41 protein-coding genes and 2 tRNA genes (1 of these 43 running past the window's edge) are annotated in these 57,671 nt (G+C 69.9%); 10 read left to right on the top strand and 33 right to left on the bottom strand.

Going from position 1 to position 57,671, the window contains the following annotated elements; genetic code table 11:
* The 3 genes from LR394_RS22810 to leuC form a co-directional block, all read right to left on the bottom strand.
* On the bottom strand, positions 1-520 hold the 5' portion of the coding sequence (locus LR394_RS22810; protein WP_231445250.1) for an HU family DNA-binding protein. The gene continues 227 nt to the left of window position 1, outside the view; 520 of the gene's 747 nt are visible here — the first part of the coding sequence; its start codon is at positions 518-520; its stop codon lies off the left edge, out of view.
* A 259-nt stretch (positions 521-779) separates the two neighbouring features.
* Positions 780-1,376 (bottom strand): 3-isopropylmalate dehydratase small subunit, encoded by a 597-nt coding sequence (gene leuD, locus LR394_RS22805; RefSeq protein WP_231445248.1) that lies wholly within the window; start codon positions 1,374-1,376, stop codon positions 780-782.
* A 56-nt stretch (positions 1,377-1,432) separates the two neighbouring features.
* A complete protein-coding gene (leuC, locus tag LR394_RS22800) occupies positions 1,433-2,884 on the bottom strand; it encodes a 3-isopropylmalate dehydratase large subunit (protein ID WP_231445245.1) in 1,452 nt (483 codons plus the stop codon).
* A gap of 143 nt (positions 2,885-3,027) precedes the next feature.
* On the opposite strand from leuC, the gene LR394_RS22795 reads away from it, so the two are divergent.
* Positions 3,028-3,753: an IclR family transcriptional regulator gene (locus tag LR394_RS22795; RefSeq protein ID WP_231445243.1), complete on the top strand. Its 726-nt coding sequence runs from the start codon at positions 3,028-3,030 to the stop codon at positions 3,751-3,753.
* A 702-nt stretch (positions 3,754-4,455) separates the two neighbouring features.
* Here LR394_RS22795 and LR394_RS22790 read toward each other — a convergent pair.
* From LR394_RS22790 to LR394_RS22780, 3 genes are all read right to left on the bottom strand, one after another.
* Positions 4,456-4,902 carry a hypothetical protein gene (locus LR394_RS22790; protein WP_231445241.1) on the bottom strand — a complete coding sequence of 149 codons (447 nt, stop codon included), beginning with the start codon at positions 4,900-4,902 and terminating at the stop codon, positions 4,456-4,458.
* A 143-nt stretch (positions 4,903-5,045) separates the two neighbouring features.
* Positions 5,046-5,118, bottom strand: a tRNA-Glu gene (locus tag LR394_RS22785).
* 142 nt (positions 5,119-5,260) lie between these two features.
* Positions 5,261-5,332: transfer RNA gene (locus tag LR394_RS22780), tRNA-Gln, on the bottom strand.
* 793 nt (positions 5,333-6,125) lie between these two features.
* On the opposite strand from LR394_RS22780, the gene LR394_RS22775 reads away from it, so the two are divergent.
* Positions 6,126-8,738: a putative bifunctional diguanylate cyclase/phosphodiesterase gene (locus LR394_RS22775; RefSeq protein ID WP_231445239.1), complete on the top strand. Its 2,613-nt coding sequence runs from the start codon at positions 6,126-6,128 to the stop codon at positions 8,736-8,738.
* A 200-nt stretch (positions 8,739-8,938) separates the two neighbouring features.
* Here LR394_RS22775 and LR394_RS22770 read toward each other — a convergent pair whose 3' ends face one another.
* The gene (locus LR394_RS22770; protein ID WP_231445237.1) at positions 8,939-9,733 is read right to left on the bottom strand and encodes a fumarylacetoacetate hydrolase family protein; all 795 of its coding nucleotides are present in this window, start codon (positions 9,731-9,733) and stop codon (positions 8,939-8,941) included.
* 67 nt (positions 9,734-9,800) lie between these two features.
* Here LR394_RS22770 and LR394_RS22765 point away from each other — a divergent pair, with 67 nt between their 5' ends.
* The 3 genes from LR394_RS22765 to cimA all read left to right on the top strand — a co-directional run bounded on the left by LR394_RS22765 (position 9,801) and on the right by cimA (position 13,738).
* Positions 9,801-10,676, top strand: a complete 876-nt coding sequence (locus LR394_RS22765; protein WP_269329637.1) for a 3-methyladenine DNA glycosylase — start codon at positions 9,801-9,803, stop codon at positions 10,674-10,676.
* A 106-nt stretch (positions 10,677-10,782) separates the two neighbouring features.
* Entirely contained in the window at positions 10,783-11,871 is a 1,089-nt protein-coding gene (locus LR394_RS22760; protein ID WP_231445232.1) for an NHL repeat-containing protein, read from the top strand.
* 268 nt (positions 11,872-12,139) lie between these two features.
* The gene (cimA, locus tag LR394_RS22755; protein ID WP_231445230.1) at positions 12,140-13,738 is read left to right on the top strand and encodes a citramalate synthase; all 1,599 of its coding nucleotides are present in this window, start codon (positions 12,140-12,142) and stop codon (positions 13,736-13,738) included.
* A 71-nt stretch (positions 13,739-13,809) separates the two neighbouring features.
* Here the strand turns inward: cimA and LR394_RS22750 are convergent, their stop codons facing one another.
* Together LR394_RS22750 and LR394_RS22745 are read right to left on the bottom strand one after the other, a co-directional pair.
* Positions 13,810-14,901, bottom strand: a complete 1,092-nt coding sequence (locus LR394_RS22750; RefSeq protein WP_231445227.1) for a branched-chain amino acid aminotransferase — start codon at positions 14,899-14,901, stop codon at positions 13,810-13,812.
* Between the two features lie 476 nt (positions 14,902-15,377).
* Positions 15,378-16,439 (bottom strand): 3-isopropylmalate dehydrogenase, encoded by a 1,062-nt coding sequence (locus LR394_RS22745; protein ID WP_231445225.1) that lies wholly within the window; start codon positions 16,437-16,439, stop codon positions 15,378-15,380.
* A 40-nt stretch (positions 16,440-16,479) separates the two neighbouring features.
* On the opposite strand from LR394_RS22745, the gene LR394_RS22740 reads away from it, so the two are divergent.
* Positions 16,480-16,938 carry a VOC family protein gene (locus LR394_RS22740; RefSeq protein WP_231445223.1) on the top strand — a complete coding sequence of 153 codons (459 nt, stop codon included), beginning with the start codon at positions 16,480-16,482 and terminating at the stop codon, positions 16,936-16,938.
* 217 nt (positions 16,939-17,155) lie between these two features.
* Here the strand turns inward: LR394_RS22740 and ilvC are convergent, their stop codons facing one another.
* The 8 genes from ilvC to LR394_RS22700 all read right to left on the bottom strand — a co-directional run bounded on the left by ilvC (position 17,156) and on the right by LR394_RS22700 (position 30,274).
* Entirely contained in the window at positions 17,156-18,187 is a 1,032-nt protein-coding gene (gene ilvC, locus LR394_RS22735; protein ID WP_231445221.1) for a ketol-acid reductoisomerase, read from the bottom strand.
* Between the two features lie 44 nt (positions 18,188-18,231).
* Positions 18,232-18,747, bottom strand: coding sequence for an acetolactate synthase small subunit (gene ilvN / locus LR394_RS22730; RefSeq protein WP_231445219.1), 516 nt, complete (start codon positions 18,745-18,747; stop codon positions 18,232-18,234).
* Between the two features lie 12 nt (positions 18,748-18,759).
* Entirely contained in the window at positions 18,760-20,583 is a 1,824-nt protein-coding gene (locus LR394_RS22725) for an acetolactate synthase large subunit (protein WP_231445217.1), read from the bottom strand.
* 247 nt (positions 20,584-20,830) lie between these two features.
* The gene (locus tag LR394_RS22720; protein WP_231445215.1) at positions 20,831-23,563 is read right to left on the bottom strand and encodes a putative bifunctional diguanylate cyclase/phosphodiesterase; all 2,733 of its coding nucleotides are present in this window, start codon (positions 23,561-23,563) and stop codon (positions 20,831-20,833) included.
* 87 nt (positions 23,564-23,650) lie between these two features.
* On the bottom strand, positions 23,651-26,215 hold the full coding sequence (locus LR394_RS22715) for a putative bifunctional diguanylate cyclase/phosphodiesterase (RefSeq protein WP_231445213.1): 2,565 nt from the start codon (positions 26,213-26,215) through the stop codon (positions 23,651-23,653).
* Positions 26,216-26,311: 96 nt separating this feature from the next.
* A complete protein-coding gene (gene ilvD, locus LR394_RS22710; protein WP_231445211.1) occupies positions 26,312-28,015 on the bottom strand; it encodes a dihydroxy-acid dehydratase in 1,704 nt (567 codons plus the stop codon).
* Between the two features lie 94 nt (positions 28,016-28,109).
* Positions 28,110-29,633: a hypothetical protein gene (locus tag LR394_RS22705; protein ID WP_231445209.1), complete on the bottom strand. Its 1,524-nt coding sequence runs from the start codon at positions 29,631-29,633 to the stop codon at positions 28,110-28,112.
* Positions 29,630-30,274 carry a SigE family RNA polymerase sigma factor gene (locus LR394_RS22700; RefSeq protein ID WP_231445207.1) on the bottom strand — a complete coding sequence of 215 codons (645 nt, stop codon included), beginning with the start codon at positions 30,272-30,274 and terminating at the stop codon, positions 29,630-29,632. Before LR394_RS22700 ends, LR394_RS22705 begins: the two co-directional genes overlap by 4 nt.
* A gap of 124 nt (positions 30,275-30,398) precedes the next feature.
* Between LR394_RS22700 and LR394_RS22695 the strand changes: the two genes are divergently transcribed.
* Entirely contained in the window at positions 30,399-31,082 is a 684-nt protein-coding gene (locus LR394_RS22695) for a sirohydrochlorin chelatase (RefSeq protein WP_231445205.1), read from the top strand.
* Here the strand turns inward: LR394_RS22695 and LR394_RS22690 are convergent.
* Positions 31,012-32,118, bottom strand: a complete 1,107-nt coding sequence (locus tag LR394_RS22690; RefSeq protein WP_231445204.1) for an acyltransferase family protein — start codon at positions 32,116-32,118, stop codon at positions 31,012-31,014. The genes LR394_RS22695 and LR394_RS22690 overlap by 71 nt on opposite strands.
* Before the next feature lie 180 nt (positions 32,119-32,298).
* On the opposite strand from LR394_RS22690, the gene LR394_RS22685 reads away from it, so the two are divergent.
* Complete coding sequence (locus LR394_RS22685; RefSeq protein WP_231445201.1) at positions 32,299-33,411, top strand: PQQ-dependent sugar dehydrogenase; 1,113 nt, start codon at positions 32,299-32,301, stop codon at positions 33,409-33,411.
* 51 nt (positions 33,412-33,462) lie between these two features.
* On the opposite strand, the gene LR394_RS22680 is transcribed toward LR394_RS22685, so the two are convergent.
* The 5 genes from LR394_RS22680 to gatC all read right to left on the bottom strand — a co-directional run bounded on the left by LR394_RS22680 (position 33,463) and on the right by gatC (position 42,936).
* Positions 33,463-36,849, bottom strand: a complete 3,387-nt coding sequence (locus tag LR394_RS22680; protein ID WP_231445199.1) for an acyltransferase family protein — start codon at positions 36,847-36,849, stop codon at positions 33,463-33,465.
* Positions 36,850-37,253: 404 nt separating this feature from the next.
* Positions 37,254-39,503 (bottom strand): putative bifunctional diguanylate cyclase/phosphodiesterase, encoded by a 2,250-nt coding sequence (locus LR394_RS43120; RefSeq protein WP_231445197.1) that lies wholly within the window; start codon positions 39,501-39,503, stop codon positions 37,254-37,256.
* 78 nt (positions 39,504-39,581) lie between these two features.
* Positions 39,582-41,120 carry an Asp-tRNA(Asn)/Glu-tRNA(Gln) amidotransferase subunit GatB gene (gene gatB, locus LR394_RS22670; RefSeq protein WP_231445195.1) on the bottom strand — a complete coding sequence of 513 codons (1,539 nt, stop codon included), beginning with the start codon at positions 41,118-41,120 and terminating at the stop codon, positions 39,582-39,584.
* Positions 41,117-42,640, bottom strand: coding sequence for an Asp-tRNA(Asn)/Glu-tRNA(Gln) amidotransferase subunit GatA (gene gatA / locus LR394_RS22665; RefSeq protein WP_231445193.1), 1,524 nt, complete (start codon positions 42,638-42,640; stop codon positions 41,117-41,119). The genes gatB and gatA overlap by 4 nt, the downstream gene beginning before the upstream one ends.
* Positions 42,640-42,936, bottom strand: a complete 297-nt coding sequence (gene gatC, locus LR394_RS22660) for an Asp-tRNA(Asn)/Glu-tRNA(Gln) amidotransferase subunit GatC (protein WP_231445191.1) — start codon at positions 42,934-42,936, stop codon at positions 42,640-42,642. The genes gatA and gatC overlap by 1 nt, the downstream gene beginning before the upstream one ends.
* Positions 42,937-43,105: 169 nt before the next feature.
* Between gatC and LR394_RS22655 the strand changes: the two genes are divergently transcribed.
* Positions 43,106-43,780, top strand: coding sequence for a DsbA family protein (locus LR394_RS22655; RefSeq protein ID WP_231445189.1), 675 nt, complete (start codon positions 43,106-43,108; stop codon positions 43,778-43,780).
* A gap of 204 nt (positions 43,781-43,984) precedes the next feature.
* Here LR394_RS22655 and nhaA read toward each other — a convergent pair whose 3' ends face one another.
* From nhaA to LR394_RS22620, 7 genes are all read right to left on the bottom strand, one after another.
* A complete protein-coding gene (gene nhaA, locus LR394_RS22650) occupies positions 43,985-45,388 on the bottom strand; it encodes a Na+/H+ antiporter NhaA (protein WP_231445187.1) in 1,404 nt (467 codons plus the stop codon).
* 68 nt (positions 45,389-45,456) lie between these two features.
* The gene (locus tag LR394_RS22645) at positions 45,457-47,103 is read right to left on the bottom strand and encodes an FAD-binding dehydrogenase (RefSeq protein WP_231445185.1); all 1,647 of its coding nucleotides are present in this window, start codon (positions 47,101-47,103) and stop codon (positions 45,457-45,459) included.
* A gap of 72 nt (positions 47,104-47,175) precedes the next feature.
* Entirely contained in the window at positions 47,176-48,171 is a 996-nt protein-coding gene (locus LR394_RS22640; RefSeq protein WP_231445183.1) for a hypothetical protein, read from the bottom strand.
* Positions 48,172-48,235: 64 nt separating this feature from the next.
* Entirely contained in the window at positions 48,236-48,694 is a 459-nt protein-coding gene (locus LR394_RS22635) for a hypothetical protein (RefSeq protein ID WP_231445181.1), read from the bottom strand.
* 94 nt (positions 48,695-48,788) lie between these two features.
* Positions 48,789-50,963, bottom strand: coding sequence for an NAD-dependent DNA ligase LigA (gene ligA / locus LR394_RS22630; RefSeq protein ID WP_231445179.1), 2,175 nt, complete (start codon positions 50,961-50,963; stop codon positions 48,789-48,791).
* Between the two features lie 54 nt (positions 50,964-51,017).
* Positions 51,018-52,100: a methionine synthase gene (locus LR394_RS22625; protein ID WP_231445177.1), complete on the bottom strand. Its 1,083-nt coding sequence runs from the start codon at positions 52,098-52,100 to the stop codon at positions 51,018-51,020.
* Between the two features lie 98 nt (positions 52,101-52,198).
* Positions 52,199-52,717, bottom strand: coding sequence for a hypothetical protein (locus LR394_RS22620; RefSeq protein ID WP_231445175.1), 519 nt, complete (start codon positions 52,715-52,717; stop codon positions 52,199-52,201).
* 469 nt (positions 52,718-53,186) lie between these two features.
* Here LR394_RS22620 and LR394_RS22615 point away from each other — a divergent pair, with 469 nt between their 5' ends.
* Positions 53,187-53,990 (top strand): VOC family protein, encoded by an 804-nt coding sequence (locus tag LR394_RS22615; RefSeq protein ID WP_231445173.1) that lies wholly within the window; start codon positions 53,187-53,189, stop codon positions 53,988-53,990.
* A 33-nt stretch (positions 53,991-54,023) separates the two neighbouring features.
* Here LR394_RS22615 and LR394_RS22610 read toward each other — a convergent pair whose 3' ends face one another.
* Genes LR394_RS22610 through LR394_RS22600 form a run of 3 tightly spaced genes read right to left on the bottom strand, consistent with a single transcriptional unit; the run spans position 54,024 to position 57,583 of the window.
* Positions 54,024-55,172, bottom strand: a complete 1,149-nt coding sequence (locus tag LR394_RS22610; protein ID WP_231445171.1) for a sensor histidine kinase — start codon at positions 55,170-55,172, stop codon at positions 54,024-54,026.
* Positions 55,173-55,223: 51 nt separating this feature from the next.
* Positions 55,224-56,330, bottom strand: coding sequence for a tRNA 2-thiouridine(34) synthase MnmA (gene mnmA, locus LR394_RS22605; RefSeq protein WP_231445169.1), 1,107 nt, complete (start codon positions 56,328-56,330; stop codon positions 55,224-55,226).
* On the bottom strand, positions 56,327-57,583 hold the full coding sequence (locus LR394_RS22600) for a cysteine desulfurase family protein (protein ID WP_231445166.1): 1,257 nt from the start codon (positions 57,581-57,583) through the stop codon (positions 56,327-56,329). The genes mnmA and LR394_RS22600 overlap by 4 nt, the downstream gene beginning before the upstream one ends.
* Positions 57,584-57,671: the final 88 nt, after the last annotated feature.

Here is a 57,671-nt window from a genome sequence, read left to right as displayed (position 1 = left end):
CCGTGGTGGTCTTCGCCGGGGCAGCCTTGGTGGCGGTGGTCTTCTTCGCCGCCGTGGTCTTGGTGGCCGTGGTCTTGGCCGGAGTCGCCTTGGTGGCGGTCTTCTTCGCGGCCGTGGTCTTGGCGGCGGTGGCCTTGGTGGCGGCGCTCTTGGTGGCCCGGCTCGGCGCAGCAGCCTTGGCGGCGGCGGCGACACCACGGGTGGTGGCGGCGCGGTTGGAACCGGCAACCGGCTTCGGCAGGGTGCGCGGCTCGGCGACGTACGCCTTGAAGGACGTGCCGGCCCGGAAACGCGGGACGGACGTCTTCTTGATGCGGACCTTCTCGCCGGTACGCGGGTTACGGCCGGTACGGGCGTTGCGGACGGCCTTCTCGAAAGAACCGAAACCGCTGATGGTCACCTTCTCGCCGCGGACCACGGCGCGGGTGATGGTGTCGATGACGGCGTCCAGGGCGTCGGCCGCAGCCTGACGGCCACCCAGTCGCTCCTGAAGAAGTTCGACGATATCTGCCTTGTTCACTTTCCATCCTCCGGTACATGGGATCAGGCTCGAAGCCTGATGTCGAAGATGAAGGTAAACGCAATCCGGCCTATAAATCCAATACAGAGTGAGGTTTTGTCGTTGTGTCTCAACGCAAAACCGCCCCCCAAACCGCCCTCGGCGGCCCTCGCACGGCCCCTTCCGAGGGCCGGCGCGGACCGCCGAGTTTCGCGAAACTCATTCTCTTTCAATTAATTCCGAGAATGAATGGTGATTCCGGTTGGGACTGAGGGGGTCCTCAGCGGGCCGGCAGAGTGGTCGGCAGAAAGTGTGGCCGATTCGACTCGAAAGCAGTCACGTCCTCGACGTGCCGGAGGGTCAGGCCGATGTCGTCCAGACCCTCCAGAAGCCGCCAGCGGGTGTAGTCGTCGACGTCGAACGGCACCGTCAGGTCGCCGCAGACGGCCCTCCGGGCGGTCAGATCGACCGTCACCTCAGTGCCCGGGCGGCTTTCCAGCGCGGTCCACAGCTTCTCCACGTCGGCCTGCTCGACGATCCCGGTGAGCAGTCCCGCCTTTCCCGAGTTCCCCCGGAAGATGTCGGCGAAGCGGGAGGACAGGACGACCCGGAAGCCGTAGTCGTTGAGCGCCCAGACGGCGTGCTCGCGGGAGGAACCGGTGCCGAAGTCGGGGCCGGCCACCAGGACCGAACCGGCCTTGTAGGCCTCCTGGTTCAGGACGAACTCCGGGTCCTGGCGCCAGGCGGAGAACAGGCCGTCCTCGAACCCGGTGCGCGTCACCCGCTTGAGGTACACCGCCGGGATGATCTGGTCGGTGTCCACGTTCGAGCGGCGCAGCGGGACCCCGATACCGGTGTGGGTACTGAACTTCTCCATGATTTCGCTGTTCCTTAGCTGTGAGGTCTGAAGTGGCGGGCGAGGGCTGCCGAGGTTTACTTGGCGGTGGAAGCGCCCTGCTGCGAAGCGACCTCGAGCCCCGGGGAAGCCAGGTCGGCGGGTGAGGAGAGAGTTCCGCGGACCGCGGTCGCGGCGGCCACGGCGGGCGAGACCAGGTGCGTGCGCCCGCCCTTGCCCTGCCGGCCCTCGAAGTTCCGGTTGGAGGTGGAGGCGCTGCGCTCGCCCGGCGCCAGCTGGTCCGGGTTCATGCCCAGGCACATCGAGCAGCCGGCCTGGCGCCACTCGGCCCCGAACTCGGTGAACACCTTGTCCAGACCTTCGGACTCGGCCTGGATCCGGACCCGGGCCGATCCGGGGACCACCAGAACCCGCACCGAGTCGGCCTTCTTCCGGCCCTCGAAGACCGCCGCGGCGGTGCGCAGGTCCTCGATCCGGCCGTTGGTGCAGGAGCCGATGAACACCGTGTCCACGGCGATCTGGCGCAGCGGGGTGCCCGCGGTCAGGTCCATGTAGGTGAGCGCCCGCTCGGCGGCGCTGCGCTCGTCCGGGTCGGCGATGCTCGCCGGGTCCGGCACGGCCGCCGAGAGCGGAGCACCCTGACCGGGATTCGTGCCCCAGGTGACAAACGGTTCCAGGTCGGGTGCGGACAGGTACACCTCGGTGTCGAAGGTGGCGTCCTCGTCGGTCCGCAGGGTGCTCCAGTACTGCACCGCCGCGTCCCACTGCTCGCCCTCCGGCGCGTGCCGGCGGCCCTTCACGTACTCGAAGGTGGTCTCGTCCGGGGCGATCATCCCGGCCCGGGCGCCGGCCTCGATCGACATGTTGCAGATCGTCATCCGGGCCTCCATGGACAGCGCCCGGATGGCCGAACCGCGGTACTCCAGGACGTAGCCCTGGCCACCGCCGGTACCGATCTTCGCGATCACCGCGAGAATGATGTCCTTGGCACTGGTTCCGGCCGGCAGGTCGCCGTCGACGTTGATCGCCATCGTCCGGAACGGCTTCAGCGGCAGCGTCTGGGTGGCCAGCACGTGCTCGACCTCGCTGGTGCCGATCCCGAAAGCCAGGGCCCCGAAGGCGCCGTGGGTGGAGGTGTGCGAATCGCCGCAGACCACGGTCATACCCGGCTGGGTCAGGCCGAGCTGCGGGCCGACCACGTGCACGATGCCCTGGTCCAGGTCACCCAGCGGGTGCAGCCGGACCCCGAACTCGGCGCAGTTCTTGCGCAGCGTCTCGATCTGGGTGCGGCTGACCGGGTCGGCGATCGGCTGGTCGATGTTGAGGGTCGGGGTGTTGTGATCCTCGGTGGCGATGGTGAGGTCGGTGCGACGCACCTGACGCCCGGCCATCCGCAGGCCGTCGAACGCCTGCGGGCTGGTCACCTCGTGCAGCAGGTGGAGGTCGATGTAGAGCAGGTCGGGCTCACCGTTCTCGCCGGTGCGCACCGTGTGCGCCTGCCAAACCTTTTCCGCCAGCGTGCGGCCCACGTTGATCAGCCTCCATCCGGGGTCAGCCCGTTCGTGTTTCACCGGGCACCTCGCGGTGCCCAACCGGTCGCGATCGGCGGTGGTGCCGGAGTCCGGTGCTGGCCGGACTTGCGTCTCGCTTCGTGAGACGACAGTATCGCTCCATGGACAAGAGTAGCGGAGTCGGCGTCCTGGACAAGGCAGCCGTGCTGCTCGACGCCCTGGAGGCGGGGCCCGCCACCCTGGCCCAGCTGGTCACCGCGACCGGGCTGGCCCGGCCCACCGCGCACCGGCTGGCGGTCGCCCTGGAGCACCACCGGCTGGTCAGCCGCGACCTGCAGGGGCGTTTCGTGCTCGGGCCGCGACTGGGCGAACTGGCCGCCGCGGCCGGCGAGGACCGGTTGCTGGCCGCCGCCGGGCCGGTTCTGGCGGCGCTGCGCGACCACACCGGCGAGAGCGCCCAGCTGTTCCGCCGTCAGGGTGATCAGCGGATCTGCGTGGCCGCGGCGGAAAGGCCGGTCGGGCTGCGGGATTCGATCCCGGTCGGCTCGGCCCTGTCGATGCACGCCGGTTCGGCCGCCCAGACCCTGCTGGCCTGGGAAGAACCGGATCGGCTGCACCGTGGGCTGAACGGCGCCAAGTTCACCGCGAGCACGTTGTCGGCGGTGCGGCGCCGGGGCTGGGCGCAGAGCATCGCGGAGCGGGAGCCGGGGGTCGCCTCGGTGTCCGCGCCGGTGCGGGGACCGTCCGGCCGGGTGGTCGCGGCGGTCTCGATCTCCGGCCCGGTCGAGCGTTTCACCCGTCAGCCGGGCCGCCAGCACGCGGCTGCGGTGGTGGCTGCGGCCGGGCGGCTCACCGAGGTCCTGCGCCGCAGCCAGCCCCAGGGCTGAACCACTTTGACCGCTGGGGCGCCGGGATGCGCCCGGTGGTCGGCGGATTGAGCCGGACGGTCGGATCAGCCCGCAGCACGGCTGGGGCCTGTCCTGTGGATCAGGGCCGTAGCGAGGAGGTGCCCGGACGTCGGCTGACGTGGCCGGTGGGGCCCCTCGCAATGGTTTTGCGTGGGGCCACACCGGACGCGGTCAGACGGCGTCCCGGGTGCCCTGCAGTAGGCAAAGATCCGCAGGACAGGCCCCAGGTCACGCGACCGGTGCGGTGACCCACCAACGAACGTTCGTGGTCACCAAACCAACTCACGCACCAGAGTGGCCGGCTGTGCCCCTCCCGATCGGCCCTGAGAAGCCGGCCAGATCACGGACGCCGGTGGCCGATCACCAGCCGATCGGGCCACGAAGTGGCCGGGATGGCTGAGCCGGCGGAGATTTCACGCCGACGAGGCCAGAGCCAGCGGGTGTTCTCGTCATCGGTGAGAGCCACCTCTCACCAGTCAGTGCGATTGCACTGTGATGCCGATCGCGTCTCCCGCACGGCTTTCCGCAGTTCCCGGTACTCCAGTACAACTTCACCCCGCCCGGCGCGCGTTGGTCAGGTCACAGGTGATCCGCCGAACATCACCAGGCGCACGCCCCAAAACGGAACCGAGCCCGTCACCCCGGCGGGGGCGAACGGGCTCGGACAGCGGCGAGAAGACGTCAGGAGACGCCGGCCTCACCGCTGAACTCGGCGGCCTCGTCCTGGGCGGAGTCGACCAGGGCGTCCACCTTGATCGCGCCGTTGCCGTCCTCGATCAGCCGGCGCAGCAGGACCAGCTCGATCCGGGCCAGGTCGGGCTCGTCGAGCTGCTCGAGCACCTGGCCCACGGTGGCGTCGTCACCGAGCACCGAGCGGACCAGAGCCTCGGCCGCGGACGGGTCGATCGCCACGGGGGTCTGGGCGTACGGGGCGGCCGCAGCGGCCACGAAGGCGGCCACGTCGGCCTGCGGGGTGAGCATCTGGGCGACGGCCCGGTAGAAAGCAGCACCGACGATCTCGCCGAAGGCGTTCCAGCCCTGCTCGTCCAGAGCCTTGGTGCGCTCCGGATACGCGTTCAGGTCGCCCGCGAGCAACTCCCGGACCATCTGTCCGATCTGGGCCGTCATGAGCTTTCCCTCCATTGATTCCACTGGTGCCCCCGCGGTGGCGCCCTACCCCCGGGCAGCCACATGTTCTCGCAGGTCGGCGAGAGATTACCGGACACGACGACGGCCCCCGACCAGAAGAGGTCGAGGGCCGTGTCTCGGTGTAGCCCCGACGGGATTCGAACCCGCGCTACCGCCTTGAGAGGGCGACGTGCTAGGCCACTACACAACGGGGCCATATTCTTGCTGTCTTGCCTTGCTGGCCTGCGCCTTTCGGCCTTGCCAGCTGTTCGATCCTAGCCGATCTCTCGGCTATTTCCGAATCGGCCTGATTGTCGTTCCGGCGGGCATGAGCCTGCCTTGTAACAATCTCACCGAGCTGGGGTACCAGGACTCGAACCTAGAACAACTGAACCAGAATCAGCCGTGTTGCCAATTACACCATACCCCAATCAGGTAACCATCCCGCCGTAAGATCATCTCCGAGGAGGCGATCTTTCCGCTTGGGCGGCTGCCTGAAGAGAACATTACCGGTACGCGACCGTGGACCCAAATCGGCCTGCCGTCCGGCCGGGACCCCGCCCGAGCTGCCGGAGCCGCCGGACCGGCGGATACACCGGCCGATCGCGGCCAGGCCCACCGAAGCAGCCCGCCCCGACAGCACCTTCACCCCACGAACACCCGCCCACCGCCCGGTGCAGACCACTCGGATGCAGGCCCACCTTCCTGCGATCCAGCGCGGTACAGGCCACCTCCTCCTACAACCCATCCGCACGCATCCCCAGCACCGGCGAATCCCTCCCCACCAGCCCCGCCGCAGCGCCGCCGGCCGCAACGGCCAACCGTGCACGAAGCAGACGTAGGCACCCCCAGCCTCAGAACTTTCCACTACTTTGCGTGATGGATGCGCCCCTCCACCCGCACGCCGCCCGCTCGCACCGTGAGCTGTCGCCACGCAACGTGTCCAACACCCGTCGGTGTCAATATGACTATGGGTAAGGTGTCGACCACGAGATCGTCCGGACTTCCGCTCTTGGCGCATCGGCGGTTCAGCTACGCTCCAGCACACAGGGGCGTGACCACCGGGGGACGGGGATGTTCACAGTTCAAGCACTGTTTTTCGGGTCCGGCGGCATGCCGGTGGCGGGCTGATGGGGCGCGCTCTCGCGGCCCGGTCCGGCCCGCTCCTGGAGCCGAATCGCGCTCGGGTCTGCGTCCCCGTCCCTGATCGCAGGGGGTGACGGATGGCAGTTCTGGGCTTCCGCCTCACCGAACTGTCCCCGCTGGCCCTGCTGACCCGACCGGGTCGCTCCGTGTCACGCCGGACACCAACCCCGCTGCGCCCGGACCTCACCTCGCTGCGGATCATCGGGGTCAGCCTGCTGCTGGTCGCGTTCGGCGCCGGGTTGTGGTTCCTGCCGCTCACCCAGGAGCTGGGCGGGCGCGGCGAGCTGCTGCAGCTGGACTGGTACACGGTGGCCGCGCTGGCCGCCGCCTGCGAGATCGTCGTGCAGATGGTGCAGGTCAACGGGCACCGCCAGGTCCGCGCCATCTCGATGAACGAGATCGCCACCGTGCTCGGCCTGTTCTTCGCCTCCCCCGGTGCGTTCGTGGCCGGGCGGCTGATCGGGGTGCTGGCCGCGCTGGTGCTGTGGCGCCGCCAGGGCCCGGTCAAGGTGTTCTTCAACGGCTCCATGCTGTTCGCCGAGTCGGTGCTCGCCCTGCTGCTGTTCAACCTGATCCGGGGCGAGGGCGCGGTGATCGACCAGCAGGCCTGGGCCGCCGCCCTGGTCGCCACCGTCTGCGGCGGCCTGCTCTCGGCGGTCGCGGTCACCGTGGTGCTGGCCGTGGTGGACGGCGAGACCAAGCGCCGGGACTTCTTTCTCGAGGCCGGCCGGGGCGCCGCCACCTCGGCCTGGGTCACCTGCATCGCCCTGGTCGCGGTGCACGCCCTGGCCGCCACCAGCCGGGCCGCGATCCCCCTGCTGATCTCGATGGTGCTGCTGCTGGCCGCCTACCGGCGCTACTCCAGCCTGTTCGAGCGGCATCTCAGCCTGGAGCGGCTCTACCGGTTCAGTCACGCGGTCAGCAGCACGCCCGAGGTCAACGAGATCCTCACCGGGGTACTGCAGCACGCCCGCGAGGTGCTGCGGGCCGACTACGCCGAGATCGTCTTCGTCTCCCCCGAGTCCGGCCACCAGCCGCTGCGGATCGACAGCCGGGGCTCGGGCAGCAAGCTGCGCCGGGCCCGGCTCACCGAACCGGCCGCCAGCGACCCGAGCTGGTCCGGGGTGGTCACCAGCGGCGGCCCGCTGCTGATCCCCCGGGGCGATCGCGGCCACCGCCCGCTGCTCGCCGAGCGCGGCCTGCGCGACGCGATCCTGGTGCCGCTCAAGGGTGAGGCCGGCATCGTCGGCACCATCCTGGTCGGCGACCGGATCAGCGACGTGCGCTCGTTCGACTCCGACGACGTGCAGTTGCTGATGACGGTGGCCAACCACGCCAGCATGGCCCTGCAGAACGGCCGGCTGGTGGACCGGCTGCGGCACGACGCGCTGCACGACAAGCTCACCGGCCTGCCCAACCGCAACCGGCTGCAGCAGGAGATGGTCAGCGCGCTGAGCGAGCTGCGCGCCGACCGCTCCCCCGGGTTCACCGTGATGAACCTCGACCTGGTCAACTTCAAGCAGGTCAACGACACCTTCGGGCTCCCGCTGGGCGACCGGCTGCTGCAGGAGGTCGGGCAGCGGCTGCACAAGTCGCTGGGCGGGCACGGCACCCTGGCCCGCACCGGCGGCGACGAGTTCACCGTGCTGCTGCCCGGTCTGGACACCATCACCCAGGCTCTGGACGTGGCCACCCGGCTGCGCTGCGGGCTGGAGAAACCGGTCAGCATCCAGGGCGTCGACGTGGAGGTCGGGGCCGCGATCGGGATCGCCGTGGCCCCGCTGCACGGCTCGGACGGGCACACCCTGCTGAAACGGGCCGACGCGGCGATGTACTACGCCAAGAACTCCGGCTCCGGCCTGCACGTGTACGAAAAGGGCCTGGACGCCAACGAGACCCCGGAACGGCTGGCCCTCACCGCCGAGCTGCGCCAGGGCATCTCGGCCGGTCAGCTCGAGGTGTACGTGCAGCCCCAGGCCGATCTGCGCACCGGCCTGGTGCTCGGGGTGGAGGCGCTGGTGCGCTGGCGCCACCCCCGCCACGGCCTGCTCTTCCCCGACACGTTCATCCCGCTGGCCGAACGCAACGGCCTGATCCCGCAGCTCACCGACGCCGTGCTGGAACAGGCGGTGGCGGCCTGCGGGCGCTGGCGGCGGGCCGGGCACCGGCTGACGGTCAGCGTGAACCTCTCGGCCCGCAGCAATCTCAACGACAACCTGATCGCCAGCGTCCAGCGGCTGCTGAACCGGCACGCCGTCCCGGCCGACTCGCTCACCCTGGAGATCACCGAGAGCTCGGTGATCCGCGACCCGGGCCGCACCCGGATGGTGCTGGACCGGCTGCACGACCTCGGAGTGGGCCTGTCCATCGACGATTTCGGCACCGGGTACTCCTCGCTGTCCTACCTGCGCCAGCTGCCGGTGCAGGAGGTCAAGATCGACAAGAGCTTCGTGATGAGCATGCTCACCGAGCCGGGTGACGCCGCGATCGTGCGCTCCATCGTGGATCTGGGCACCAACCTCGACCTCGCGGTGGTGGCCGAGGGCGTGGAGGACGCGGCCACCTGGGCCGAGCTGGAACGCCTGGGCTGCACCAACATGCAGGGTTTCTACCTGGCCCCGCCGATGCCGCTGGCCGGATTCATCGACTGGCTGGCCGCCCGCGAAGGGCATCTGGCCGAGGCCCGTTGAGGAACTGCAGAGCAGAACCAGAAGGATGAACGGTTGCGGTCGCCTCTCAAGGGACCGCGGACGTCCCCGGTTTGGTCACCGACATTCAAGCTCGGTGGGTACCGCTCGGCGCACCTCGAAGCGCACCAGAGGCCAGCCAGAACGAAACGTCCGCGGTCCCCTCCCAGGGGCCGCGGACGTCTCACATCTGGTTGCGCAGATCAGTCGCGCGAGACCACCGGGTTGCTCAGCACACCCATGCCCTCGATCTCCACCTCGACCCGGTCGCCCGCGTTCAGCGGCCCGACCCCGGCCGGGGTACCGGTCAGGATCACGTCGCCGGGCAGCAGGGTGAACGCGGCCGAGATGTAGGCCACGATCTCCGGGATCTTGTGGATCAGCGAGGAGGTCCGGCCGTCCTGCTTGGTCTCGCCGTTCACCCGGGTCGTCACCCGCACGTCGGTGGCGTCGGCGTCCAGCACCAGGTAGGGCCCCAGCGGGCAGAAGGTGTCGAAACCCTTGGCCCGGGCCCACTGCCGGTCGGACTTCTGCAGGTCCCGCGCGGTGACGTCGTTGGCGATCGTGTAACCGAGCACCACCTCGTTCACCCGCTCGGCGGGAACGTCCTTGCAGAGCTTGCCGATCACGATCGCCAGCTCGCCCTCGTAGTGCACGTTGCTGGACTGGCGGGGCAGCACGATCGGGTCGCCCGGGCCGATCACCGAGGTGTTCGGCTTGAAGAAGAGCAGCGGCTCCTCGGGCGGGGCCTCGCCCGGGGTGGTGGCCATCTCGGCCACGTGGTCGGCGTAGTTCTTGCCGACGGCAACCACCTTGCTGCGCGGGATGACCGGGGCCAGCAGCCGCACGGCGTCGTCGAACCGGACCTTCTCACCGGTCATCTGGACCGTCTGGAAGAGCGGGTCGCCGCTGATGACGTGCAGGAACCCGGATCCCTGCTCGCCCTCGACGACCGCGTACCGAGGGTCTTCGCCGGTGGTGAATCTCGCGATGAGCATGCTGAGACTTTATGCCCCGGGCCGGCCCTCCCCCAGCCCGGGACATACTGGTGCGGTGTGTGAGGTGATGCAGGCGGAGCAGTGGCAGCCCTTGGCCCGGGAGCACGAACGCCGGGCCGACGAGCTGACCGCCGGGCATCGCGAGCGCAAGGCCCGGCGGGAACGGCACGCGATCGACGACTTCCTGTTCGAGTACTACAACACCCGGCCCTCGGTGATGCGCCGCTGGCACCCGGGGGCCGGCACCCGGCTGGAGCCCACGCCCGGCGGCATCCCGCACCAGAACTGGCGCTGGTACAGCACCGCCGAAGACGGCACGGTGGGTTTCGACGCGGCGCAGTTCATGGCGGAGCGCGGCGATTCGGTCCGGTTCATCCATCGCCTGCTCACCGCCATCTCCACCCGGCCGGCCTTCACCGGCTGTTTCGGCCTGCACGAGTGGGCGATGGTCTACCGGCAGGACGAGCACCGCCACCCGCTCCCCCTGAGGCTGGGACAGGCCGGTACCGACGCGGTGGTCGAGGCGCACCCGATCCGCTGCAGCCACTTCGACGCGTTCCGGTTCTTCACCCCGAAGGCGGTGGGCCGCAATCGCCTGCAGCCCACCCGTGAGACCCAGGTCGAGCTGGACCAGCCGGGCTGCCTGCACGCCTCGATGGACGGGCACAAGTGGGCCACCAAGCTGGGCCCGGCGATTCCGGGCGACCTGGCCCTGGACTGCTTCGAGCTGGCCCGCGACATCCGGCTGCTCGACATGCAGGCCTCGCCGTACGACCTTTCGTCCTACCAGCAGCCGGCTGTGGCGATCGAGACGGCCGAGGGCAAAGCGGAGTATGTGAGCCGGCAGCGGGCTTTCGCCGAACGCTCGCAGCTGTTGCGCACCAGGATGATCACGGTGCTGGAGTTGCTGATCAGCCCTGCTGGGACTGAAGTTTCGGCGTGATTAGCCCGTTCGGGTCTGGCCCTTGGAAGTGGATGACGAGGGGGTAGGCCGAACTCGCGGCGTGTTTCCGGCCCCGCGAATCCTGTGCGTTCGCTGAACTTTGCGCATGACAACGAGAAGGTTCAGGTACCTCGGGCACGTCCGCACGGCCGCCGGCGCGGCGGTGCTCGGACTGGCCCTCATCGCTTCCCCAGCGCTCGCCGGGGAGTACTCCGCCGCGACCCCGGCTGCCTCCCCGGCGGGCTCGAAGGCCACGGTGGCGCTGGAGAGCACCCCGATCGCGGCGACGGCCAAGAAGTTCCCCGATTCGATCAACCTGCCCAACGGGTTCCGGCCCGAGGGGATCGCCTCCGGTCCCAAGCGCCAGTTCTTCGCCGGCTCACTGGCCGACGGCCGGATCTGGACCGGCAGCCTGAAGACCGGTGAGGGCCGGGTGCTCACGCCCGGCGTCCCCGGCCGTTCGCTGCGCGGGATGGAGTGGGACCCGCGCTCGAACCTGCTCTGGGCCGCCGGTCAGGACGGCGACCAGGGCATCGTGCTCGGCGTGGACATCGCCACCGGATCGATCAAGCACCGGGTCAAGGTCCCCGGCGCGATCTTCCTGAACGACCTGACGGTGGAGCCGAACGCGGTCTGGGTCACCGACTCCCGGGTGGACCGGCTCACCCGGATCGCGTTGCGGGACGCCACCGGGGCCAAGGCCGGCCAGATCAACTTCATCAACCTGAAGGGGGCCTGGCCGCTCACCCCGGCCGGCAAGAACGGCGCCAACGGCCTCGAGACCCTCTGGGACGGTTCGCTGATCCTGAACAACAGCACGTTCGGCGGCATCTACCGGGTCAGCTACCACACCGGCGAGGCCAAGGTCCTGCCGATCCGCCGGGGCCCGGGCATCACCGGCGGCGACGGGCTGGAGCGCAAGGGCCACACCCTGTTCGTGATCCGCGGCAACAGCCAGAACGCGGTGGAGAAGCTGAAGCTGCACCACAGCCGGGGCAAGGGCTGGCGGGCCACCTGGCGCAAGACCCTGACCTCGCCGAAGCTGGACGTGCCGAGCACCGCCACCTTCGTGCACCACACGCTGTGGACGGTGAACGCCCGCTTCGGGGTGCAGAACCCGGACAGCGCGAACTACACCGTGGTCCCGCTGGGCAAGAAGGTGAAGGGCGAGACGGTCACGCCGTACTGGCGCTGAGTCTCCACAACCTGAGGACGGGGTGGGCACCAAAGGTGCCCACCCCGTCTTCCATTGTGGTCATCGAAGGCCATGCCTACCCAGCGTGTGGCAGAATCACCGGCAGCATGTTCAACCACGGCGTCATTATTCGCAGGCGCGTCGGCACCGCCCAGGGCTAGGGCACCGTCGACGCGCAGACCTTCCGCACCCGCGGGGGGTCTTTTTTCATGCGCCGGGCCGTGACGAACCGGCGAAAACCAGCATCCACGACCGAAGGCGAACCACGATGGAGAGCACCGGCAGCACCTTCCAGGTGTACGACACCACCCTGCGCGACGGCGCCCAGCAGGAGGGGCTCAGCCTCTCGGTGCCGGACAAGCTGGCGATCGCCGGCCATCTGGACGAACTGGGGGTCGGCTTCATCGAGGGCGGCTGGCCGGGGGCGATTCCCAAGGACACGGAGTTCTTCCGCCGGGCCGCCACCGATCTGAACCTGAAGCAGGCCGTGCTCACCGCGTTCGGCGCCACCCGCAAGGCCGGCGTCGCGGTGGATCAGGACCCGCAGGTGCAGGCCCTGATCGACTCGCTGGCCCCGGCCGTGACCCTGGTCGCCAAGAGCGATATCCGGCACGTGGAGCGGGCTCTGCGCACCACCGCCGAGGAGAACCTGGCGATGATCACCGAGACCGTGCGCCACCTGCGCGATCACGGCCGCCGGGTGTTCCTGGACGCCGAGCACTTCTTCGACGGCTACCGCTTCAACCCGGACTACGCGCTACGGGTGGTGCGCTCGGCTGCCGAGGCCGGGGCCGAGGTCGTGGTGCTGTGCGACACCAACGGCGGGATGCTTCCCGGCTGGGTCACCGAGGTGGTGCAGGAGGTGAGCGCGCAAACCGGTGCGCTTCTGGGGATCCACGCCCACAACGACACCGGTTGTGCGGTCGCCAACTCGCTGGCCGCGGTCGAGGCCGGGGCGATCCAGGTGCAGGGCACGCTGAACGGGTACGGCGAGCGCACCGGGAACGCCGACCTGATCACGGTTCTGGCCGACCTGGAGCTGAAACTGGGCCGTCCGGTGCTGCCGGAGGGCAAGCTGGCCGAGATCACCCGGATCGCGCACGCGGTGAACGAGATCGCCAACGTGCTGCCGTACCAGCGTCAGCCCTACGTCGGGGCCTCTGCCTTCGCCCACAAGGCCGGGCTGCACGCCAGCGCGATCAAGGTGGATCCGGACCTGTACCAGCACATCGATCCGGCTCAGGTGGGCAACGACATGCGGATGCTGGTGTCGGACATGGCAGGCCGGGCCTCGATCGAGCTGAAGGGCAAGGAGCTCGGTTTCGATCTGTCCGGCGACCGGGAACTGCTGAGCCGGGTGACCGATCGGGTGAAGCAGCTGGAGGCCCGGGGTTACACGTTCGAGGCTGCCGACGCCTCGTTCTCGCTGCTGCTGCAGGAGGAGGTGCACGGCGCCCAGCCGCAGTTCTGCGCGGTCGAGAGCTGGCGAGTGATCACCGAATTCCGGGACGGCACGGCCGAGGCGGTCTGCGAGGCGACGGTGAAGCTGACCGCCGGGGGTACGCGCTCGGTGGCTACCGCGGAGGGCAACGGTCCGGTGAGCGCACTGGACCATGCGCTGCGGCAGGCGCTGCTGCCGGTCTACCCCGAGCTGGACGCGATGAAGCTGACCGACTTCAAGGTGCGCATCCTGGACGGGGAATCGGCCACCGACGCGATCACCCGGGTGCTGGTCGAGACCACGGGTTCCGGTGCTGTCTGGCGGACCGTGGGGGTCGGGCCGAACGTGGTGGAGGCGAGCTGGCAGGCCCTCCTGGAGAGCTTTGTCTTCGGGCTCCAGGCGATGGGGGCTGCTCCTCGTCTGTAAAAGGGCTTCGAACTAAGGACGGGGTGGGCACCTTTGGTGACCACCCCGTCCATAGTTTGGTTGGGAACCTTTTAGACCAGGCGGTGCATCCAGCCGTGGGTGTCCTCGGCGCGGCCGTACTGGATGTCGAGCAGCGTCTGGCGGATCTTCATGCTGACCTCGCCGGTGGGGATCTCCAGCTCGCCGCCCTCCCAGCTGAGCCGGCCCAGGGGGGTGATCACCGCCGCGGTGCCGCAGGCGAAGACCTCGGTGATCTCGCCCGAGGCCACGTCTGCGCGCCACTCGTCGATGCTGATCGGGCGCTCCTCGACCTTCAGGCCCATCTCGCCGGCCAGAGCGAGGATGGAGGCACGGGTGATGCCCTCCAGGATGGTGCCGGAAACCGGCGGCGTGACCAGCGTTCCGTCCTTACGGACGAAGTAGATGTTCATCCCGCCGAGCTCTTCGACCCACTTGTGCTTGGCCGAGTCCAGGAAACAGACCTGCTCGCAGCCGTGCGCCTGGGCCTCCAGCTGAGCGGCCAGGCTGGCGGCGTAGTTGCCCCCGCACTTGGCCGCGCCGGTGCCGCCCGCCGCCGCCCGGGTGTAGGTGGAGGACAGCCAGATCGAGACCGGCTTGACCCCGCCGGCGAAGTAGCCCCCGACCGGCGAGGCGATCAGCAGGTAACGCACCTGCTTGGCCGGGCGGACACCGAGGAAGACCTCGGAGGCGTACATGAACGGCCGCAGGTACAGGCTGCTCTCGCCGCCCTCGTGGCTGGGCACCCACTCCTGGTCGGTGCTGACCAGCAGCTCCAGGGACTTCAGGAAGTCGGCCTCGGACAGCTCGGGCAGCGCCAGCCGGCGGGCGGACTGGGCCAGCCGGGCGGCGTTGGCCTCCGGGCGGAACGTCCAGATCGAGCCGTCGGCGTGCCGGTAGGCCTTCAGCCCTTCGAAGATCTCCTGGGCGTAGTGCAGCACTGCGGCGGCCGGGTCGAGCTGGATCGGGCCGTAGGGCACCAGGCCGGCGTCGTGCCAGCCCTGGCCGTCGGTCCAGTCGATCGAGACCATGTGGTCGGTGAAGAACTTCCCGAAACCGGGGGCGGCGTGGATCTCGGCCCGGCGCTCCGGCGTGACCGGTGACGGGTTGAGTGTGGTGCTGAAAGACAGTGGTGCGGCGCTCATCGCGATACTCCCTCGCAACCCGGCCCGGACGTGGCGGAACCGGTTAAAGAAATCTATTGACGACGGTAGCAGCGGGGATGCTGGGCGACCGGGCGGTGGTGGTGGCCGGACGCCGGCTCGCTGGTACCGGATGCGGTGCTTCGTTGTTCCTGGCGGCGGTGCCTTGCCGTTTCTGGCGGTGGCGCCTGCTTGTTCCTGAGCGAAGCGTGCCCCGGGGTTCCGGGGACGGGGCCCCTGAGGTAGCGCCTTGTGGCTCACGAACCTCGACCGCTCCGCCGGGAAGAACCTTCGTTGTGTACACACGGGGCACCTGGTACCGGATGTACCGCTACCACCCGCCGACGACGGGCCGAGAGGCTTCGGTGCCCACGGACGTCCTCAGGCAGTTGGTGCTACCCGCCGGAGGCAAACGCGACGGCGGCCGGTCGGGGATCACCCGACCGGCCGCCGTCTTCAGTACTGGGACGGGCCCCTGGTCAGGCGAGCCGGGCGGCGATCGAGTCGCCGATCTCGGCCGTGGTGCGTACTCGGTCCGCGCGCTCGATCAGGTCGGCGGATACCGCCTGCTCGACCTTCTGGGCGGCCTTGTCCAGGCCGAGGTGCTCCAGCAGCATGCCCACCGACAGGATGGTGGCGGTCGGGTCGGCCTTCTGCTGACCGGCGATGTCCGGCGCGGAGCCGTGGACCGGCTCGAACATGCTCGGCGCGGTGCGGTCGGGGTTGACGTTGCCGGAGGCGGCCAGGCCGATGCCCCCGGCGATCGCGCCGGCGATGTCGGTGATGATGTCGCCGAACAGGTTGTCGGTGACGATCACGTCGAAGCGGCCCGGGTTCTGGACCATGAAGATGGTGGCCGCGTCGACGTGCAGGTAGTCGGTGGTGACCTCGGGGAACTCGGCGTTGACCTGCTCGAGGGTGCGGCGCCAGAGGTGACCGGCGTGGACCAGCACGTTGTGCTTGTGCACCAGGGTGAGGTGCTTGCGCGGGCGGGCGGCGGCCCGGCGGAACGCGTCGCGCACCACCCGCTCGATACCGAAGGCCGTGTTGATGCTGACCTCGGTGGCGATCTCGTGCGGCGTACCCGTGCGCACCGCGCCGCCGTTGCCGACGTACGGCCCCTCGGTGCCCTCACGGACCACGACGAAGTCGAGCCCGTTCTCCAGGACGGCCGGGGACAGGGGCGAGGTGACGCCCGGGTACAGCCGCGCCGGCCGCAGGTTCACGTAGTGGTCCAGCTCGAACCGCAGGCGCAGCAGGAGGCCCCGCTCCAGAACACCGCTGGGCACGGCGGGGTCGCCGATCGCGCCGAGCAGGATGGCGTCGTGCTGCCGGATCTCGGCCAGCGCGGCGTCGGGCAGTGTCTCGCCGCTGGCGTGCCAGCGACGGGCACCGAGGTCGTACTCGGTGGTCTCGAAGGACACCTCCGAACCGACCGCCGCCCGCAGGACCTTCAGGCCCTCGGTGACGACCTCAGGGCCGATGCCGTCGCCGGGGATGACGGCCAGACGGACGGACGAGGGGGTCCTCGGGGTGCTCATGCTCCGCATCCTACCGGCTCGGGTCCGGATCCTGGTCACGATGTCTCATCATGTGGACGGCGGTTCCGGCGCGTTTCACCTGGCCGCAGCCCCGGGCGTGTCTAGAGTTGTCCGCATGGGATTCCGGATGGATGCCGTCACCGTGGTCGTCGCCGACCTGGGCAAGTCGACCGCCTTCTACCAGCGGCTGGGCTGTACGTTCGAGCCCGGCGGGCACCCGGGCGCGGCGATCGCCGACCTGGGCGGCCTGCGGCTGCTGCTGTACACCGAGGATCTGCTGCGCGAGCTGGACTGGGACATCGACCAGGACGCGCCGCGCACCGGGGTCACCCTGGGGATCCGCTGCGACACCGCCGCCGAGCTGGACGAGCTGTACGCCTGGCTGGACGAGGACGGCTACGGCTTCCGTGAGCCGCTGGACGCCCCCTGGGCCCGCCGCCACGCCACCGTGCAGGACCCGGACGGCACCCACATCGACCTCTACGCCCCGCTCCCCTAACCCGCTCCGCCCCGCCCCGCTCCCCTAACCCGCTCCGCCCCGCTCCCCTAACCCGCTCCGCCCCGCTCCCCAGCTTCACCAGCCCCAGTCGCATTTGCCAGCTCTGGTTGCCTTGGAAGCGTTGGAAAGCTGCTTCTACGGCAACTACCGCTGGTGAAGCTGGGACGGCAGAAGGCCCCCGCCACCGGATCGCGGTGGCGGGGGCCTTCGGCGTGGCTCAGCGGCCGGCGGAGCCTTCGACGTAGTCCGAGTCGGTGGTCTTGACCCAGCTCATCAGCTTGCGCAGCTCGCGGCCGGTGGCCTCGATCGGGTGGGTCTCACCCTTGGCGCGCAGCTCCTTGAACTCCGGCGCGCCGGCGTCCTGGTCGTTGATGAAGCGCTCGGCGAAGGCGCCCGACTTGATGTCGGCGAGAACGGCCTGCATGTTCTCCTTGACCTTCTCGTCGATCACCCGCGGGCCGGAGACGTAGTCGCCGTACTCCGCCGTGTCCGAGACGCTCCAGCGCTGCTTGGCGATGCCGCCCTCGTACATCAGGTCGACGATCAGCTTCAGCTCGTGCAGGCACTCGAAGTAGGCCACCTCGGGCTGGTAGCCCGCCTCGGTCAGGGTCTCGAAGCCGTACTGGACCAGCTGCGACATGCCGCCGCAGAGCACCGCCTGCTCACCGAACAGGTCGGTCTCGGTCTCCTCGGTGAAGGTGGTCTTGATGCCACCCGCGCGCAGGCCACCGATCGCCTTGGCGTACGAGAGGGCCAGGTCCCAGGCCTTACCGGTGGCGTCGGTCTCGACCGCCACGATCACCGGCACGCCCCGGCCGTCGACGTACTCACGCCGCACCAGGTGACCCGGGCCCTTCGGGGCGACCATGCAGACGTCCACACCGGCCGGGGGCTTGATGTAGCCGAAGCGGATGTTGAAGCCGTGGCCGAAGAACAGCGCGTCGCCCTCGGCCAGGTGCGGCTCGATCGACTCGGTGTACACGTGACGCTGCACGTGATCGGGCGTGAGCAGCATGACCACGTTGGCCTCCTGCACCGCCTCGGCGACGCTGACCACGCGCAGGCCCTCGGCCTCGGCCTTGGCCCGGCTCTTGCTGCCCTCGGCCAGGCCGACGCGCACGTCGACACCGGAGTCACGCAGGCTCAGCGCGTGGGCGTGGCCCTGGCTGCCGTAGCCGATCACGGCGACGGCCTTGCCGGCGATCAGCGAGAGGTCGGCGTCGGCGTCGTAGTACATCTGTGCTGCCACGGTGCAAGTTCTCCTTGGGGTTTCGGTTACGGGTAAGAGGCTACTCAGGCCGAGCGCAGGGCCCGGTCGGTGATCGAGCGATTGCCGCGGCCGATCCCGATCAGGCCGGACTGGGCCAGCTCACGGATCCCGAAGGGCTCCAGCACCTTCAGGAACGCGGCCAGCTTGTCCGGGCTGCCGGTGGCCTCGATGGTGACCGCGTCCGGGGCCACGTCCACGACGTGACCACGGAACAGCTCGACCGTCTCCAGCACGTGGCTGCGGGTCTGCACGTCGGCGCGGACCTTGACCAGCAGCATCTGGCGCTGGACCGAGGCGCCCGGCTCCAGCTCGACGATCTTGATCACGTTGATCAGCTTGTTCAGCTGCTTGGTCACCTGCTCCAGCGGCAGCTCGTCGACGTCCACCACCACCGTCATCCGGGACACGCCCGGGTGCTCGGTGGGGCCGACCGCCAGCGAGTGGATGTTGAAGCCGCGCCGGGCGAACAGGCCGGCGGCCCGGGTCAGGACGCCGGGCCGGTCCTCGACCAGGACGGAAAGGGTGTGCTTGTGCGTCACGGGTCTCAGCTCTCAGTTCTCGCGCTCGAAGTCCGGGGCGGTGTCCCGGGCGATCTGGATCAGGTCGTTGCTGACCCCGGCCGGGACCATCGGCCAGACCATCGCGTCGCGGTGCACCACGAAGTCGATGACGACCGGCACGTCGTTGATCTCCATCGCCTTCTTGATCGTGGCGTCCACGTCGTCCGGGCTCTCGCAGCGCAGGCCCACGCAGCCGTAGGCCTCCGCCAGCTTGACGAAGTCGGGGATCCGGCTGCCCACCGAGGTGTGCAGGTCGGTGTTGGAGAACCGGCCGTTGTAGAACAGGTTCTGCCACTGCCGGACCATGCCCAGGCTGGAGTTGTTGATCACGGCGACCTTGATCGGGATCTGGTTGATCACACAGGTGGCCAGCTCCTGATTGGTCATCTGGAAGCAGCCGTCGCCGTCGATCGCCCAGACCACGCTGTCCGGGGAACCGGCCTTGGCGCCCATCGCGGCCGGGACCGCGTAGCCCATCGTGCCCAGGCCGCCGGAGTTGATCCAGGTGCGCGGGTTCTCGTAGTCGATGAACTGGGCGGCCCACATCTGGTGCTGGCCCACGCCGGCCACGTAGATCGACTCCGGGCCGGAGATCGCGCTGATCCGGGCCAGCACGTCCTGCGGGGAGACCTCACCCTCAGGGGCCGGGGTGTGGCCCAGCGGGTAGGCCTGGCGCCAGCCGTCCAGCTGGGTCCACCAGGCGCTGAGGTCGGCCTGGCGGCCGGCCGCATGCTCGGCCTCGACGGCCAGCAGCAGCTCGGCGATGACCTCCTTGGCGTCGCCCACGATCGGCACGTCGGCGGCCCGGTTCTTGCCGATCTCGGCCGGGTCGATGTCGGCGTGCACGACCTTGGCGTGCGGGGCGAACGAGTCCAGGTTCCCGGTCACCCGGTCGTCGAACCGGGCGGCCAGGCTGATCAGCAGGTCGGCCTTCTGCAGGGCGGTGACCGCCGCCACGGTGCCGTGCATGCCCGGCATCCCCAGGTTCTGGGGGTGGGAGTCGGGCAGCGCGCCCAGCGCCATCAGGGTGGGGACCACCGGGGCGCCGGTCAACTCGGCCAGGCGCAGCAGTTCCGCGCTGGCCCCGGCCTTGATCACGCCGCCGCCGACGTACAGCACCGGGCGCTCGGCCGTGGTCAGCAGCCGGGCGGCCTCCCGGATCTGCTTGTTGTGCGGCCGGGTGACGGCGCGGTAACCGGGCAGGTCCAGCTTCGGCGGCCAGGAGAACGTGGTCTGCGCCTGCAGGGCGTCCTTGCTGACGTCGACCAGCACCGGGCCGGGGCGGCCGGTACCGGCGATGTGGAACGCCTCGGCCACCGCTCGCGGGATCTCCGCCGGGTCGGTGACCAGCATGTTGTGCTTGGTGATGGGCATGGTGATGCCGACGATGTCGGACTCCTGGAAGGCGTCCGTGCCGATCACCTTGCTGCTCACCTGGCCGGTGATCGCGACGATCGGCACCGAGTCCATGTAGGCGTCGGCGATCGCGGTGACCAGGTTGGTGGCCCCCGGGCCGGAGGTCGCCATGCAGACCCCGATCCGGCCGGTGGCCTGGGCGTAGCCCTCGGCCGCGTGACCGGCGCCCTGCTCGTGCCGGACCAGGATGTGCCGGATCTTCTCGGAGTCCATCAGCGGGTCGTAGAGCGGGAGGATCGCCCCGCCCGGAATCCCGAAAACCGTCTCTACACCGACCGACTCGAGCGAGCGGACGAGGCTCTGCGCACCGGTCATCGGCTCACCGGTGACCTGGGGGGCGCTCGGGGTGCTCGGGGCGGCGGCGCGGGCGCCGGGGGACTCGGTGTGCTGGCCGGGCATCAGGGGGTTCCTTCGCTCGTCGGATCAATGCTGAACATCGGGTGGACCGGTTCGTCCGAGCCGGGGCGATGATCAGCGTGCAACCGTCGGCAGGGACGAAAAGACCCCTCGGCCCATAGGGCACAAGGGGTCGCGCGCTCGCGGGTCATCATGACCTCAGCGGGCGCGCCGTCCAAGTACGAGAGTCTTACGCACGCTCACACGTTGCCCCCGGATCACGGGGATGTCAATCGCGACGCCCTCTGTCTCACGGATTGAGACGCGGCGCCCGCCCCTCGGTCAGATCGACGGACGACTGCGCCCGGACGTCCCTCTGGTCACCGATTTCCGCTGCTTGCGGCGCTTTTTCGCCCTCCTGGGCGATGTCGACGAATTGTTGCTCATCGATCTGAATCGGCCCACGCTGCAGCAACTGCCGCAGCTCGGAGGCGGGCAGTGCCTTGGAGAGCGCGAATCCCTGCCCGGCCTGCACCCCTAGGTCACGCAGGGCGCGCGCCGTGGCCAAATCCTCCATACCCTCGGCCACCACGCTCAGGTCCAGCCCTCGGGCCATCGCCACCACCGCCGACAGCAACGCGGCGGCGCGGGGATCGGTACCCAGGCCGGCCAGCAGCGAGCGGTCGATCTTGACCAGACTCACCGGCATCCGGCGTAGGTAGGAGAGCGAGGAGTACCCGGTGCCGAAGTCGTCGATGGCCAGCCGGATACCGGCGTCCCGCAGCGCCTGCAGGGCCACCGGAGCCGGACCGCTGTGCTCCACCAGCTGACTCTCGGTCAGTTCCAGCACCAGCCGCGACGGCGGTAACCCGGTGGCCTCCAGCATTCCCGTGACCAACTCGACAAAAGCGGGCGAGACCAGCTGGGCCACCGACATGTTCACGCTCACCGACACCCCGAGGCCGCGCCGGTGCCAGCCCGCCGCCTGAGTCACCGCCTGGCGTAACACCCACTCCCCCAGCTCGGTGATCGCCCCGGTGTCCTCCGCCACTTCGACCAGCTCGGCCGGGCTCACCACGTCGTCCAGGCCGGGCATCCGCTCTACCCCGGTGGGCAGACGCAACAGTGCCTCGACGCCCTGCACGTGCCCGTCGGTCAACCGCACGATGGGCTGGTAGGCCACCGACAGGCGGCCGCGCTCCAGTGCATCGCGCAGACCGATCGCCAGGTCCACCCGGCGCCGTACCTTCTCCTCGAGCTCGGGCTGCCAGCGTTCGTAGCGCGAGCGCCCGTCCGATTTGGCCCTGTACATCGCCAGATCGGCCCGGTGCACCAAAGTCGCCGCGGTGTCCGCGTCGTCGGCACTGTGCGCGACACCGACGCTTACCCCCAGCTGGACCGTGCGACCTCCGACCCGGAACGGAGGGGCAACCGCCTCGACCAGACGCTGAGCCGCTGTGGCCGCCGCCACCGGGCCGATTCCGTCCAGCGCCAGGATGAACTCGTCGCCCCCGACACGAGAAATGATCCGGCGCCGGGCGTCCACTCCCCCGGCCACCGCGTCCAGCCGCGCCGCCACGTCCACCAGTACCCGGTCTCCGGCAGCGTGCCCGAACCGGTCGTTGACCGCCTTGAACCCGTCCAGGTCGGCGTAGAGCACCGCGATCTCCGGGTTACCCCCGCTCATCCAGGTACCCACCTCGTCGAGCAGATGGGTGCGGTTGGCCAGGCCGGTCATCTGGTCGAACCGGGCCAGGCGTTCCAGCCGCTGGCGCAGCTCCACCGAGTCGGTGACGTCGTTCAGGTTCGCCACCGCGCCGCCGTCCACCCCGCGTAGGCGCAGCTGAGCGGTGCCGGCGGCGGGCGGGGCCAGGCGGACCTCGATCTCGGCCTCGTCTCGGTGGCCGCGGGTTACCTCCAGCACGGCCTCGCGTACCTTGCGCTGATCTTCTACCCGGGCCAGTTCCTCGAACGGGCGCTGGAGGACGGCCCCGGGCGCGCGGTGCAGCAGACGTGGGGCGGCGGCGTTGACGGCGAGCACGCGGCCGTTGGTGTCAAGCCGCAGCAGTAGGTCGCTGGTGTTCTCGACCAGGGCGCTGAGCCGCTTGCGGGCCTCGACCTGGCGGCGCAGCAGTTCGTCCTGTTCCAGGAGCAGCAGGGTCAGCCAGACCGCGAAGGCCAGCGCCAGGCAGCCCAGGCCGAACAAGGGGATCTCGCCCGTACGCCCGGCCATCGCTTGTAGACCTACGGCGAGCGCGGCGGTCAGGGTTACGCCGTAGGGCACAACTCGGCCTCGGCGGCGGGGTAAATGATGGACGTCGTCGGCGGGTTCGGCGATTCGCTCCGGTCGAGCTTGGGGCTGGGTGGGCAAGCGCGCCAGGCGCAGGCTGTAGGCCGCGAGCAGGGCGCAGGAAGCGAGTACCACCGGCACGAGCACCGCGTCGGAGGCGTTGGGCCACTCGGGGATGCCGGCCCCGGCGATGCGGGTGCCGCGCAGCAGGTCGGCGGCGAACACGGCGGTCAGGGCCATCACCAGTACGCCCCAGGACCGGCCCGGGGAGGCATTGCCCTCGGGCCCGACGTAGCCGTGCTGGCCGGAGGTGCGGGTCGGCAGGCGCAGCACCACCAGCAGCGCGATCAGGTCGAGCACGGCCGGCAGCAGGGCGAAGGCCGCGCTGGCCGGAAGCTCGACCGGGGCGTCGGCCACCACCCAGACGATGCTGGCCGCGCCGAACGCCAGTACCGCGGCCTCGGCGACCCCGATGCCCGGCCTTCGGCCCGGGACGATCCGGTCGCCCGAGCCGGCGATGGCGGTGAGCAGGCCACCCGCGGCCAGGACCATCAGGAAGTCGGCGAGCTGACCGGACAGCAGCGTTCCGGCCGGCTCGACCAGGCGGGCCGAGGCACTGGCAACCGCCCAGCACACCCCGCCGGCGGCCACGGTGGCGGTGATCACGACCCGGCTGCGCGAGCGCAGCGCTGCGTGCAGCCACGCCAGCCCGGCCAGGATCGCCGCAGCAGCCATCCCGATAGCGGTCAGCACGCGACGACAGTAACCGCCGGGTGGGCACTCGACGTTGCCAAATGCCGGTTCTGCGCAACTCTCAACTGTTCGTGATCGGGCGGTATTTCAGCGTGAGGGCTGGCGGTCGTCCACGGCTCGGCGCGGTTGCGGGATCCGGGGCGCCGGGGCCGGGCTGACGAACGGGTCGCTGGCCCGCAGCTCCTCGATCGGGCGGGGTGGGGAGAACAGGAAGCCCTGGGCCAGCCGGCAGCCGTACTCCAGCAGCAGCTCGGCCTGCCGGCGGGTCTCCACCCCCTCGGCGATCACCTCCAGGCCGAGTTCGGCGGCCAGCCCGAGCATCGAGCGCACCAGCACGTCGTCCTCGGCCTGCTGGCCCAGTCCCCAGACGAACTTCCGGTCGATCTTCAGGATGTCCACCGGCAGCCGGGACAGGTACTGCAGCGAGGAGAAGCCGGTGCCGAAGTCGTCGATCGCCACGTGCACGCCCTCGGAGCGCAGCAGTTCCAGCCGGGAGGCGGTGCGGCCCAGGTCCTGGATCGCGGCCTGCTCGGTGATCTCCAGGGTCAGCCGGCTGGGGGCGATCCCGCTCTCGGTCAGCGCCTGCATGGTGATGTCGAAGAAGTCGGTGCCGACCAGCTGCTGGGCCGAGACGTTCACCGCCATGCCCAGCCGCTCGTCCCGCCAGCCGGCCAGCTGCCGCAGGGACTCCCGCAGCACCCAGGCGCCCATCGGCACGATCAGCCCGCTCTCCTCGGCCACCGGCAGGAACTGCGCCGGGGACCAGGTCTCGGCGCCGACCGGCCAGCGCACCAGCGCCTCGAAACCCTCCCACTGCCGGGTGTGCAGATCCACCACCGGCTGCAGGTACAGGGTCAGGCTCTCGTCCCGCACCGCGGTCTCCAGGTCGCCGCGCAACCGGTGGTGCTCCATCACCCGCTCGGACATCCAGGGTTCGAAGTCCACCACCCCGGCGCCGCCGCGCTGCTTGGCCCGGTACATCGCCAGGTCGGCGTCCCGCAGCACTTCCCGCGCGGTCCGGGTGACCGCCGGATCCGCGAGCACCAGCCCGAGACTGGCCGACACCGAAGGACGTCCGTGTGCGGTCTCGTCGAAACCGTTGAACGCCGTGACCACCGCGTCGGCGGCGATCCGGGCCGCCTCAGGGTCGGCCGCGGCCGGCATCACCGCGAACTCGTCGCCGCCGAGCCGGGCCACTGCATCCCCCGGCCCGGCTGCCTGCCGCAGGCATTCGGCCGCCTTGTGCAGCAGCCGGTCGCCCTCGGCGTGGCCCATCGTGTCGTTGACTTCCTTGAAGTTGTCCAGGTCGATGAACATCACGGCCACCGTCTGCCCGTCGGCCAGCCGGGCGTTCACCGCCTCCAGGAACGCGGTGCGGTTGAGCAGCCCGGTCAGCGGGTCGGTCTGGGCGGCGTCCAGAAGTTCGCTCTGCATCCGCACCCGGTCCGAGACGTCCCGGCCGACCAGCACCGCGCCGCCGTCGTCGCGCGGGGTGATCCCCCACTCGATCACCCGCCAGCGGGACTTCTCGGCCGGCCACATGTTCCCGACCAGCCCGATGGTGCCGGGCGGATCCACCGGGCCCGAATCGTCCTCAATTCCCGAGAAGGCAGGCCGGAAACGGGTCTCGACCCGTTGCTCGCCCCGCCGCGAGACCGCGACCCCGGCCGTCAGCTGCTGGTCGTCCGGGTGCAGGTAGTCGGTCAGGGTGGTGCCGACCAGCTGCTCGGAGGTCATCGCCAGCACCCGGGTGGAGGCCGGGTTGGCGAACTCGATCACCCCGAAGTCGTCCACCTGCAGGATCACGTCCTGGGTGTTCTCCAGCAGGTCCTCGTAGAGCCGGCTGCGCGCGGTCAGGTCGTTCCAGAGCTGCTCGGTGCGGTACGACTGCGCGGTCAGCGCGATGCAGGCCGCGGCCGAGGTACCCAGCAGCAGCATGGCGACCACCGGGTCGGTGGCGCCGGGCACCACGATCAGGGCCAGCGCCAGCGGGACCGGCAGCTGCCACAACCGCAGCGTGCGGGGCCGGGGGTCCAGGTGCGGACGCCCGTAGACGCCACCGTTGTCGAGCCGGGTGGTGTACGCCATCAGGCACCAGGCCAGCGCCCAGAACGGCACCGCCAGCTCGGTCCGGGTGGCCAGGCCGATCGCGTCCCCCACCAGCGAGAGACTGCTGGAGGCGATGGCCAGCAGCGAGGCGGTCCGGAACATCGGCATGGTGCGCAGCGCCAGGCCGATCCCGGCACTGGTCAGCAGCATCACCGGGACGAACCAGAGCAGGGCCGGGGCGATCTCGGGCCGGACCGCGACCAGGTTCTGCTGCACCGCGACGATCCAGGTCACGCCGACCAGGTTGGCCAGGAACAGCCAGCCGTCGGCCACGATCGCCAGGTTCTCGCGGGCGGGCAGGCCCGAGGCCGGGTTGTTGGTGGCCACGATGAACAGGATCGGGATCAGTGGGCGCAGCACGCCCCAGAACCAGACGTCCGGCAACCCGGCCAGGGCGGCGATCGAGATCGCGCCCCAGAGCAGGAAAGCCACGCCGGAGCACAGCGTTCCGCGCCGGTAGGCAGGCTCGCGCCGGGCCGCGTCGAAGGCTACGCAGGCCGCCCCCACCGCCATCGCAGCAGTCGCGATGATCGCGATCAGCATGTGTCCACCCGGAAACCAGCTCTCCCCCGTCGGCCCGCCGCGGATGTGGACGGTCCTGCGCGAGTCATCGGCGGCTGAGGGAGAAAGGTTGAACGGCTACCCCAGAACCGCCCCTTGCGAGGCGGATCCGACCAGCTTGGTGTACTTCGCCAGGACTCCCCGGCGGTAGGCGTGCGGAACCGGAGTCCAGTCCCGCAGCCGGTTCTCGACCTCGGCCGGCTCCACCAGCAGGTCCAGGGTGCCGTCCGCGACGTTCAGCCGGATCCGGTCGCCGTCGCGGACCGCCGCGATCGGCCCGCGGTCCACCGCCTCCGGCGTCACGTGCCCCACGCACAGCCCGGTGGTGCCGCCGGAGAAGCGGCCGTCGGTCAGCAGCAGCACGTCCTTGCCCAGGCCGGCGCCCTTGATCGCCCCGGTGATGGCCAGCATCTCGCGCATCCCCGGGCCACCCTTGGGCCCTTCGTGCCGGATCACCACCACGTCCCCGGCCGTGATCGTCCCGTCCTCCAGCGCGTCCAGCGCCGCGCGCTCGCGCTCGAACACCCGGGCGGTGCCCTCGAACACGTCCTCGTCGAACCCGGCGCTCTTCACCACCGCACCCTCGGGTGCCAGCGAGCCGTGCAGCACGGTGATCCCGCCGGTGCGGTGGATCGGCTCGGAAAGTGCGCGGACCACCTTGCCGTCCAGGTCCGGCGGGTTGATCCCGGCCAGGTTCTCGGCCATCGTCGCGCCGGTCACGGTCAGCACGTCGCCGTGCATCAGCCCGGCGTCCAGCAGCGCCTTCATCACCACCGGCACCCCGCCGACCCGGTCCACGTCGAACATCACGTAACGCCCGAACGGCTTCACATCGGCCAGGTGCGGCACCCGGGCGCCGACCCGGGCGAAATCGTCCAGCGTCAGCGAGACCTCGGCCTCGTGCGCGATCGCCAGCAGGTGCAGCACCGCGTTGGTCGAGCCGCCGAACGCCATCACCACGGCGATCGCGTTCTCGAAGGCCTCCTTGGTCAGGATGTCCCGGGCGGTGATCCCGCGGCGCAGCAGGTTGATCACGGCCTCGCCGCTACGCCGGGCGAAGCCGTCGCGGCGGCGGTCGGTGGCCGGGGGTGCGGCCGACCCGGGCAGCGACATGCCCAGGGCCTCGGCCGCGCTGGCCATGGTGTTGGCCGTGTACATACCCCCGCAGGCGCCTTCGCCCGGGCAGATCGCCCGCTCCAGGATGTCCAGGTCCTCGCGGCTCATCAAACCCCGGGCGCAGGCGCCGACCCCCTCGAAGGCGTCGATCAGCGTGACGTCCTTCTCGCTGCCGTCGGTGAAGGTGGCCTTGCCCGGCAGAATCGAACCGGCGTACAGAAAGACCGAAGCCAGGTCCAGGCGGGCGGCGGCCATCAGCATGCCCGGCAGCGACTTGTCGCACCCGGCCAGCAGAACGCTGCCGTCCAGCCGCTCGGCCTGCATCACCGTCTCGACGCTGTCGGCGATCACCTCGCGGGAGACCAGCGAGAAGTGCATGCCCTCGTGGCCCATCGAGATGCCGTCGCTGACACTGATCGTGCCGAACTCCAGCGGGTAGCCGCCGCCGGCGTGCACCCCGTCCTTCACCGCCTTGGCCAGCCGGTCCAGGCTGAGGTTGCACGGGGTGATCTCGTTCCACGAACTGGCCACCCCGATCTGCGGTTTCACCCAGTCCTCGTCGCCCATCCCGACCGCGCGCAGCATGCCGCGCGAGGCGGTGGCCTCGATCCCGTCGGTGACCTGCCGGCTGCGCGGCTTGATGTCGTGCTCGCTCGTCTGGCTCACACCGGGTGACCCTACGCCGACCCGCAGTACCAGCCCGGAAAACACTCTGACGCGGACGGGCTCCCCTCCGCACCGGCCCGTCCGCGCCGGTGCCTCAGAAACCGGCCAGCTTGTCCTTCACCTGCGGCAACAACCAGCCCGGCATGGTCTCGAACCGTTCCCCGACGTGCTGGTCGTCGATCGGCGAGTACTCCGCCGCCACCGGCCGTTCCACCGCACCGATCGCCAGTTCCGCGCCCGAGGAGTCCAGGAACCGCACCGACTTCACATCGGTGCGGGAAGTACTGGCCAGCGTGTTCGTGGCCGACGAACGGGTGGCTCCGCCCGGGCCGTCCCATTCCACCGAAACGGTCCCCTCAGGTCCCAGCGCCGCAGTCTGGATGACTTCGTCGCTACGGCCCTTTTTGGTGTCTTTGTAGCTCTGCCAGACCACCCCGGTCTCCGCCTCCGGGTGCCCGCTGGGCAGCAGCCTTGCGTAGTCCAGGTGGGAGTGCGGTCCACCCTCGCGCTTACCGTACGGAGCGGAAATGTGGCCGGCGGCCAGCACCCGGGCACCGCTGGGCAAGGCCAGTACCCCGACCAGAGGACGATTCGGATCAGCTTTCGTGATCGGTTCCGGATCCGCAGCCAGCAGTTCCCAAATTCCGTCGGAGAACGGCTGGCGGGCGGCGCCCCAGGTCTGGGCGGCGATCTGCTCCAGTTGGGAAGCCTGCTCCGCCGGCCCGCCACGCTTCGGGACCAGGTTCACGGCACCGATCCCTCCGTCGAACGGCTGGGTGGAGAAGTCTCGGTAGGGCCCCCGATCCCCGTCGACCACCAGGGCGTACTCGCCGGGCTCAGCCGGGGGCACCACCGCCTCCTGCACCCCCGCCTCGGCCTCGATCTCCTTCGTTCGCTCGAACACCATGCCCGAGGCATCGATCTCCGGGGGCATCTGCAGCTGGACGTCTTTCGGCTCCCGGGAGACCACATAGGCGGCAGCGCCCAGATCCCTGCGCTCAGCCAGGTTCAGGTCGTGGAACATCTGGTCGGAGGTAACCACTCCGCCGAAGTTGTCCCCCGGTTCCTCGAATCCGTTCGCCCGCATCCGATCGGCCGCTGCCCCAGCCCGTCCGTAGAACTGGATCAGGCGCGGTCCGTCGGTGCTGGGCCAGGTGCCTACGGCAGCGGCCACCCGGTAATCACCGATGTCCGAGGCGTAGACCACCTTGACGTCGTCAATCGGGGCCTCCAACTCACTCCCCTCAAGGTTGTCGGCCGCAGCGTTGGGGTCCGTCAGATCGCGACTGGCCGCCCACGTCCGGAATTCGTCGAGCCACTGACTGTCGTTGGCAAGGTTTCCCCTTACCTCGACCAGGTATTCGGGGGTATGGCGATCAGCCGGGGCCGTCTTGTCCAGCCCTCCCCCGAGCAATCCCTGCTGCACCACCAGCAGCCCAGCCACAGCGGCGGCAACCGCGGCAATTGCGAGCCCCACCCGGCGACGACGGCTGGCCCGGGAAGCCTGGATGAATCCCTGAATCTCGGCCCACGGCGGCATCGGAGCCGGTTCGGCCGCCAGCGCCTTGTCGACATCGTCGAGCACGGACCGGATCTCTGCTACGAACCTCTCGCTCATCGCGAGGCCTCCGTCCAGTCCGACCCCAGCAGGGCTCCCAGTACCTGAGGATGCTTGCGCAGGGCGGCGATCGCCTTGGACAGCTGCGACTTCACCGCACCGGCGCTGATCCCGAGAACCCGCGCGGTCTCCTCCACCGAGCGGTCTTCCCACAACCGCAGCACCACGATCGTGCGCTGGCGGGGTGGCAGATCGTTCAGCCCGGCCCAGAGGCCGGAGCGCAGGGCCTGAGTTTCGGCGTGGTCGTAGAGTTGCGCGGGTGGCCGGACGATCTCTTCCAGCGACAGTTCGGGCAGCCGGCGCCGACGATGCCGGGACGCCGCGGTGTTGGCCACCGCCGTCCGCACGTAGCTTTCCGGCGAGTCGGCACGGATCTTGTCCCAGCGCCGCCAGCACCTCTCCAGCGCCACCTGCACCACGTCCTCGGCGATCTGGTGGTCGCCGGTCAGCAGGAACGCATACCGCTGAAGGGCGCCCCAGCGCGCGGCGACGAACCGGCGGAAACTGACCTCGGCCGACTCCTGATCCAGTTCCCGTGCCTGCGAACCGCTCTCGGTGAGCAGGTCGTAGCGCGCGGGCGGGGCCGGCCGGGCCGGTTCGCTGAGCAGGCGCAGCGCACGCAGCGCCGGCAGCAAGGCCATCACGAGGATCTCCGTGGCTCGATGGACAAGGACATCATCTACAGACGCCGCCGACCCATCGAGAGGTTTCCACCGATTCGGAACTTTTCGCCACGACTTCGGGGACGTGACAGACTCCCCCGGCATGACCGACCCCGTGCTTGTCGCCTGTTCCCACGGCACCCGATCCCCGGCCGGCCGCGCCGTGATCGAGCAGTTCCGCGCCGAGATCGCCGCCGCCCGGCCAGGCCTGCGGATCGAGGCCGCGCACGTCGACGTGGAGGAGCCGTTCGTGGGTGACGTGGTGAACCGGCTGCGGGACGAAGGTGCGTCGCTGGTGGTCGTGCCACTGCTGCTCTCCACCGGTTTCCACGTCAAGACCGACATCGGCCGCGCCGTGGCCTCGGCCCCCGGCCAGGCCCGGGCCGCCGCCCCGCTCGGCCCGGACCCCCTGCTGATCCAGGCGCTGCAGGACCGTCTGACAGACGCTGCCCCGGATGACGTGATCGTGCTGGCGGCGGCCGGTTCCAGCGACCCGGCGGCGAGCGAGGCTGTGCAGCAGACCGCCGCCGCGCTGTCCGCCGCCCGAAACGGCGCCGACGTGAGTGTCGGTTACGCGGCAGCCGGCGCTCCTACGGTGGCCGATGCAGTGGCCGCCGCCCGAAAGGCCCACCCGGGAAGGCAAGTCACCGTTGCTTGTTACCTGCTGGCACCCGGCCAGTTCGTCACCCGGCTGAACGAGGCCGGGGCCGATCGGGTCACCGCTCCCCTGGCACCGCATCCGGCGCTGGTCGAACTGGCCCTGCGCCGGTACGACGAGGCCCGCTGATCCGCTCCATCAGGGCGCGCGGCGGACCGTAGAGAACCCGCAGCCCGCCGCGGAGCGCCAGCCAGTGCAGGGCCAGCGACAGGGCGACGGCCAGCACGGAGAACACCAGCGGGATGCTCAACAGCACCGTGTGGTCGGCGCCGGTACCCCCGGCCTGGTCGAAAAGGAACACCATGAGCACCACGAGCGGGGTGTGGGCCAGGTAGATCGCCAGTGTGCGCGAGCCCAGGTGCCCGAACACCTTCAGGGGTTGCAGCAGCAGACCCAAGGCGACCCCGGCCAGGACCGCCACCAGCCGCGCCGCCAGGCCTACCCCGGGCCAGCCCAGCACACCGAACTGCAGGGCCAGGCCGGTGGTGAGCAGCCAGGCGGCCACTGCGGCCCAGGCCCGGATCCGGGTCATTCCAGCGCCCAGGGCCAGCAGCAGAGGCCGGTGGTAGCAACCGATCAGGAAGAACACGTAGTAGCGCGGCACCCCGGCCCAGCCCTCGTTCAGCCCGGCCGGGACCAGGCTGGAGAAGGCCAGCGCCGCGACCACCAGGCCGAGCCCGATCTGCCGGCCGGGTGAGCGGCCCGAGCCCAGGCGGGCGAGCACGAAGATCACCGCCAGGGCCCAGATGAACCACAGCTCGAAGCGCGGGCGCAGCGGGCTGGCCAGCAGCGAGGCCAGCATCCGCAGCGGGGTGAGCTGGTCGCCGGTGATCTGGGCGGCGACCAGCGCCTGGCCACTGCCGATCACCTGCCAGAGCAGGTACACCCAGCCCAGCACCAGCACCCGCCGGCCGAACAGCTCCCGCCAGGGCCCGTGCAGCCACTTGGCCGCCAGGATGCCGGAGCAGAGGAAGAACATCGGCATCCGCAGGGTTTCGGCGAGCTCGTTCACCGGATCCCAGGCGCTGATCCGGACGCCGGTCTCCTGCACCCACTCGGTCGCGTGCAGGAGCACCACCAGAGCGATCGTCAGCCCCCGGACGGTGTCGATCCAGACCACCCGGCCGGAGCCACGCAGGTCGACGACTGCAGGATTCTGTGCCATGGATTCCTACCCGTTCCCCCGGATGAGCAGACCACGTCCCCGGGCAGGATGACACGCGAAAACCCCCGGCGCAGAGGCTTTCGCGGCGGTTCGGGCCGGGAATTGCTTACCGAACAGTTCTACTCGTCGTTACGTCGCGGCGAAGCGTTCCCGGATCGTCCACGTGGCAGGATCGACCGGGTGAAGACTTCCCGCACGATCGCAGCCGGTTCACTGCTCGTGGTCGCCCTGACCGGGTGCTCGGGCCGTCCCTCCGCCGCCGAACCCGCGATGACGCAGATCTCGAGTGAGGTCGCCGCCGCGGCAGTCCCCAAGGTCAGCCTGGGCAAGACGCTGGCCAACGGGCTCAGCGTGCCCTGGGGTGTGGCGTTCCTGGCCAACGGCTCGGCACTGGTGGCTCAGCGGCCCAGCGGGGCGATCACCAGGGTCAACCCCAGGGGCACGCGGAACCGGGTCGGCAAGGTACCCGGTGTGTTCAACGACGGGGAGGGCGGCCTGCTCGGCCTGGCACTGCGGCCCGGGGCCCGGCCCACCGCGAAGAAGCCGGTCCAGCTCTACGCCTATCTGACCACCAAGACCGACAACCGGGTCGTCCGGATGAGTTTCGACGGCAGCAAGCTCGGCAAGCCGAAGAACGTGCTCACCGGCATCCCGAGCGCCGGGAACCACAACGGCGGCGTGATCACCTTCGGCCCGGACGGCAAGCTCTGGATCGGCACCGGCGACGCCGCGGTCACCGACAACGCCCAGGACAAGAGCAGCCTCGGCGGCAAGATCCTGCGGCTCGACCCGGACGGCTCGATCTCGGCCGACAACCCGTTCAAGGGTTCGGCGGTGTACTCGCTCGGCCACCGCAACGTGCAAGGTCTGGCTTTCGACTCCAAGGGCCGGCCCTGGGCCACCGAGTTCGGCCAGGACACCTGGGACGAGTTCAACCGCATCCTGCCCGGGCGCAACTACGGCTGGCCGCTGGTCGAGGGCAAGAAGAAGCGCAAGGGTTTCGTCGCCCCGAAGGTGCAGTGGCGCACCGATGTCGCGTCCCCCAGCGGGCTGGCGATTGTGGACGATGTGGCCTACTTGGGTGCGCTACGTGGGGAACGGCTGTGGGCGGTCCCCCTGAAGGGCAAGGGCGTGGGTAAGGCGAAGAGCCTGTTCCACGGACGTTTCGGTCGCCTTCGCGCGGTGGCCGCCACTCCCAAGGGCAAGCACCTTTGGGTCACCACTTCCAACACCGACGGACGCGGGGAGCCCAGTCGCCGGGACGACCGCGTCCTGCGTCTGGACCTGGGTTAGAACCATGGACCGTGGGTTTCGGCCCACGGTCCATGGCCCAGCAGGTGGCTCTCAGCGCAGGATGCGTTCGAGTTGCCGGTCGAACGGCCGCTCGTGCAGGCCGGGCACCATCGACTTGGGCATCTTGTCCCGGCCGGCCGGGTGGCGGGCCACGGTGTCGTGGGCCAGCTGCGTCGCCTTGGCCGGCGGTTCGTAGAACACCTTGGCCGGGGTCTTCATCACCAGGTCGTGGATCAGCAGGGCCAGGGCCACCGCCGGCAGGGTCAGCAGGATCGGCAGGAACCACTTGATCCCCTGCACCGCGCCGGTCTCGGCCACCTGGTCCAGGACGAAGACCATGACCACCAGCAGCGGGGTGTGGGCCAGGTAGATCGGCAGGGTCCGGGAACCGAGGTAGCCCAGCAGCTTGACGTTCTGCAGCAGCAGGGCCACGCCGATCCCGGCGACCAGGCCGATGATCCGCACCACCACACCGACTCCCGGCAGGTAGATCACCCCGGTGAGGTAGGTCAGGGTGGCGATCGCCAGCCAGCCCGCCACCGCGGCCAGGGCCAGCGGTTTGGTCAGCCGGTTGGACAGGGCCAGCAGCACCGGCCGGTAGTAGATGCCGATCAGGAAGAACAGGTAGTACTTCGGCACGCCGTTCCAGCCCAGGTTGACCTCGGGCACCAGGCTGGAGAAGGCGAAGGCGCCGAGCAGCGCGCCCACGGCCAGCTGGGGGGCCAGCGGGAAACGTGAGCAGAGCCGGGCCACCACGAAGAAGATCGCCAGGGCCCAGATGAACCAGAGCTCGAACCGCGGCCGGGCCGGGGTCATCGCCAGCGAGACCAGCATCCGGAACGGGCTCAGCTGGTCGCCGGTGATCTGTGCGGCCACCAGGGCCTGGCCGGTGCCGACGAGCTGCCAGAGCAGATAGACCCAGGCCAGGAAGAACACCTTCTTGGCGAACAGGTCGGCCCAGGCGGCGTAGAGCCACTTGGTCGCGAGAATGCCCGCGCACATGAAGAAGAGCGGCATCCGCAGCGTGCTGACGACCTCGTTGACGTCGTCCCACACGCCGATGCTGATCGCCGATTCCTGGATCCACTGGGTGGCGTGGATGAACACGACCAGGACGATGGCCAGGCCGCGGGCGGTGTCGATCCAGGCCAGACGCGGTTTGCTGCCCTGCTCGCCGGGTTTCGCGTCACCGGGTCCGGCGGGCGGGCGGCCGGTGGACGGGTACCGGCCGTCGCGGGAGTCCGGGCGCCCGTACCGGTCCTGGTGGCCGTACTGATCCTGTTGACCGCGCTGGTCCGGGATCCCGTAACGGTCGTGCGGGCTGTACTGGTCCGGCTGACCGTACTCATCCGGCCGGCCGTAGCGGTCCTGCGTGCCGGGGTGGTTCCGTGTGCCGGAGTGGCCGGACCGGGCGTACTGCTCTTCCTCGCTGTACTGCTCCGGGCGGCCGTACTCACCTGGCTGACCGTGCTCATCCAGTTGGCCGGGGTAGTTCTGCGAGCCGGAGTGGCCCGACCGGGCGTACTGCTCTTCCTCGCCGTACTGCTCCGACCGACCGTACTCATCCGGGTTTCCGTGCCAGTCCCGCTGATCCGGGCCCCCGTACTCGTCCTGCCGAGCGTAATCGTCCGGAGGACCGTAGAGATCACGCTGGTCCGCACCACCGCGCCCACCCGGCCGACCGTACTCATCCGGCTGACCGTGGAGGTCCCGCTCGTCCGGTCTCGCATAGCTGTTCGACCGGGCGTACTGATCCGGGCCGTCGTATTGCTCCTGACGATCCGCGCGCCTGTACGGGTCCCCCTGATCCGTCTTGCCGTAAGCGTTCTGGCGGCCATTTGCGCCCCCACGCCCCTGGTCCCCGTACTCCCCCGGGTGACCGAACTCAGCTAGACGACCATCAGCGTCCCCACGCCCTGAACTCCCGTACGCCTCCTGGCGAGCAAGCTCATCGGCGCGGCTGTACGCGTCCCCACGCCCCAGACTTCCGTGCGCGTCCTCGCGACCGTCCCCGCCTACGCGACCGTACGCGTCCCCACGGTCCAGCTCCCCGTAAGCGTTTTGGCCAGCGAGACCACTCGTGTCCCCACGCCCCGAGCTTCCGTGCGCGTCCTGGCGACCGAAACCGTCCGGGCTGCTGTACTCGCTGTGCTGCTCCGGGGCGTCCGGCTGACCGTACTGGGCTTTACGGCCGTTACTGTCCCGACGCCCGTACCGCTCCAACTGGCTGTCCGGACCCGCCTGTCCAGCCTCGAGTTCCCGGGGGGAGAAGGCCTGACGGAAGTCCGCGATCTGGCGACCGTACTCGTCCTGGCTCTCGTCCTGGCCGTTTCGACTGCCTTGACCAGACCGGCTGCCCTCCAGGGCGTTCTGGCGGGCCTGGCCGATCGGCGCGGCGTCCGTCGGGCCGTGAGTACCCCGCTGACCGAAGTGGTCCTGCGGATCCGGCCAGACCGGGGCCTGTACCGAGTGTCCCGAGAAAGCGCCCGGCGCGTCGGCCTGGCCGTGCGTGCCGTTCTCTTCCGGGCGACCTGATCGGTCGTACGCCTCAGGCCCTCGAAGCTCTGCGGGCGTCTGCGCTGCCCGGGGGGGTTCGGGTTGCCCCGGAAGGTTCTGGCCGCGACCGGCGTTCCCGGACCGCGGGTCCGGCCCGGCGGAGCCATACCCCGAAACGCGCGGCTCGAAGAGGTTGTCGGAGGTAGCGGGCTGCGAGAGGTGCTGCAGCCACAGGGCATCCGAGGCGTCACGGGCCCGCTCCACGCGCTGGCGCTCCTGCCGGGGCGCGGCCTGACGCGCCTCCACGGAACGGAACTCGTGCTGGTGCTGGGTCGGCTGGTAACGATCGTCCGGCCGGTAGACCCCCCGCGACGGCTCACCCCACGAACTGTCGGCCGAGACGCCGTGGGTAGAACCCTGACTCGCGGGAACGTTGTCCTGAGGGACGTCAGCAACTGGAGCGGCGGGAGTGTCCGGAGCATCCGGCGCGTCCCACGGAGCAACGGTCCGCCGCGACCGACTCGGCTGCGGCACAGGCTCTTCCTGCGGCGCCGGATGCCGGGTCGGGGTGTTCAGACCGTCGACGGGCGTAGAGGCGGCAACCTCACCCCGCGGCGATCGACCGCCACCGCGAGCCGGGCTGACGAAACCCTCGTCCCACGGAGCCGGCGTTCCCGTACCCCGCCGGTTGCCACGTCCCCCATCGGGCTCTTCGCCAGGGACATCCCACGGCGCCTCGTAAGCACGCGGGGACTCGTACCCCCGGGTTTCAGCCGGGCTCGAATCCACATACCCCTGGGCGTCGGCGCGTCGTCGCTGCGAGCGGTACTGGGGAGCCGAATCGTCCCCCTGCGAATATCCGGCCTGCCCGTAGGGCGACCGGGCATAGTCGGCGGAGGCCGGGTTTCCCCGACGGCTGCGGATCGCATCGACGATCGGCACACCATTGGGTGTGGTGATCGGCGGAGCAGCCCGAAAAGCACCTGGCTGAGCAGGCGTTTCAGCTTCTGGCAGCCGACCCGGACCCGATCCGGCGGGAGTCTGAGGATCTTGCGGAGCTGCGCGACGCCGGGCCCGACGGCTACCTGAGACAGACCGGGGATCGTGAAGATCCGCCATCCGATGGCTCCTCGCCTTCCGTCACGCATGAAGGGGCCAGCCGTCCTGGTGCTGGACCCTGTGAGACGGTACAGGGCGTTTTGCGGCCTCACGCGGAATCTGTGCGTCTTTTACCGATTACTTTGCGCTGGAAACACATTGTGTCCGTTTTGAGACATTACGCGCCGAACGGTTCAGCATTTCCGTTGGTCGTCAACGGGTCTCGGTGGCGTCCAGATCCACCGAACTCAGTGGCCCGGACCGCTCAGCCGGTCGGCCATCGCGGCCAGGTCCCCGGCGCTCATCGCGTGCCCGTAGTGCAGGCCCTGGCCGAAACCGACCCCCATCCGCCGGACCAGATCGTCCACCTGGCTGGTCTCCACCCCCTCGACCACCACGCTCACCCCGACCGTGCGGCTCAGGTCGAGCACCGCCCGGGTGATCGCCCGCGAGCGCGGTTCGGAGACCAGGCTGCTGGTCAGGGCGCGGTCGATCTTCAGGATGTCGGCCGGCAGGCGCTGCAGGTAGCCCAGGGCCGAGTAGCCGGTGCCGAAGTCGTCGATCGCGATGGTGAAGCCGAGGGCGGCCAGCCGGTGCAGGGTCTGGGCCGCCTGCCCCTCCTCCACCAGGACCTGCTCGGTCACCTCGATGACGAACTGCTCGCGGGGAGCGCCGTGGGCGGTCACCGCCTCCTGCACCACCTGGTGGAAGCCGGGCACCCGCAGCTGGACCGGGCTGACGTTGCAGTTGATCCGGAGCCCGCGGTCGAACAGGCCTTCCTTCACGGCGCTGCTGAGCGTGGCTTCCATGATCTGCTCGCCGATGTCGACCACCATGCCGGTCTGCTCGGCCACGGTGATGAACTCGTCCGGGCCCACCCGGCCCAGCTGCGGATCGGTCCAGCGGGCCAGGGCCTCGGCGCCGGTGACCACGCCACGGCGCAGGTCGACGATCGGCTGGAACTGCACGGTGATCGCGCCGTCCTCCACGGCGGTGCGCAGTCGCTCCTCCACGCGCAGGCGGCGCTGGCGGATCTGGGCCACCGTGGCGTCGTACACCTCCACGCGGTTGCGGCCGGTGGCCTTGGCCACGCGCAACGCGGCGCCGGAGGCGGAGAGCGCACCCAGGGGGTCGACAACCGTGGGGGCCTCGTCGGAGTCGGACTGCTTGGCGGCAAGCTCCAGGGTGGCGTTCGCGTCTACCGCGGCGACGCCGATGCTGGCCGAAACCTCGATTCGGGTAACTCCCTCTACGTCGGCCGCCGACTGCCGCACGGCGGTGACCACGGTCTGGCCCACCGCGGTACCTACCTGCAGGGTGCCCGGCAGGAGCACCGCGAACTCGTCCCCACCGATCCGGCTGACCAGGGCGTTGGCCGGAACCGCAGCGCTGAGCCGGTGCGCGACCGCAGCCAGCAGCTTGTCGCCGGTGGCGTGGCCGAGCAGGTCGTTCACGTCTTTGAAGCCGTCCAGGTCGACGGTCAGCAGGCACCAGGGCTCGCCCTGCTGCAACCGGGCCATCTGGGCCTGCAGCACCCGGCGGTTGGCCAGGCCGGTCAGCGGGTCGGCGGTGGCCTCCTCGTTGAGCCGCTGCAGCAGGGCGGCCCGGATCCGGGTGTTCAGCAGCTCCCGGCCGCCGAACACGATCACCGCGATCATCACCAGGACCAGCGCGACCTTGTCGATGTCGTCGGCGGCCAGCAGCGCGGCCAGGGAGACCATCAGCAGGACCAGGCTGGTGGTGGTCGTGATGATCACGCCGCGCGCGTCCGGGTCGACCGGGGCGTTGCGCTCGTCCGCCGGCCCGGGCTCGTAGTGCAGCAGGCCGTAGGCGATCACCGGCCAGGCCAGGCACCACAGCAGGGCGGCCCACCACGGCCAGGTGTCCTGCTGCTGCTCGCTGGTCAGCGCGGCGCGCAGGGTGATCAGGTCGCCGACCGTGTACAGGCCGGCCCCGACCGCGGTGATCAGCAGATTGCGGTCCAGGTCGCGGACGAAGGCGAGGGTGGCGAAGCAGATCACCGTCAGATCGGCGATCAGCACCAGCACGGCCATCACCACGTCGGCGTCGAACGGCCGGTCGCTCAGCGCCGCGGAGAAGACGAAGTGCCAGGCCGGAAGGGCCACGGTGACGCCGAGCAGGACGGAGTCCAGGCCCAGGCGCCAGGCCGGATTGCGGCCGGGGACGATCCGGGGCACCAGCAGCAGGCCCCACACCCCCAGCGGGGCGGCGACCAGCGCGATCGCGTCACCGAACGACGGAAAGGTGTGGTCGGTGAGCGAATTGACGATCTGACCGGTGCCCCAGAACACCAGCGCGCCGCCGAGCACCTGGCGATAGCGCCGGGGTTCGTCGGTGGTCCCGAGCCAGGCCAGCACCGCGCCGCAGGCCAGGGCCACCGAACCGGTCAGCCCGGTGGCCAGGTTCCGGGCCTCGGGGCCCCGGTCGAGGCCGACGAAGGTCAGGACCACCGCGCAGGCGACGGCGAGTGCCGCCACCGCCCACAGCGCGGTGTCCCTGACTCTTCGTCGAGGGTGCGGTGAAGCGGGAGGCTTCACCGCGTCACGAAACATCAATCAGGCTTCGGCGTCCGGGGCGAGCCGCTCGATCACGAGCTCGCGGACCCGGGCCGCGTCGGCCTTGCCCTTCATCTCCTTCATCACCGCGCCGATCAGCGCGCCGGCGGCCTGCACCTTGCCGGCCCGGATCTTGTCGGCGATGCCCGGGTTGGCCGCGATCGCCCGGTCGACGGCCTCGCCCAGCGCGCCCTCGTCCGAGACCACGACCAGGCCGCGCTTCTCGACGACCTGCTCCGGGTCGCCCTCACCGGCCAGCACACCCTCGAGCGCCTGGCGGGCCAGGCTGTCGGTGAGCTGGCCGCCGTCCACCAGGGCCTGCAGCTGCGCGATCTGGGCCGGCGTCACCGGCATCTCGGCCAGCGTCTTCTCCTGCTGGTTGGCCAGCCGGGCCAGCTCACCGGTCCACCACTTGCGGGCCGCCGCGGACGAGGCACCGGCCGCGACCGTGGCCTCGACCAGCTCGACCGCACCGCCGTTGTAGAGGTCGCGCATCTCCTTGTCGGAGAAGCCCCACTCGCTCTGCAGCCGGCGCCGACGCAGGGCCGGCGGCTCGGGCAGGGTGGCGCGCAGCTCCTCGACCCACTGCGCCGCAGGCGCGATCGGGACCAGGTCGGGCTCGGGGAAGTAGCGGTAGTCGTCGGCGTCGGACTTCGGGCGGCCGGAGGTGGTGATCCCGGTGTCCTCGTGCCAGTGCCGGGTCTCCTGGAAGATGCTGCCGCCCTCGACCAGAACGGCCGCCTGGCGGGAGATCTCGTACTTCACCGCACGCTCGACACTGCGCAGCGAGTTGACGTTCTTGGTCTCCGTGCGGGTGCCCAGGGGAACCGCGTCCTGGTCCTCGGCGCGGGGACGCAGCGAGGCGTTGACGTCGCAGCGCATCGAGCCCTGCTCCATCTTCACGTCGCTGACCTTGAGCGCCCGCAGCAGCTCGCGCAGTGCGGAGACGTAGGCCTTGGCCACCTCCGGAGCCCGGTCCCCGGCCCCGCGGATCGGCTTGGTGACGATCTCGATCAGCGGGATGCCGGCCCGGTTGTAGTCGACCAGCGAGTACTCCGCGCCCTGGATCCGGCCGGTGGAGCCACCGATGTGCAGCGACTTACCGGTGTCCTCCTCCATGTGGGCGCGCTCGATCTCGACCCGGAAGGTCTCGCCGTCCTCCAGCTCGACGTCCAGGTACCCCTCGAACGCGATCGGCTCGTCGTACTGCGAGGTCTGGAAGTTCTTCGGCATGTCCGGGTAGAAGTAGTTCTTCCGGGCGAAGCGGCACCACTGGGCGATCGAGCAGTTCAGCGCCAGGCCGATCCGGATCGCCGACTCCAGGCCGGTCTGGTTCAGCACCGGCAGCGCGCCGGGCAGGCCCAGGCAGACCGGGCAGACCTGGGTGTTCGGCTCGGCGCCGAACTCGGTGGAGCAGCCGCAGAACATCTTGGTGTGGGTGTTCAGCTCGACGTGCACCTCGAGGCCGAGGACCGGGTCGAACTTCTCGAGGGCCTCGTCGTAGTCGAGGACCTCGGCGAACTGGCTGAGCGAGGTCACTTCATCGCCTCCAGGGTGTTCTTGGCCAGGAAGGGACCGCCCCAGCTCTCCACGAGCAGGGACTCCAGGGCAGCGCCGACCCGGTAGAGCCGGTCGTCGGCCTGGGCGGGAGCCAGCAGCTGGATCCCGGCCGGCAGACCGTCCTCGTCGGCCAGGCCGGAGGGCAGCGACATCCCGGGCACCCCGGCCAGGTTGGCCGGGATGGTGGCGACGTCCTGCAGGTACATCGACAGCGGGTCGTCGAGCTTGGCGCCCAGCTTGAACGCGGTGGTCGGGCTGGTCGGGCTGACCAGCACGTCGGCCTGCCCGAAGGCGGCGGCGAAGTCGCGCTGGATCAGCGTGCGCACCTTCTGGGCCGAGCCGTAGTAGGCGTCGTAGTAGCCGGAGGACAGGGCGTAGGTGCCCAGGATGATCCGGCGCTTGACCTCGTCACCGAAGCCGGCGGCCCGGGTGGCGGCCATCACCTGCTCGGCGCTGGGCGCCTCGACGCCCGCCGGGCCGACCCGCAGGCCGTAACGCATCGCGTCGAACTTGGCCAGGTTGCTGGAGGCCTCGCTCGGCAGGATCAGGTAGTACGCGGCCAGGGCCGCGGTGAAGCTCGGGCAGGAGACCTCGACGATCTCGGCACCGGCCTTGGTCAGCAGGGCCAACGACTCGTCGAAGCGGGCCATCACGCCGGCCTGGTAACCGCCGTCCCCGCCGTGCAGCTCACGGATCACGCCGATCTTCAGCCCGGCGATGCCCTCGGTCGCACCGGCCTTGGCGGCGGCCACGACGTCCGGGTAACCGTCGGTCAGGCTGGTCGAGTCCAGCGGGTCGTGCCCGGCCATCACCTCGTGCAGCAACGCCGTGTCCAGCACGGTGCGGGCGCACGGGCCGGCCTGGTCCAGGCTGGAGGCCAGGGCGATCAGTCCGTAGCGGGAGACCGCGCCGTAGGTCGGCTTCACGCCGACCGTGCCGGTGACCGACGCCGGCTGACGGATCGAGCCACCGGTGTCGGTGCCGGTGGCCAGCGGGGCCTCGAACGCGGCCAGCGCGGCGGACGAGCCACCGCCGGAACCGCCCGGGATCCGGTCCAGGTCCCACGGGTTGTGGGTGGCGCCGTAGGCCGAGTGCTCGGTGGAGGAGCCCATCGCGAACTCGTCCATGTTGGTCTTGCCCAGGGTGACCAGCCGCGCCTCTTTGAGACGGCGCACGACGGTGGCGTCGTACGGCGGGATCCAGCCCTCGAGCATCTTCGAGCCGGCCGTGGTGGGCAGGCCCTGCGTGGTCATCACGTCCTTGACCGCGATCGGCACCCCGGCCAGGGCACCGAGCTGCTCACCGGCCTTACGGGCGGTGTCGACGGCGGCGGCCTCGGCCAGCGCCTGCTCCCCGGCGACGTGCAGGAACGCGTGAACGTCCCCGTCGACCTGGGCGATCCGGTCCAGATGGGCCTGGGTGACCTCGACGGCGGAGACCTCGCCGGACGAGAGCAGGCCCGAGAGCTCGGCCGCGGTGCGGCGGATCAGCTCGCTCATCAGTCCTCCTCAAGGATGCGGGGAACGCGGAAACGCTGCTCCTGCTGGGCCGGGGCTCCCGCGAGTGCCTGCTCCGCGGACAGGCCGGGGCGCGGCACGTCCGGGCGGGTCACGTTGACGAGTGGCATCGGGTGCGACGTGGCGGGCACGTCGTCCCCGGCCACCTCACGGACCTGGGCCACGGCGCCGAGAATGACGTCGAGCTGGCCGGCCATCCGGTCCAGCTCCGCGTCGTTCATCTCGATCCGGGCCAGTCCGGCGAGGTGGGCCACCTCATCGCGAGAGATCGCGGGCATGAGGAGAGGCTCCCTTGCGTTCGGTGGTGTTGCTTGCTTCTGCTAAATGCCAGGGCAGTCTACGGTCACCACCACCCGCCCCATACGCACGACTCCCGCAGCAGGCCCGGAGCGGCCCCAGCCGTTTCATGTCCGTAACCTGAAAGCCCCGAACCGGAGGTCAACCCCCGTGTCCCAGGACGTGGAACCCACGAACACCGACGAGGGCACGCCCGCACTGCCCCCGTTCAACGCGGTCGCCGTCCGTGAGGTCGACCCGTCTGCGGTTGCCGAGCCGGGTCTGCCCGAGGGCGACACGATCAGTGCCGCGGCCCGGCACGTGTTCGGCAACCCCGAGGCCGAGATCTGCATCGTCGAGTTCGGCGACTACGAGTGCCCCTACTGCGCCGGTGCCGCCCCCGTGCTGCACGAGGTGGTCGATTCGTCCGAGGGCCGGATCCGTCTGGTCTTCCAGAACTTCCCGCTGTTCGAGGTGCACCCCTTCGCCCTCACCGCCGCTCTGGCCGCGGAGTCGGTGCAGGCCACGAGCGGGAACGACGCGTTCTGGAAGATGCACCACAAGCTGTTCAAGAACCAGAACCGGCTCACCGACCGTGATCTGCGGATGTACGCGGAGTACGTGGGTGCGGATCCCGACAAGGCGGTCGGCGAGGCCGCCCAGGAGTACGCGCCGCTGGTGCAGGCCGACTACGCGGCCGGCGTGGCCAGCGGCGTTTCCGGTACCCCCACCTTGTTCATCGACGGGGCGCCGTATTCCGGCGTGGTGGATGTCGCATCGATCCGCCGCGCGACCAACGGCAGTGCGTCGGTCACGCCCCGGCGGCGCTTCTTCGGTCTCGGCTAAACCGAATGGGAGACGTTGTGCGCACCTCGCGCGCGCAACGTCCCCTGTTGTTTCGTTCCCCCGCACACCAATGGGGGACGTCGTACGCACCTCGCAGGCCCACGTCCCCAGTTGTTTCCTCCCGCACACCAAATGGCGGACGTTGTGCGCACCTTGCGCACAACGTCCGCCATTTGGTTTGTTGGCAGTTTCGTCCCGGAACGGCTAGCGGCCGAACGAGCGGGGGTAGTCCGGTGCCGTCCACGGGAGCGGCGGGAGCTCGGGGGGAGCGCTGTCGCCCGCCGGGGAGCACAGCGGCATACGTTCGCCCATCACCCGCAACACCCACACGCCGACCACCGCGGACAGCAGCGAACCCGCCAGGATGCCGATCTTGGCCTGGTCCTGCAGCGCCTGGTCGTCGAAGGCCAGGTCGGTGATGAACAGGGAGATGGTGAAGCCGATCCCGGCCAGCAACGCTGCGCCGAACAGGTGGCCGTAACGTACCCCGCCGGGCAACATGCCTACCCCCGAGCGCAGCGCTCCGATGGCGAACATGGTGATCCCCAGGCCGTTACCCACCAGCAGACCCACGATGACGCCGATCGTCACCGACGACGTCAGGGCGCTCCCGATCGTCTCCGAGCTGAGCTCCACGCCCGCGTTGGCCAGGCCGAAGGCGGGGATGACGGCGAACGCCGACCAGGGGTGCAGCCAGGTCTGCAGGCGCTCGTTGGCCGAGACCGTGGAGTTGGCAGCCAGATTCGCCAGGCGCACTCCGGAGGCCGAGGGGTTCTCGATCAGGGCGCGGCCGAAGACCACCAGTTCCCGGCTGCGGTTCTCCGGGGTAGAAGCCGGAATCAGCAGGCCCGCCAGCACACCGGCCAGGGTGGGGTGAACACCGCAGGCGTAGGCCGCGAACCACAGGGCGAGCGTGAGGATGACGTAGGGGGTGAGCTTCCAGTAGCCGATCCAGCGCAGCACCCCGAACAGCGCCAGGATCCCCACCATCGCGAACAACGGCACGATCTGGATGTCGTCGGAGTAGAAGATCGCCATCACCGCGATCGCCCCGATGTCGTCGACCACGGCCAGCGCCAGCAGGAAGATCCGCAGCCGGTCCGGGCAGCGCGGGCCGAACAGGGCGAGCACGCCGAGCACGAACGCGGTGTCGGTGGACATCACGATGCCCCAGCCCTGCATCGCCTCGCCGCCGTCGCCGAACACCGAGTTGATGATCAGGTAGATCACGATCGGCACGGCCAGACCGCCGATCGCACCGATCGCCGGCACGCTCATGATCCGCCGGTCGCTCAGTTCCCCGGCGGTGGTCTCACGGGCCACCTCCAGGCCGATCACCATGAAGAACACGGCCATCGCGGCGTCGTTGACGAAGTGGTGCAGGTCCATCTCGAAGACGGCCTCACCCACCGCCATCCGGATCGGGGTCTCCCAGAGGTGGTGGTAGCTCTCCCCGAAGGGTGAGTTGACCCAGATCAGTGCCACCACACTGGCCGCGAGCAGCACGGCGGCGCTGCTGGCCTCGTTGTGGATGAAGCGCTGCAGCGACGGGGTCATCGACGGAGTGACAAAACGCAGGGGCGGCCCTGGGCGCAGACTGACGGCCATGCGGCACATCCTGCCTCAGGTGTGGATCCAGGAGGTTAATCCGTTCGCCAGGGGCGAAGGTCACCCGGCTACAAGGCTTTGGCCGCGGCCCGTCCCGCCGTGCGCCCGCTGAACAGGCAGCCGCCCAGGAAGGTGCCTTCCAGAGCGCGGTAGCCGTGCATACCCCCGCCACCGAAACCCGCGCACTCCCCCGCTGCGTACAGTCCGGGTACCGGTTCCCCGTCGGCTCCGAGCACCCGCCCGTCCAGGTCGGTCTGCAGCCCGCCCAGGGTCTTGCGGGTGAGCACGCTCAGCCGTACCGCGATCAGCGGACCGGTCTTCGGGTCGAGCAGACGCTGCTCCGCGGCGGTCCGCAGCAGCCGGTAGCCGGTGTAGCTGCGCAGGTCACGGATCGCCAGCACCTGCGCGTCCGCCGAGGACGGGTCGACGATCTGCCGGTCCCGCTCCAGCACTGAGGCCTCCACCGTGGCCAGGTCGAGCAGGTCGTTGCCGGTGGTCGCGTTCATCGCCTGCACCAGCTCGGGCAGGGTGGCGGCCTGGACGAAATCCACCCCGTTGTCGAGGAAGTTCTGCACCGGGCGGGCCGGGCCGGGCTTGATCCGGCCGAGCAGCTTCGGGATCGACTTCTCGGTCAGGTCGGGGTTCTGCTCGGAGCCGCTGAGGGTGAACTCCTTCTCGACGATCTTGCCGGAGAGCACGAACCAGCTGTGATCATGCCCGGTGCCCCGCAGGTGCTGCAGCGTGCCGAGGGTGTCGGCGCCCGGGTAGAGGTGGGCGGGCAGCCGCCGGCCGAGGGCGTCGATCCAGAGGGACGAGGGGCCGGGCAGGATCCGGATGCCGTGGCCGGGCCAGATCGCGTCCCAGTTGTAGAGGCCCTCGGTGTAGTGCCACATCCGGTCAGGGTTGATCACCGTGCCGCCGGCTTCCTCGGTGATCCGGATCATCCGGCCGTCGACGTAGGCCGGGACCCCGGTGACCATCGTCTCCGGCGCCGTCCCGAGCCGCTCCGGCCAGTTCGCCCGCACCAGCTCATGGTTGCCACCGATGCCCCCAGAGGTGACGATCACGGCCTGGGCCTGGTAGCTGAACTCGCCGACCTCACGCCGGTTGCCGGAGACACCGCGGGGACGCTGGTCGGGGGCGAGCAGCGTGCCGCGGACACCGGTGACCGTGCCGTTGTCGGTGGTCAGCTCGTTCACCCGGTGCCGGAAGGCGAGCGTGACCGTGCCCTCGGCCACCGCCTGACGCACGCGGCGCTCGAACGGCTCGACCACGCCGGGCCCGGTGCCCCAGGTGATGTGGAAGCGGGGAACCGTGTTGCCCAGGCTTCCGGCGCGCCCTTCACCCCGCTCAGCCCAGCCGACCAGCGGGAACCACTTGACCCCGAGCCCGGACAACCAGGCCCGCTTCTCCCCGGCGGCGAAGTTGACGTACGCCTCGGCCCAGCGCCGGGGCCAGTGGTCCTCCTCGCGGTCGAACCCGGCCGTGTCCTGCCAGTCCTGCCAGGCCAGCTCGTGCGAGTCGCGGACCTTCATCCGGCGCTGCTCGGGCGAGTCGATCAGGAACAGCCCGCCGAACGACCAGAACGCCTGGCCACCGAGGTTCTGCTCGCCCTCCTGGTCCAGCAGCAGCACCCGCTTGCCCGCGGCCGCGAGCTCGGCTGTCGCTACCAGACCGGCCAGGCCGGCTCCCACCACGATGACGTCAGCGTCCATCGGCGAATCCCATCATGATCGGCCGGGTTCGCCCAGTGCCTTCTACCGATTTGGGACGTACCGGCAGCCGCTTCAGGGGATCGCCCGCAGGAAGCTGCGCACGGCGCTACCGGTCTGGCGCAGCGCGATCCGGAACGTGCGGGCGGCGGCTACCACGGTGTTGCGCCAGACCCAGCCGACGGCCCGGAACATCGGACGCAGGGTCAGGCGGTACAGGAAGCGCAGCAGCCGGCCGGCTCCCCGCCAGCCCGGCAGCAGGACGTACTCGTAGAACTTGGTCAGCACCCAGACGATCGGCCTGACCACCAGGTACGCGAACAGAGCATTCAGCAGACGGTTCAGCGGCCTGAGCACCTGATGCCAGACGAAGCGGCCGGGAACGACCACCAGGTACTGCCAGAGGAGGACACTCGGCGCCACGACCAGATAGGCCCAGGCCAGCACGGCCGGGGCCACGACCAGGTACCGCCAGGCGAATCCGGCTGGCGCGACGATCAGGTTCTGCCAGGCGAAGACTGCCGGCGTCACCACCAGATACCGCCAGACGAACAATGCCGGGATCTCCACCAGGTAGTGCCACACGAACGTGCCGGGCAGCACGACCAGGTAGCGCCACAGGAACGCCCCCGGCGCTGCGATCAGATAGCGCCAGACGAAGCTGAGCGGCGGCACCACCAGATAGCGCCACACGAAAGCCATCGGGGCCAGAACCAGGTAGCGACAGACGAACGCCGCGGGGATCTCCACCAGGTAGTGCCACAGGAATGCGCTGGGCAGCACGACGAGGTAGCGCCAGATGAACGCTCCCGGCACGATCACCAGGTACTGCAGCAGGAACCGGGCCGTGGCAACCACCACCCGCTGCCAGACCCAGACCAGCGGTGCCACCACGAGCAGGACGAAGACCCGGCCGAGCGGCTTGAGCAGGTACCGGTCCACCCGCCGGGCCAGGACCAGGAGCAGTTCCCAGGCCAGCCGGAACGGAAGGACGAAGACCACGGCGAAAGCCCGGATCAGGACCGGAACTTCCGCCTCGGTCCGGAACGGCTGATCGGGCTGCGTGCTCACGTGCGTGCAGACGTCCGCGTCCGGGCCGCCGTTGCACAGTTTCGGTGAGACGTGGCAGACACGGCTACCAGTCGAGCAGCCGGCCGATCAGGCGGAACGGCAACAGCACCACGTGGAACACGAAGGAGAACAGGTCGGCGATGAGCGACAGCAGTTCCAGTACCGGTCCGATCACCCGCCGCCAGATCCAGCGCAGGCTCCAGCCGATGGGGCACAGGACGTAGCGGTAGAAGAGCCGGACCAGCAGACCGGCCAACGCCACCCCGGGCTGCACGACATGGACGTTGATCGCGGTGAAGACCGTGACAGTTGGGTTCACCACCCAGCGCCGCAGCCACGACGGCCGCTCCGAGCCCTGCTCCGGAAGACTCAGCTCCTGAGAACCCTGCTCCGGAGAACCCTGCTCTCGAGAAATCTGCTGAGAGCCAGAACCCTGGCCCCCGGAATCTGGGCCAGTGGCGCTGGTGAACTGCCCGCTCTCGAACACAGCCAGCAGACGCCTTCCGCTTGCCCCGCGTTGCACCTCCCCGAGCAAATCACACCAACCGCAGCGTCACCGCCGCACGCACGTCACCATCGCCGCCGGTCGCACCTCCCCGGAGCCCCGACGTCTTCAGTCATTTCTCCTCGCCCACCGAGCCGTCCCCGCCTCCCGGATGCCCCTCCTCGCTTTCCGCCGGGGTGACCGCATCCGGCCCCTGCTCCAGCAGCAGCCGGAAGCCCGCCTCGTCGAGCACCGGCACGCCCAACTGAATCGCCTTGTCGTACTTGGTGCCCGCGCTCTCACCGGCCACCACGAAGTGCGTCTTCTTCGACACGCTGCCCGAGGCCTTGCCACCCCGGCTCAGGATCGCCTCCTTGGCCTCGTCCCGGCTGAAGGTCTCCAGCGAGCCGGTGACCACCACGGTGATCCCCTCCAGCGTGCGCGGCACCGACTCGTCCGTCTCGTCGGCCATCCGCACCCCGGCCTCGGCCCAGCGGCGCACCACGTCGGCGTGCCAGTCGACCTCGAACCACTCCTTCACCGCCTCGGCGATGACCGGCCCGCACCCGTCGACGGCCGCCAGTTCTTCCTGTGAGGCCGCGCGGATACGTTCCATCGAGCCCAGCGACTGGGCCAGTGCCCGGGCCGCGGTGGGCCCCACGTGCCGGATGGACAAGGCCACGAGCACCCGCCACAACGGCTGTTCCTTGGCCTTCTGCAGGTTGTCGAGCAGCTTGCGGCCGTTCGCCGAGAGCTCGCCGTCTTTACGGGTGTAAAGCGGCACGGTGCGCAGGATCTCGGGGGTGAGGTCGAACAGGTCGCCCTCGTTCTGCACAGCGCCGGCCTGGAGCAGGCCGATCGCGGCCTCCCAGCCCAGGGCCTCGATGTCGAAGGCGCCCCGGCCGGCCACGTGGAACAGCCGCTCGCGCAACTGGGCCGGGCAGGTGCGGGCGTTGGGACAGCGGATGTCCTTCTCGCCCTCCTTCTCGTAACGCAACTCGGTGCCGCACTCGGGGCAGTGGGTGGGCATGACGAACTCGCGCTCGCTGCCGTCCCGGACCTCGGCCACCGGCCCGACGATCTCCGGGATCACGTCACCGGCCTTGCGCAGCACCACCGTGTCGCCGATCAGCACACCCTTGCGCTTCACTTCGAAAGCGTTGTGCAGCGTGGCGTAACCGACCTTGGACCCGGCCACCGTCACCGGTTCCATCACGCCCTGCGGCGTGGCCCGGCCGGTCCGGCCGATCTGCACCTGGATGTCCAGCAGTTTGGTGGTGACCTCCTCGGGCGGGTACTTGAACGCGATCGCCCAGCGCGGCGCCCGACTGGTGGCCCCGAGCCGGCGTTGCTGCGCCACCGCGTCGACCTTGACCACCACACCGTCGATCTCGTGGATCTGATCGTGCCGGTGCTCACCGAAGTGCTCGATGAACTGCACCACCTCGTCCACCCCGCCGACCACCCGGTAGGTGCTGGAGGTGGGCAGCCCCCAGGCCTTCAGCAGGTCGTAACTCTGCGACTGGGAAGTGATGTCGAAGCCGGTACGGGCGCCCAGGCCGTGCACCAGCATCCGCAGCGGCCGGGTGGCGGTGACCCGCGGATCCTTCATCCGCAGCGAACCGGCCGCGGCATTACGCGGGTTGGCGAACGGCGCCTTGCCCGCCTCGACCAGCTTGGCGTTCAGTTCGGCGAACGCCTCGATCGGGAAGAACACCTCGCCGCGCACCTCTACCCGCTGCGGGAACGGCACCCCCTCGACCGTGGTGAGGGTGTGCGGGACGCCCCGGATGGTGCGCACGTTGAGCGTGACGTCTTCACCCGTCCGGCCGTCGCCCCGGGTGGCCGCGCGCACCAGCCGGCCGTCCTCGTAGAGCAGGTTCACCGCCAGCCCGTCGATCTTCAGCTCGCACAGGTAGCCGACCGGGCCCGCCTCCCGCTCCACCCGGGCCGCCCATTCCCGCAGTTCCTCGACGCTGAACGCGTTGTCCAGGCTGAGCATCCGCTCCAGGTGATCGACCGGCTCGAAGTCGGTGGACCAGGTGCCACCGACCTGCTGGGTGGGCGACTCGGGGGTGCGCAGACCGGGGAACTGCTCCTCCAGCTCCTCGAGCTGTTTCATCAGCGCGTCGAACTCGCCGTCCGAGATCGACGGCGAATCCCGCACGTAGTACGCGAACCGGTGCCCCTGGATCTGCTCGGCCAGGTCGGCCCACCGGTGCCGGGCATCTTCCGGAATCTCCGCGGGGGCCGCGGTGATACCGCCCTCGGGCAGTTCCTGCGCTGCGCTCACGTCTGATTCGGCCACGAGCACATTCAACCGCGACCCACCGACAGTTTCGCGGCGGAAAGTCCCCGCGGGCTACTCGAAGGCCCGGTCGGCCAGGATCCGGGCTGCCTCGCGCGCCACCTTCAGCGCCGAACGGGCCTGCTGCGGCGAAGATCCCGCCAGTCCGCAGGCCGGGGTCAGCACCACGTCGGCGGCCGACTTGGGATCCAGGCCGAGCTTGCGCCAGGGGTTCCAGATCGCGTCGGCAACTGCTTGCGGACGAGCAGCACCGGTTGTCGGCACAGCGCCGGCCCAGAGGGTGGTCCCGTTCTCGGTCGCCTCGGCCATCTGCTCCCAGCGCTGGGTGTCGAGCAGGCTGATGTCCAGGGCTAGGGCGTCCGCGCCGGTACGCAGCAGAGTGCGCACGGGCGGCTTGGGAGCACAACTGTGGATGATGGTGCGCACCGCCCCGGCGGATCGCGCGGCTTCCAGCACGGTGGTCAGGCCTTCGATCACGACCGGCTCCTCGATCGCCCGCAACCGGCCGAACCCGCTGGCGGTGGGCAGCGAGCCGTCCAGCACGGCCGGCACCGAGGGCTCGTCCACCTGCAGCAGCAGTTGGGCCCTGGGCAGCAGCCGGGCCACTTCCTGAAGGTGCTGGGACAGGCCTTCGGCGAGCGAGGCGATCAGGTCCCGGCAGGCACCCGGATCCACCACGACCCGTTCCAGGCGGGGCAGCCAGAGGTTCGCAGCGAGCGTCCAGGGGCCGGTGACCTGCAGCTTCAGCAGGCCCTCGTAGCTGTCACCGATCTCCGCCAGTACGTCCAGGTCCTGCCGCAGCCAGGCCCTGGTGCGCTTGTGGTCACGGCCCGGGTGATCGACCAGGCGCCAGCCCGAGGGCTGCAGGTCCACCGGCAGGTCGACGAGCAGCCCGGCACCCCGGCCGATCATGTCCGCACCGGGACCACGAGCAGGCAACTCCGGGAGATACGGGATGGCCGGCGCCTCGCCGAGCTCACCGAACGTGATGCGCATGGTGTCGACAACGTCGGTACCCGGCCACGAGCCGATGCCGGAGGCGGCCGCCGGACCGATCGTCACCTGGTTCTCCGGCTCGTCGCCGGGCAGGTCGAGCGGGAGGTCACCGGGCAGATGCAGGAAAGAGGACGACGACACACCCTGAGCCTACGGTGCCCGCAGCCCCCAAAACGCCGTGCTCCCCGCGAAGCCGCAGCCCCTCCTGGAGGGCGACCACACCGTCCCTGATTTGAGAACTAACGCCCCAGGCACTCCTGCCCCGCCAGCACAACCAGATCCCCGGTGGCAGCTCCGAGCTCTACGCCGCTCACATCGTCCCAAATGCGGTACCCAACCGGCGCCCCCTGCGAGCCCCACACCGCCCCGACCACCGTGCCGACCCTCCCTGCAGCCGACCCGGCCAGCATCCGTACCCGCGTACCAGGAGCGTGACCGTCGTCTGCGACCACGAGCAGCGCGTCCAGAATCTGCCTTACCCCAACGAAAGAGCTGACCGGTGAACGCACTCCGAGCACCGCCCAAAGTCGCTCCGGGGTCTCGTCGAGCAGCAAACGGACGTCTCGATCCACCTCCGCGAGCAGCAGATCGACCACCGATTCCTCGCCCAGTTCGGCAGCCTCGGCGAGATCTGTTGCCGCGGGGACCAACTCAGGCACCAGATCGATCACTGCCCCGTACAACCGGGCCAGCAACTCCCCCTCGCCCAGGTACAACGTCAGGCCACCAATTCCCTGCAGGGGCGCGAAACGCTCCACCAGATGACGAGCCCTCCCCTCCGGCAGTTGCGCCGCCCTTTGCGCATCGGCAAGCCGTTCAGCGAAACGCCGCCGCTCGCGTCCTTCGACGAAAGCCTGCCGCCCGGGATCCGCGCCTCGGGGGTAAACCGTTCGCCCATGGGTAGCCAGCATCTCCCCTGGCCCCACCACCGTCATGCATTCACCCCTTCCCGACCCTCCTGCCAGGCTAGGTCGTGTTTTGGAAGTCCATGCCTACTGCGGGGCACCCGGTGGCCGCCTGGACTGCGCCGTTGGAACGCCCACGTAGAACACCGCTACGAGGGCGCTCCAACGGCTTGCCAGACGACCACCGGGCACCTCCTCGCTACGGCAGCGACTTCCAAAACACTCCCTAGCTCCGCGCAGTACGGTGATCGAGCGGTTACTATCCGCACGATTCGAGGGGACGGACGCTGCGCGCAGCGCCCGACGCAGACGGGAGGCGTACGTGGGAATCCGCACCGAACGCTGGCGCGCGGGCACACCGTGCTGGACCGAACTCGCAGTGGAAGACGTGGAAGCAGCCAAGGCGTTCTACGGGCCTTTGCTGGGCTGGTCGTTCGAACGCTCTACGTCCGATCATGCGCTAGTACTGGCCACCGTGGACGGGGTAGAAGCTTCCGGCATCAGGGAGATCCACGAGGACATCCTGCACAGCCCCAGCGAGGAGACCGGACGGCCCACCGGCTGGCTGAACTATTTCGCCACGGACAACCTCAATGCCTCCCTGGAAGCCGTAAACGCCAACAACGGGCAGATTCTGCTGCAGCCCCAGGCATCTGGCTCCCGGGGGCATCGCGCCGTCGCCTGCGACCCGACCGGCGCTCCGTTCGGGCTCTGGCAGGCAGGTGAATCCATCGGCGCGGCCTACGTGCGCGACCCCGGTTCATTCGTCTGGGATGACCTACGCACGCCGAATCCCACTGTGGCCCGAGCCTTCTACGGCAAGCTCTTCGACTTCCGCAACGAAGCACTGCCGGCCGAGATGGAGGCGGACAGCAGCTACCAGACTTTTGCCCACCCGGACGAGGAATGGCCTCTGGGCGGGATGGGTCCGATGATGGGCGAGGACGACGCCGCCCCTTATTGGCTGGTGTATTTCCAGGTCCGCGACATCACCGCGGCCCTGGAGTTCGCCGAGTCCACCGGCGGCCGGATCGTCCGCCGCGACTTCGAGTCCCCGTTCGGCCGGATGGCCTCGCTCCGCGACCCCTGGGGCAGTCGCTTCTGGCTCATGCAGCCGCCCGGCTAAAACGAGCCTCCGTCGTGATGCCGGGGTGGAAGCTCATCCGCCCCTTGTCGCTACGCTCTTGCGCGGCAGCCACGCCCGCACTGCGAAGCTCCCGTCGGCGTCTCCCCCAGCGGTCAGCTCACCGCCGAAAGCAGCCACCCGGTCGCGCATCCCCGCAATGCCCCGCCCCGAACGCGCCCAGGGCCGACGACGCACGGTCGAGCCCGGCGTGGTCACCACGGCGAGGTCTACTGCATCCGGGGAATAGGTAAGCGTGACGTCCACAGCACGACCGGGAGCGTGCTTCAGGGCATTGGTCAGCGACTCCTGCACCACACGTTGCAGGGCCAGCGCCAGGCCGGTGGGCAGGGTCCCGGCCTCGCCGTGCTGGGTGAACTCGATCGGCTGGCCGGCCGAACGGGCGCGCTCGATCAGGGTTTCCAGGCCTTCGCGGGCCGGGGTGCTCTCGATCGGGGTGCCCGGGTCGTGCAGCACGTCGAGCAGTTCGCGCAGGTCGGTCATCGCGGACCGGCCGGTGGTGCTGATCGTGGCCAGGCCCACGCGCACCTTGTCGGGGTTGTGCGGCAGCAGAAAGGGAAGTGCCTCGGACTGCACCACCATGGCCGTGACGTGATGAGTCACCACATCGTGCAGTTCCCGGGCGATCCGGGCCCGTTCGGCGGCCACCGCCTCACGCTCTTGGGCCGCCCGGCGCGCGGCCTCGGCATTGGCCCGCGCCCGCACGCCCTCCCCGATCAGCCAGAACAGCGCCAGCACGGGTACGAAGGTCACCGCGTCGATCGGCCGCTCGGCATAGGGGCCCTGCAGCAGCACCACCGCCACTACGAGGTACGAAACCCCGGCTGCGACAACCACTTCGAACCGCCGCCGGGTCAGATGCGCACCCACGCTGTACAGCGCCAGGTACAGACTGAGCCCGGCGGAACTCGGCTGGTAGCCCAGCAACTGATACGCCGCGAAGGCGGCTCCGACCAGGCCCAGGCAGAGCGCGGGCCGGGTGCGGCGCAGAACCAGAGGCAGGCACTGGGCCAGGATCAGGAGCGCCGAGAGCCAGTCCGCGTCCTGATCGCGCAACTCCTGCGCACCCATCACCGCGGCGAACGTGCCGTTGCCGGGGATGAACGCGGCCACCGCGAGAACCAGGGCCAGCAGCACGTCACGGGACGGTCGGGCGATCGACACGACCCACACCTTACGTAGCAGGCGAAACGCGAAGAATCAGGGCGGGCCGGTTCAGCTGGTGGCGCTGATGGTGGACGATCCGATCACCTGAGTGCCCCGGTACAGCACCAGAGTCTGCCCGGCGGCAACCCCCGCGATCGGCTCGATCAGCTCCACATCCACCGTGCTCGGCAGCGTCTGCACCGCGCCGGAAGGCTCGGGAACCGAGGCGGAGACCAGCCGGGCCGGCACCGCCCGGCCGTGCGCCCGTACCTGGACGTGCAACTCGGCGCCGGGCTCGGGCACCGGGGCGCACCAGGTGGCCTCGGCACCGGTGATGCCGCTGACCTTCAGCTCCTCGGCCGAACCCACGACCACGGTGTTCGAGACCGGCTCGATCGACAGCACGTAGCGCGGTTTGCCGTCGGCGGCGGGGCGGCCGATGGACAGGCCTCGCCGCTGACCCACGGTGAAGCCGTAGGCGCCGGAGTGCTCGCCCAGCTGCTCGCCGCTGGTGTCCACGATCTTGCCGGGCTGCTCGCCGAGGTGCTTGGCCAGGAAGCCCTGGGTGTCACCGTCGGAGATGAAGCAGATGTCGTGGCTGTCCGGCTTCTTCGCCACTCGCAGACCGCGCTCGGCGGCCTCCTTGCGCACGTCTTCCTTCAGGGTGTCGCCCAGCGGGAAGATCGAGCGGGCCAGGCGCTCGGGCTCCAGCACGGCCAGCACGTACGACTGATCCTTGCCCATGTCCACGGCCCGGTGCAGCTCGCGGCCGTGCGGGCCGTCGATCATCTGCGCGTAGTGCCCGGTGCTGACCGCGTCGAAACCCAGCGCGACGGCCTTGTCCAGCAGCGCCGCGAACTTGATCTTCTGGTTGCAGCGCACGCACGGGTTGGGGGTGCGGCCGGAGCGGTACTCGGCCACGAAGTCCTCGATCACGTCCTGCTGGAACCGCTCGGCCAGGTCCCAGATGTAGAACGGGATGCCGAGCACGTCGGCCACCCGGCGGGCGTCCCCCGAGTCCTCGATCGTGCAGCAACCGCGCGCACCGGCCCGCAGCGTCTCGGGGTTACGGGCCAGCGCCAGGTGCACGCCGACCACCTCGTGACCGGCGTCGACCGCGCGGGCCGCGGCCACGGCCGAGTCGACCCCGCCGCTCATCGCCGCCAGAACTCTCATCGCTTTACCTCTTCGGCCTGCTTCTGCTTCGTCGGGGCGGAGCTCATGCCCGCTCCCCGGGCCCGGTCCACCACCGGCCCGATCGCCTCGGCCAGGGCGGCGACGTCGGACGCTGTGGAGGTGTGCCCCAGGGAGAACCGCAGCGCGCCCCGGGCGGTGGCCTCGGGCACGCCCATGGCCAGCAACACATGGCTGGGCTGAGGTACTCCCGCCTGGCAGGCCGAACCGGTGGAACATTCCACCCCGCGCGCATCGAGCAGGTAGAGCAGGGAGTCGCCCTCGCAGCCGGGGAAGGTGAAGTGCGCGTTGCCCGGCAGTCTCACAGCAGAGGACGCAGGTGCGAGCGTCGGTCCCAGACCGTCCAGTTCGCGCGGGACGGCTCCGTTGAGAACCGCGTCCGGCACGGCGTCCCAGACTGCCCGCACCAGATCGTTGCGCAGCGCCGCGATCCGCTCGCTCTCGGTCGGCTGGGCCTCCACCGCCAGGGTGGCGGCCAGGGCGAAGGCGCGCAGGGCAGGTACGTCGAGGGTGCCGGAGCGAATGCCGCGTTCCTGCCCGCCGCCGTGCATACCCGGCACCACGTCCAGCCCGCGCCGGGCCAGCAGCGCTCCGGAAGAGATCGGCCCGCCCAGCTTGTGCCCGCTGATGCTCAGGCAGTCGACCCCGCTGGCGGTGAAGTCCAACGGCAGGTGCCCGGCGGCCTGGATCGCGTCGGTGTGAACCGGGATGCCGTGCCGGTGCGCCAGTTCCGCGATCTGGGCGATCGGCTGTACCGTCCCGACCTCGTTGTTCGCCCACATCACGGTGACCAGCGAGACCGACTCGCCCACCTCGTCCAAAAGCTGTTCGAGACCGTCCAGATCGACGCGCCCCGCGCGATCGACCGGTGCCCAGCGCACGTCCGCCGCTTCGTGCTTGACCAGCCACTCCAGCGGATCGAGCACCGCGTGGTGCTCGGTCGGAGTGGCCACGATCGTGCGACGGCCCTGGTCGGCGGCCCGGCGGGCCCAGAACAGGCCCTTGACCGCCAGGTTGTCCGACTCGGTACCGCCGGCGGTGAAGATCACTTCGCTGGGGCTGGCCCCCAGGGCCACGCCGATCTGCTCGCGCGCCTCCTCGACCACCCGGCGGGCCCGCCGGCCGGAGGAGTGAAGGGACGAGGCGTTGCCGGCGTACGCCATTTCCTCAGCCATCGCCGCCACCGCTTCGGGCCGCATCGGCGTGGTCGCCGCATGGTCGAGGTAGGAAGTCACGGGTTCGAGTGTAGGCATCGTGAGCTCACAAGCAGGCGGGGCCGGGCCCCCGCCGCGGCGGCCCCCCCCCCCCCCCCTCTCCCCCCTC

Origin of the sequence: Kineosporia babensis, from assembly GCF_021129305.1 — a bacterium.
Taxonomy (GTDB): domain Bacteria; phylum Actinomycetota; class Actinomycetes; order Actinomycetales; family Kineosporiaceae; genus Kineosporia; species Kineosporia babensis.
This window is presented reverse-complemented; position numbering and strand designations above follow the sequence as displayed.

Bases quoted from the DNA above. Each gene is read 5' to 3' on its own strand.
- leuD (WP_231445248.1), bottom strand. From the start codon at position 1,376: ATGGAGAAGTTCAGTACCCACACCGGTATCGGGGTCCCGCTGCGCCGC.
- LR394_RS22760 (WP_231445232.1), top strand. From the start codon at position 10,783: ATGACAACGAGAAGGTTCAGGTACCTCGGGCACGTCCGCACGGCCGCC.
- nhaA (WP_231445187.1), bottom strand. From the start codon at position 45,388: ATGGCCGTCAGTCTGCGCCCAGGGCCGCCCCTGCGTTTTGTCACTCCG.
- LR394_RS22715 (WP_231445213.1), bottom strand. From the start codon at position 26,215: ATGCTGATCGCGATCATCGCGACTGCTGCGATGGCGGTGGGGGCGGCC.
- LR394_RS22645 (WP_231445185.1), bottom strand. From the start codon at position 47,103: ATGGACGCTGACGTCATCGTGGTGGGAGCCGGCCTGGCCGGTCTGGTA.
- LR394_RS22695 (WP_231445205.1), top strand. From the start codon at position 30,399: ATGACCGACCCCGTGCTTGTCGCCTGTTCCCACGGCACCCGATCCCCG.
- LR394_RS22745 (WP_231445225.1), bottom strand. From the start codon at position 16,439: ATGAGCACCCCGAGGACCCCCTCGTCCGTCCGTCTGGCCGTCATCCCC.
- LR394_RS22690 (WP_231445204.1), bottom strand. From the start codon at position 32,118: ATGGCACAGAATCCTGCAGTCGTCGACCTGCGTGGCTCCGGCCGGGTG.
- LR394_RS22775 (WP_231445239.1), top strand. From the start codon at position 6,126: ATGGCAGTTCTGGGCTTCCGCCTCACCGAACTGTCCCCGCTGGCCCTG.
- LR394_RS22700 (WP_231445207.1), bottom strand. From the start codon at position 30,274: ATGGCCTTGCTGCCGGCGCTGCGTGCGCTGCGCCTGCTCAGCGAACCG.
- cimA (WP_231445230.1), top strand. From the start codon at position 12,140: ATGGAGAGCACCGGCAGCACCTTCCAGGTGTACGACACCACCCTGCGC.
- gatC (WP_231445191.1), bottom strand. From the start codon at position 42,936: ATGCCCGCGATCTCTCGCGATGAGGTGGCCCACCTCGCCGGACTGGCC.
- LR394_RS22740 (WP_231445223.1), top strand. From the start codon at position 16,480: ATGTCTCATCATGTGGACGGCGGTTCCGGCGCGTTTCACCTGGCCGCA.
- LR394_RS22795 (WP_231445243.1), top strand. From the start codon at position 3,028: ATGGACAAGAGTAGCGGAGTCGGCGTCCTGGACAAGGCAGCCGTGCTG.
- mnmA (WP_231445169.1), bottom strand. From the start codon at position 56,330: ATGAGAGTTCTGGCGGCGATGAGCGGCGGGGTCGACTCGGCCGTGGCC.
- LR394_RS22790 (WP_231445241.1), bottom strand. From the start codon at position 4,902: ATGACGGCCCAGATCGGACAGATGGTCCGGGAGTTGCTCGCGGGCGAC.
- LR394_RS22765 (WP_269329637.1), top strand. From the start codon at position 9,801: ATGCAGGCGGAGCAGTGGCAGCCCTTGGCCCGGGAGCACGAACGCCGG.
- LR394_RS22770 (WP_231445237.1), bottom strand. From the start codon at position 9,733: ATGCTCATCGCGAGATTCACCACCGGCGAAGACCCTCGGTACGCGGTC.
- gatA (WP_231445193.1), bottom strand. From the start codon at position 42,640: ATGAGCGAGCTGATCCGCCGCACCGCGGCCGAGCTCTCGGGCCTGCTC.
- LR394_RS22725 (WP_231445217.1), bottom strand. From the start codon at position 20,583: ATGCCCGGCCAGCACACCGAGTCCCCCGGCGCCCGCGCCGCCGCCCCG.
- LR394_RS22705 (WP_231445209.1), bottom strand. From the start codon at position 29,633: ATGAGCGAGAGGTTCGTAGCAGAGATCCGGTCCGTGCTCGACGATGTC.
- LR394_RS22750 (WP_231445227.1), bottom strand. From the start codon at position 14,901: ATGAGCGCCGCACCACTGTCTTTCAGCACCACACTCAACCCGTCACCG.